The sequence below is a fragment of the Vibrio sp. Isolate22 genome, from assembly GCF_022398115.1.
Lineage (GTDB): Bacteria > Pseudomonadota > Gammaproteobacteria > Enterobacterales > Vibrionaceae > Vibrio.
Genome location: NZ_JAKEUW010000027.1, coordinates 1 through 57671, shown reverse-complemented (window position 1 = coordinate 57671; position 57671 = coordinate 1). Strand labels below are relative to the sequence as shown.

Below are 57671 nucleotides of genomic sequence, written 5' to 3'. Positions count from 1 at the left end.
CATCTTCTAGCAAACAAGGAGAGACAGCATGAATATCACCGAGGTGTTAGTTCCCGCTCAAGAGATTGCTTGGCTACCGTGGGCGGTTCAATATTTCTTCTATATTGGTTCAGCTTACGCAGCGGCTATTCTGTTTTTGATTGCACTGTTCTTCAAAAACTCTACCAGCCATCAATTCCGTTCAGCCCTTGTACTAGTGATGGCCATTGGCGCCATTGTTGGACCATTAGCCCTTACTGGTGACTTACACCAACCTGGACGTGCGTGGCACTTCTACGCACACATCACGCCTTGGTCATGGATGTCACTGGGTTCTCTGTTTCTTCCTTTGTTCTCTGGTCTGGCTGTCGCGACGGCTTGGGTTTACTTGCGTGATGACATCGCACAACTTAAAGAAAGTGAAAACCCGCTTCTAAAGCGCTTGTCTTGGTTAACCCTAGGCCAATGGCAGGTTTCAGCAAAACTAATGATTGTACTCGCTGCTGTGACGGCCATTTCGGGCCTAAGCATCGCGCTTTACACAGGTGCCGAGATCGCAATTTTGGCGAGCCGACCACTTTGGCATCAACCGGCTTCTCCACTGCTTTGGTTTACGACTGCATTTTTTGCTGCAACGGGTTTAACGCTGGTGATTTGGGCTTTTCTGCCTTCAAGCAAGCCAAGCTTAAAACCAACCGACCTCGCTCTGGTACAAAGAACCATTACCTTAACAGGCGGCCTCGCCATCATTCTTACGTCGATTTGGGCTTCTAACCATGGTCACTTCAACCTGTATGAGGACGACGCTTGGGGCATTAATTTGGGCATCATGACCGCCAGCATTTTGTTGTGCATGATCTCGGTTTTACCTCTACAACGCTTATCTCAAAGCAAACTAGGAATTATTTGTGTAGCACTTTCGACCATAGTTTCAGCATGGGCAGTACGCTGGGTAACCATGATGGAAGTTCAAACCATTCCACGTTTTGATGTAGGTGCATTCCCTTATGAAATGCCAATGGGTAGCTCAGGTTTACTTGGCATTGTTGGTATGTGTGGTCTCTGGTTAGCGCTTGCATTGTTCGCTTCTGAAATCGTGTCTACTGGCTCTGGAACAAAAACATCATCACCACTTAACCGCTCACATAGCTTGTAGTCTGAGGAATCATCATGGATAACAAACGTCGTCAATTTTTAAAAGCAGGCCTTGCTGCCGGTGGTGTTGGAGCTTTTGCTGCAGGTTATGCGACAACCACAAAACACATGGTTCACGGTGCTATCGATGGCACTGCGGGTAAGAAAACTAAACACATCCATCACGGCAATTCGTTAGAGACGGAATACAGTGTCGATGAACAAGGTAAGATCTCGCCAAACCCAAACCAACGCGTGGCTCCATCAATGTGTTTTGGCTGCTGGACACTATGTGGCTTGCGTGTGCGTATCGATAACCGCAACGATGAGATCTTACGTATCTCAGGTAACCCATATCACCCGCTTTCAAGTGATCAGCAAATCCCGTTCAAAACACCGGTGAAAGAGGCCTATATTGGCTTGTCTGGTGAATCAGGCATCAATAATCGCTCGACAGCCTGCGCCCGTGGTAACGGCATGTTAGAGATTCAAAACAGCCCATACCGAATCACTCAACCGCTAAAACGTGTTGGTAAGCGTGGTGAAGGCAAGTGGGAACCAATCAGCTACGAACAGCTAATCTCTGAGATCACTGAAGGGGGTGACTTGTTCGGTGAAGGCGAAGTGGAAGGCTTACGCTCGATTCGCGACATCGAAACACCGCTAGACCCAAACAACCCTGAATACGGTCCAAAAGCCAACCAGTTATTGGTAACCAATGCCGGCAATGAAGGCCGTGATGATATCTTGAAACGCTTTGCGTTTAACAGCTATGGTACTCGTAACTTCGGCCACCACGGCTCTTACTGTGGCTACGCATTCCGCGCAGGTTCTGGCGCAATCATGAATGACTTGGACAAGTTCTCACACTTAAAACCCGACTTTAACAACGCAGAATTCATTCTGTTCATCGGTATGTCTCCGGCTCAAGCAGGCAACCCATTTAAGCGCCAAGCACGACAGCTGGCCGAGGCTCGTACTAACGGAAAACTGAGCTACACCATAGTGACACCAAGCCTTCCTGCAGGATCGTCAAGCCTTGCGGCGGGTGATCGCAACAACTGGCTTCCGATCAAACCGGGCACCGATTCAGCATTAGTTCTGGGGATGATCCAGTGGATCATCGAAAATCAGCGCTACAATCATGATTTCTTGTCTCGCCCGAGCGCACAAGCGATGAAGAAAGCAGGTACTACACACTGGTGTAATGCATCTCACCTAGTGATCAGCGACGAAACGCACCCACAAAACGGACGCATGCTTCGCGCATCGGATATTGGCTTGCTAGAAACAGGCGAACCGATGTCTGACGATGATGCATTTATCGCACTGGATGTGACAACGTCACTGTTAACATCAAATGTGCAGGTCGATGAGGCGGCGTTATTTGTCGATCAAGACGTAGAAATTGATGGTCAAACCGTTCGTGTGAAGTCTTCTCTACAAAGATTGAAAGAAGAAGCCTTCAAATATGACCTTGCTTATTACAGCGAGCAGTGTGAAATCCCACAAGATCAGATTATTGCACTGGCGAAACGCTTCACCAGTTACGGGACAAAAGCCGTCGTCGATACTCACGGTGGCAACATGCACACCAATGGCTTCTACAATTCGTTCTCTATCCTAATGCTGAACGCGCTGATCGGTAACATCAACGCGAAAGGTGGTGCGATGGCAAAAGCAGGTGGCTACCCAACTTCTGTTGCAGGCTCTCGTTACGACTTTACCAAGTTCAAAGGTAAGACGAAGCCGCAAGGTGTGTTCTTATCTCGTAGTAAATTCCCATATCACAAAACCAGCGAATTCAAACGCCGTGTTGCTGCCGGTGAGTCACCTTATCCAACACGTGCTCCGTGGTACCCAATCTCTGCGCCGCTGCTAACCGAGCATTTGTCAGCGGCGATTGATGGCTACCCATATCGCGCAAAAGCGTGGATCAACCACATGGCGAACCCACTTTATGGCGTTCCGGGGTTAGACAACCTATTAGGCGAGAAACTTAAAGATCCAAAACAATTGGGTTTGATCGTCTCTATCGATGCCTTCATTAATGAAACCACAGCACTATCAGATTATCTCGTGCCTGACACGGTAACCTACGAAAGCTGGGGCATGGCAACACCTTGGCATGGCGTTGCAACTAAGGCGATCACTGCTCGCTGGCCGATTGTTGAACCTAAGACCTCACGCACGCAAGACGGACGCGCCATCAACTTAGAGAACTTCTTTATTGATCTGGCAAAAACGCTTGATCTCGGTGGCTTCGGTGAAAATGCAATCAAAGACAGCCAAGGCAATTGGCACGGTATTCATAGCGCTGAAGACTTCTACCTTCGCTCTGCGGCTAACCTAGCATTTGCCAAAGGCGGCGTGCCGAATGTAGATGCAGATGACATTGTTTGGTCTGGCCTAGAGCGCCTAATGCCAGTGATGAACAAAACGCTCAAGCCAGAAGAGATGCTCAAGGTGGCATACATTTTTGCACGTGGAGGTCGTTTTGAGGACGCCACCAATGCCTACACTAATAAAACAATGAAGTACAAATGGACCAAACCACTAGCTATCTGGAATGAAAAGCTCGGTACTTCTCGCAATACCATCAGTGGTGAGCAATACATAGGTTGCCCAACGTGGCATCCACAAAAGCTTGCAGACGGAACGCCTTTAGCTGAGCAGTTCCCAACAAAAGAGTGGCCATTTACCCTGACTAACTTTAAATCCAATATTCATAGTGCGGTGTCTAACTTGTCACCACGCTTAGAATCTATCAAGGGTGTGAATCCGGTGTACATTCACCCGCAAGACGCCTCTTCAGCGGGCATCAAAACCGGTGACGTATTTGCCATTGAAACGCCGAGCGCAACCACGAAGGCGTTGGCGATGGTGATTGATGGCATCAAGCCGGGAACCTTAGGCTTTGAGCATGGCTTTGGTCACAAAGAGCTCGGGGAACGTGCACACTGGATTGGCGACACACAACAACCAGTGAAGATGAAGTCCAACGATGGCGTTAACATCAATGATATTGGTCTGATTGACCCGACGAGAGAAGGCAAAGGAGTCATGCTTGATTGGGTAGTCGGCGCCGCAGCAAGACAGGCGCTTCCGGCGAAGATCTACAAGGTCTAATTCTCGATAACCTTCGTCCAATAATAAAATAAACAGAGCAACTTCATTATTCGGAGTTGCTCTTTTTTCAGATACCTCATTCAACTTAAACCTTCCTCTATCTATTCTTTTCACCACTTCCCTTTAAGTTTTAGCCCCACCGCCCTCAAGCAACTATGCTTATCTCTAAGGTCAAAACAGGCTGATTGAGCCTATTTACGTGAGACTCTCCTCAAGTTCCGAGTGAATTAATGTGGAAATCCACAATAGCGCGAGCAATCAATTATGTCGAAAATGCGTGCATTACAACCAATAGCGACGCCTCATGATTAAGCTGAATATAAAAACTCAAACTCTCACGCTTTGCATCGCTGCTTTAGGAAGCCTTTCTTTATCCGGTTTTGCACAAGCAGCGCTTAACCCTATGCCCGAAGCCGCAGAAACCTGTAGCGGGTGCCATCAAGCTGACGGGAAAGGTATGCCTAACATCGCCCCTATGCTTGCTGGGCTTAATGCTGACTACCTAGAACATCAATTGGTTCTATTCTCTAGTGGAGAGCGTCAAAGCGCGATCATGAAAGGCATGGCCGATGGCGTGTCGGATCCTGCTATTCGTCGTGAAGTTGCCGAATACTTTGCCTCTCTCCCTTCATACGAATTCACCGATTTAGAACAGCGTGGCTCACAAGCGGATCTCGAGAACCCGTATCGCAAGCTTGTATTTCAGGGCGACTGGGACCGAAACATTCCAGCATGTGCTACCTGCCACGGACCAAGCGGAATGGGCTTAGACAAGTTTCCACGCCTTGCGAGCCAACATGCCGACTACATTCAATCTCAGCTAAACGCATGGAAAAACGGCACTCGCAAGGGTGATGATTTGAACATGATGGGCAACATCGCAGGCAAATTGACCGACGATGAGATCAAAAACCTGTCTTACTACTTCGCATCTTTTCGATACTAAAGGGCTAGCATGAAAACACTACTTTTAATCTCCGCAACCCTTGCCTCTGGACTCGCTTATGCCGACGGTGAATTACCTGATCGCCAAACCTAACTGCCAGCCGTCGAAAAAGTGAAAGACAACAAGTACCTAGTGCCACGCGACTTAGTGGATATCCCAGCGGGAGAATTTGGCGACAAAGTCAAATTAGGTTACTCACTGTTTGTTGACTCGCAACAGATGCGCGGCGAATACGTCGGCAACGAGCAAAACTGTGTTAACTGCCACATGCAAGCAGGCATGAAGCCCAATGCAGCGCCACTTTGGACCGCGTACATGGCCTATCCTGCTTATCGCAAGAAAAACGACAAGGTCAACAGCTACGCTGAGCGCATTCAAGGCTGTTTCACCTACTCAATGAACGGAATCGCACCAGCACTCGATTCAAAAGAACTGGTCGCACTCAGCGCTTATTCCTACTGGTTAGCGATGGGTGGCATCTTAGATAAAAACGGTATGCAAGACTCGCCAGTTCCTGAGATCAGCGATGCAGATTTGCAGGTTGGTGGTAAATCAGAAAGCTTCCCTCTTCCTGAAGAGCTGTTAAGCCAATATCCAATCGACGACAGAAGCAAATTGGCTGGCCGTGGCTATCCTAAGATCGCTAACCCAGAACAAGAACCTTCTATCGCACGTGGCGAGAAAGTTTACCAAACCAGCTGTCAAACATGTCATGGTCAAAATGGCGAAGGCATTAAAGGAGCTGATGGTCGCTCTTACTTCCCACCATTATGGGGTGAGAACGCGTTTAACTGGGGTGCCGGTATGCACCGTATAAACACAGCGGCTTACTTCATTTACGAAAACATGCCACTTGGTAAGAGTCAGCAACTTTCCATTCAAGAGGCATGGGATGTGGCCGCGTTTGTAAATAGCCATGAGCGCCCACAAGATCCAAGGTACAAGGGCGATGTGACTGCAAATGCAGAACGCTACCACAACCATCAAGGCTATTATGGCAAAGAAGTGGATGGCCACGTACTGGGGACAAAAGCTTACCCAAGTGGTAAAGAGGTGATTCACGAGCACTAACTTCGATTGAAGACGTACTCTTTGTGGAAAAAGAGCCGCTCACACTAGCTATAGCTGAACTTTACATTGTAAATTAGTGAGCGCTAAAAAAGTAAAAAGAAGCCAGTTCGTGTGACGTTCTGGCTTCTTTTTTGACTTGATATTGCAGAGAAACCGTTAATCTTGCTGCATCTTCTCCCAAATCGTCGGCGACCCAATATAATCTTGCACTGAGGTGATAAACTCTTTCACTAGCTTGGTCTGCTTACGGTGTGGGTAGACGGCGTAAATGGCGGTATCCGCTGTGGAGATGGCATAATCAGGAAGCAGTGTCACTAAGCCCAACTCTTTCATGGAGGCGTACAGGTTTGATTGATCAAGAAAGCCATAACCTAAGCCATCTTTCACACAAGACACCATAGTACGAACATCACTCACCTTGTAGTTGCCACGTATCGTCAAGCTTTGGAAGGTGTTGCCATGCGGCTCTTCACTGATTCGCAGATGATCCACCGTCATATCACCATTGGTATAAATCACCGCAGGCAGAGACAACAGATCTTGTGGCGTTTTCGGCTCCCCATGCTGCTTCACAAAATCATTCGAGGCGACCAGCATGAAGTTACTATCGGCTATCTTCTTAGCAATTAGATTTGATTCCACCAACTTGCTGAAACGAAACGCGATATCAAACTGCCCTGCAATGATGTTGGCGATCTTGTCGTCTAGTGAAAGTACGATCTGAACATCTGGGTACTTTCTCATAAACTGAGTGATGATAGGTTGCAGGTATTGCTGACCAAAATAGATCGGCGATGTAATACGCAGTACGCCTTTAGGTTCAGACTGATACGAATCAGCTATACCTTGAATCTGATTGATGGTGTCTTTCAGCACATAGGTCTGCGCGAGAATATCTTCCCCAGCCGACGTCAAAGAAAACGAACGAGTAGAACGGTTGAGTAGCTGAACACCCAAGTCTTGCTCAAGCTTTTTGATTTGTTTAGAGAGTGAGGAATTGTCCATGTCGTGCAAGGTTGCCGCTTTGGTAAACGATCCTTGTTGAACCACATCTAAGAATAATAACAACTGATTGGTATTGGGCACTGTGCCGCTCCTGATATTAAGCTCGATTAACGTTCATCTTTAGGAGTGTCCATCACCACCATGGTCGTGATGGATTGAACCTGAGCACACTCCCCTAGCACATCGGCATGAAACTTCTTATAGCTCGGTAAGTCTTTAGTCTCGACTCGCAACAAGTACTCATTGGCACCGGTGATGTTGTGACATTCGACCACCTCTTTCTCCATAGCAACGTGCTCTTCAAACTCCAATTGAGCAGATTTTTTGTGGCTTGATAAACCAATCGAAACGTAGGCGATAAAACCTACACCCATTAAGCTGTTATCTAGAACAGCACGATAACCTTGAATGATGCCTTTGCGCTCAAGATCTTGTACACGCCTTAACGTCGCTGAAGCCGACAAACCAATCCGCTCTGAGAGCTCAATGTTGGAGATTCTGCCGTCCAACTTAAGCTCTTGCAATATCCTTTCGTCAAATCTATCCATAAGTACTTATTATTGTGCATTTAGTGATAATAGAGGAAATAAAAGCACATAATTGCCTCACTTTCCACCTACTATGTTTCTCAACACGTGAAAGTCATGACCGGTCAGTCACTTCGTTCATTTTATTGCTGGAGAACCATTATGCCTTTAGAACAACTTAGCGCACTTGCCTTGTTTGCGTTTGTCTCGACCTTCACGCCGGGTCCAAATAACATCATGCTTATGACATCAGGTGCCAATGTTGGCTTTGCCCGTACCATTCCGCACATGCTGGGTATTGCTTTAGGGTTTGCGGCTATGTTGCTATTAGTTGGCTTTGGGTTAATGGGGGTTTTCAACGCCTATCCAGTGACTCACCAAGTATTGAAATACCTGAGCCTTGCGTACTTGGTGTACCTCGCAATTAAAATAGCCAAGAGTGGAAAAGCGAAAAGCACCGAAGCTTATAAACCGATGACCTTCATTGGCGCGGCAAGTTTTCAATGGGTTAACCCGAAAGGTTGGTCAATGGCACTGACAGCCATTTCTGTTTATAGCAGTGGTAGTTCATGGTGGGAGCTTGCAATCATCGCAGCCATTTTTACGCTAGCCAACCTGCCATCGGTAACCTTCTGGACAGCAGCAGGCAAGCAGCTACAACATTGGCTAACAACGCCAGTCCGCATCAAAAGCTTCAACTATGGTATGGCGGGCTTGCTGTTAGCATCGACAATTCCGATGCTCTAGTCGAGTAAATTCTATATTGTCACGGTTAGTACTCAGCTGCTAACCGTTATTCTCGTTAAAAGTAACTCACAAGCTCACCAAGCCAGCGACCAAACATCACCTGCCCGCTCGGCGTTAACGTCCAGACAAACGCCGCTACATTGATAACCACTGTAAACCAATAAATCGCTCTGAACGGCTGTTTTTGTGTTTTGTGACGTAGCTTATCTTGTGCGATCAAAGCCCCTAACCAACCACCAGCTACCGAAAAGATGTGCAGGGTTTTCTCTGGCACGCGCCAATTACCATTAGTCGCGGCTCGCTTGTCTTTTGCGTACACAAAAAGCGTCACGACACCGATAACCAAATACCACGCCAGCATTACTTTAGAACTTTCCGCAAACAACGCAGACACCGCCACCAGAACCAAATAAGTGATAGCGATTTGAATAGATGAAGACAACATCAACTCCTTTTGGGTAACAGCTCACATACTGTGGCAATTACGCCCTGTAGATTTTGATAAGGATGAGTAAGGCGTATTGTAATTCGGTTAGCCTGCAAAAAATAAACAAGCCCTTTCATCCCTACATAACATGATGGAAGTTAAAGGAATTATAAATATGTACAACCAAAAGTACGCCATCTACCAAGTTTTTACGCGTTTATTTGGCAATAAAAACACCCAACATGTCCCGTGGGGCACCATTGAACAAAATGGCGTTGGTAAATTCAGTGATTTTACAGACAAAGCGCTGTCTGAAATTCGCAAGCTTGGAATGACTCACATTTGGTATACCGGAGTTCCTCACCACGCGTTAATCAATGACTACAAACACATTGGTATTTCAGACGATCACCCAAGCGTAGTAAAAGGGCGTGCGGGCTCTCCTTATGCCGTAAAAGATTACTACTCAGTTAACCCTGATCTCGCTGATAATCCCGAGCACAGACTAGAGGAATTTGAGGCGCTAATAAAAAGAAGCCACGACCACGGTTTAAAGGTGATCATCGATATCGTCCCTAATCATGTTGCGCGTCATTATGAGGGGCTGAATAACCCACAAGGCGTCAGTGACTTTGGTGCTCACGATGACACAACCCTCGAATACCACCGAGACAATAACTTCTACTACATCCCTAACAGCACCTTTGAACTGCCAAATATCGAGCCCGATTTTATCCCACTTGGTGGTGAACAACACCTAGCCCTAAGCTCTCCGTTTATCGAAATGCCCGCTAAATGGACTGGTAATGGCTCACGCCTAGCGAAACCCAACTTCGACGATTGGTATGAAACCGTGAAGATCAATTATGGCGTACGCCCTGACGGTTCAAAAGATTTCCCTGAATTACCGAGTGACTATGCTCAACGTGATTTCCGAGAGCACTTCGATTTCTGGAAATCGATCGATGTGCCTAACTCTTGGGTTAAGTTAAGAGACATCGCCTTGTTCTGGTTAGATAAAGGCGTCGATGGGTTTCGTTACGATATGGCAGAAATGGTACCAGTCGAGTTCTGGAGCTATCTCAACTCATCCATAAAGATGCAAAACCCCTCCGCCTTTCTCATGGCAGAGGTGTATCAGCCAGACTTATACCGCGACTACATCCACTTAGGCAAAATGGACTATCTATACGACAAAGTAGACCTATACGATGGACTTAAAGCTGTTATGCAGGGCAAAGCTTCAACAGCCATCATTCCCGAGATTCAGCATCAAATGATGGACATAGAACACCACATGCTGCACTTCTTGGATAACCATGATGAACAGCGCATCGCGTCTCCTGAATTTGTAGGCAACCCTAATATTGCTAAGCCTGCAATGCTTGTCAGCACCTTATTGAGCAGTTCACCGACTATGATCTATTTTGGACAAGAGGCGGGCGAACCGGGCGCGGAGAACGCGGGTTTTGGGCAACCCTCTCGTACATCCATCTTTGACTACATCGGCGTCCCACAGCATCAAAAATGGATGAACCATGGCGCATTCGATGGCGGGCTATTAAACGATAACGAAAAGCAACTGCGTCACTTTTATCAGAAGGTGATGAACTTTTCGCTCGAGCACTCTTCAATGACAGGACATTACCGAGACTTACACCAAAGCAATAATTTGAGTGATTCGGTTTACGCTTTTCTACGCTATGACGACCAAGAGCTAATAATAGTTGCTGCGAACTTCAGCCAACACGCTACAGAGCGTGTTTGTTTGGTTATTCCACGTGATGTAATCCAAACAGTCAAAATTACGGATGGTGGTTACTTGCTTAATGAACATATCGAATCTATTCAGTCACAAGAATTACGCGTGGAGGAAGGAGTTGGCGGTTTCAATATTGAATTAAAACCGCTGGCATCGTTGGTTTGGGTATTACCATTAAATAATTAAGACCTTATCGATATTATATAGAAAGAGAATAAAGGCTAATTGATAATTAACTTAATTCCCAAGTTAAATTAACACCCAAACATTTCGATATCTTCCTCACATTTATAAGGATGAGCTCTCATCCTTATTCTCTACGCCTGGCTGCTACGCCCTATCCTATTGATATTAAACATATGAGCTCTTGGTCCAAGTAAATCTACATAAACCAAGTACAAATCGTGATATCGACACTAGGTTTCTTATTTTTACTTATTAAAAATAACTTTACATATAGACATCACAAATAGTTGATCACCGTTAAGACTAGGATATTCATCTTCATAAAAAGTGAAATATGGATATCGAAACGTGAACAATATAAATATTAATCAATGTTTAACTCTACGAAATACCTTTAACAATACACAGAAAAGAAGCTTCAAGAAATCGACCTTAACCAAAGCGATTTTACCTCTTTTCACCGCTACTTTAATCGCAGGTTGTGGCAGTGATAATAACAGCGACAACGGTACTGACACTGGCAGCAGTGGTCTATACCCTGCAGCAGAAAACGAAGTGGTTATCTACTACAAACGTGATGTTGCCGCAGCTAGCACTTCTGGGTCGACTTACGACGGTTGGGGACTGCACCTATGGAATGGCGAAGGCTGTACCAGTACCGATTTAGTCGGCATGGGGTTGAGTGAGACTGGAACCGATTGGAACAGCCCTTACGAATACGACGGCATTAGCGATACTTACGGCGCCTACTATGTATTGAAAGTCGATCCCGATGCCGCTGATCCGCATAAATGTATGAACTTCATCTTACACAATGGTGATGAAAAAGCCTTTGGCAGCGCGAACTCTAAAGTTGAGCTAGACAAGCTCGGTGAATCTCAAGGTGTGTTTGGTTTCCATGGCAGCAGCGAATTGTACTACGAGCCTATCTCAGAACGACCAGTGAATATTGATGGTCAAAAAGCACATTGGCTTGATGCAACGACCATAGGTTGGGAAGCGGCCAGCAATGCAGATTCTTTAAAACTCTTCTATGCATTGGATAACAGCATCTCAATGAATGATGACAAAGAGATCATTGGTGGTACTGCGATTGAGCTAGTAAAAGATGGCGAACTATCCTCAGAACTCAAAGAACGTTTCCGTCACTTAGCCAGTTTACCTGCGGTCGCGATTGACGTGGATAACAGCACGCTACGCACCATTTTAAAATCTCAGATCGTTGTCGTAGCTTACAATGCCGATGGCGATGTTATCTCTTCAACCGAGGTTCAAAAGCCTGGTGTGCTTGATGCGGTGTTTGCTAGCGAAGATGCAGGTAATGCCATCAGTGAACCATTGGGGGCGATAGTAGATGGTGACTCTGCAACCTTTAAACTTTGGGCTCCTACTGCGCAAGATGTTGAACTCGTTCTATACAGCGAAGACCTACAAAGCTCACAAGTCATACCGATGGCAGAGAATACTGAAACGGGGGTTTGGGCGACAGAAGCAGTGTCAAACGCAGTGAACCAATACTACCGCTACCAAGTGAAGGTTTACCACCCAACCACTGGCAAAATAGAAAATCGCCTTGTGACAGACCCTTACTCTCTCAGCTTGTCGAAGAACTCGGCATACTCTCAAGTCATTGACCTTGATGATGCATCCTTGATGCCTAATGGCTGGACTGGCTACGCTCGTCCTACCGTCGAGAAAGACGAAGACCACGTTCTCTACGAATCACATCTACGTGATTTTAGTTTCAGCGACAAGTTAGGCACTGCAAGCCTGAACGGAAAATACCTTGCACTTACGGAAGCGGACCGTGAGTCGGTCAAACATCTTCAAGCGCTTAAAGATGCCGGTTTGACGACTCTTCATATCTTGCCAGCTTTCGATATTGCTACCGTGGATGAAGATGAAACAAGCCGCGTCGATATCACCGATACCGTTGGGAAGCTGTGTGATGTAAAACCCGCCGCTGCCTTATGTGGTAATGAAGATGAAAACCGAACGATTGAGGATGTACTCGACGGCTATGACCCTTCAACAGGCGACGCACAAGCGTTAATGAACGACTTAAGAATGCTCGACAGCTTCAACTGGGGTTACGACCCATTCCATTACACCGTGCCTGAGGGAAGCTACGCGACGGATCCAAACGGATCTAAGCGTATTCTAGAGTTCCGTCAAATGGTCAAAGCTACACATGACATGGATCTCAAGCTGATCATGGACGTGGTATACAACCACACCAACGCATCTGGTGTGAATGATAAATCTGTACTGGATAAGATCGTACCTGGGTACTACCACCGACTTAATGTGAATACTGGCGGCGTGGAAAACTCAACCTGTTGTGACAACACTGCGACAGAAAACCTAATGATGGGTAAGTTAATGGTCGACTCCCTCAAAGTGTGGGCTGACGACTACAAGGTAGACGGTTTCCGTTTTGACTTAATGGGCCACCAGCCAAAAGACGTGATGGTCGAAGCTCTGGAAGAAGTGCGTAAAATTGACCCAAATACCCTGTTCTATGGGGAAGGCTGGGACTTTGGTGAAGTCGCCAACAACGCTCGCTTCGACCAAGCAAACCAAATCAACATGGCAGGTACAGAGATCGGTACATTCTCAGACCGTTTGCGTGATGCAGTTCGTGGCGGTAGCCCGTTCGATGGCGGTGTTGACTCAGAAGGGAATCATCCGCTTCGCTTTAATCAAGGCTTCGGTAACGCAGCTATCGCCAATGAAGAAACCAAGACAGATCAAGACTCCATCAACGGTCGCTTACACAACCAAGACCTTGTTCGCTTAGGAATGGCAGGTAACCTCGCAGAGTACGTGCTAATTGATTACAAAGGTGATACCAAACTGGGTAAAAACGTCGACTACAATGGCGCACCTGCGGGTTACACCAAGATGCCTTCAGAGAACATCTCTTACGTATCAAAACACGACAACCAAACACTATGGGACAACAACGCATACAAAATCGCAACTGGTACTAGCTCTGCAGAACGCGCTCGCATGCAGTCGGTATCGCTCTCTACCGTAATGTTGGGCCAGGGCATACCATTCATCCATATGGGTTCGGAACTGCTGCGCTCGAAGTCTATGCAGCGTGACTCTTACGATTCTGGTGACTGGTACAACCGTGTTTTCTTCGATGGGTCTGACAGCAACTGGAATGTCGGCTTGCCTCGTGAGGACAAAGACGGAGCAAACTGGGATCTGATCAAAACCATCATTGCTGACCCAACGGCAAAACCAGACGTAGACGACATCGAGTTAACTAAGCAGCAATTCCTAGAGCTATTAAAGATCCGCAGCTCAAGTGAGCTTTTCCGCTTAGATACAGCTGACGAAGTCATGAAGCGAGTCGATTTCCGTAACGTTGGCGAAGACCAAGTTGAAGGCCTAATCGTAATGTCTATCGATGATGGTGTGTCCGCTGGCGAAGACCTCGATCCAACGAACGATGCAATTGTCGCAGTTATAAACTCAACCAATGAATCTCAATCGTTCAAAATCGCAGGAGCGACAGGTTTTACTCTTCATGACGTTCAACAAAACTCGGCGGATGACATAGTGAAAGGCGCAAGCTTTGCTAATGAATCATTCACAGTTCCAGCACTAACAACAGCTGTGTTTGTACAAGCCCAAAGCGGTGCGCAAGGCGCTGGTTTGCCAGTAGATAACTCAGACAAGGATGTATCTAGCATTCCTCCATACGGTCAAACAACCGTGTATGTGCGTGGTGATATGAATGGTTGGAACCCTGTTGATGATTGGGCGATGAGCTTTGTTGCTAATGGGGGTTATTCTGTAACAGGCAACTTAGACGCGGGTAGCTATGGCTTCAAGTTTGCGGATGCTGATTGGAAAACACCTAACTTTGGTTGCGATTCTGTAGAACTTGCTGATGGGTCAATCGACCTAGGAACTGGTGGTAATTGCCAACTAAACGTAACTGAAGCTGGAACCTACACATTCACCTTGAATGCGATTCATGAGCTGGATGACAATGTAGATAAAGCTGTAGTATCGGTCACCAAGAATTAAGCGCAAAGCTTAGGTTCGAATCACAGATAATAAAACCAGCGAAAGCTAGCCTTTGGGAGACGTCAGTCTCCCTTTTTTGTGTCTCCAACAAACTCCAACCTAAATATGCCTTCTCTACTATCCGTGAGCCACATTCAACTTCAATGATGAACTAACTTCTTGCGTTCTAGATAGAACATTTCTTCTTCACCTATACTGCAAATTTCAGCCAGAATAACCGTAAGTCACTGTATTTGAACCAAGTATATTAAGTAGATAAAAGAGAGGCTCTGTGAGGACAAAGCTATTTACTCCAGAGAATATTACGCCACTAAGGACCGTATTTAATAAAGTCGACGGCTCATGAGATTCGACAGTACTTATAAACTCGCTGTTTCGAGCGAATTGATTTCAACCAATGTGACTATTTCATTTATAGCTGGCAATAAAAAAGGACCCTATTAGGGTCCCTTCTCTTAAATCAGACTTTGTAATTGTGTCAGTTACTTTTTATTAACTGCTTTTACAAAGACTTCTTGCGCGCCTTCAATGCCTAGTGCTTTCGCTTCGTCTAATAGACCCAAAGCTTTTGGAATATTGTCAGCTTCGACAGCGGCTTTGATTGCATTGTGGTAGTAAGTTTGTGTCTCTGGTTGAATTGTTTCAACTTTCGCGGCTGCCGCAGGCTTAGCGTTTGATTCACTGCTTGAACCGAACGAGAAGAAACCAACTCGATCAATAGCGACTTCGATTTTACCAACGTTTGAGTTTGGAACTGGAATATCTTCTACTTCTGGTAGGTAGTTACCACGGCCTTCCGCGTCTAAACGAGCAGGGTGAATAACATCAGTAAAACCATCAAGGTCTTCTTGCTCTGTATAGATAACTAAGTATACAGACTCAGCCGTTGTCGGTGGGTAGAAATCATTTTCTGCGACAAGGCGATTGCCCAAATGTAGTCTTGGTTTCGTATATTCAAAGTGCTCTTTACCGTAACGCTCTAACTCACGACCGTTTTTATCATAGATAACCGCATTAGGAACAAATGCGGTGTCGCCGATCATGCTTGTAATCTTAATAGAATACTCACCACGATCCGCTGGTAGTTCGATCGCTACTACAGGGCTGTTTATACCCTGATAGTTCAAAATTTGGCTGTCTGGTGTTATATCGAAAATTGCCGAGCTGGGAAGCTTCATCGGGGCAAATTGAAGACCAGCAAGAGAGTTAACTTGTTCAGCTTGTGCCACTTGCACCTGCTCTACAACTTGTGCAGATTGACAACCGGCCAATGCAACACAGCCACTCAACATTAGAGCTTTAAAATACATAACTCTTCCTTCTTGTTATTTTTTTAAGAAATTTACTAACTTTAATTACCACAAAGAAAACTATTCACCTAGGGAACGATCTGCTTAATCGTACATTCCTTAAAAAAATAGCCGACGCGAGCCGGCTATGAATTAGGACAGTTTAGGATTTGTTACGCTAGGTGATTACCACCAAGCTTCTACTTGGATACCAGCTACGTATTCAGTATCTTCGTTTGTACCGAATGCGTTGTCATTTTCAGTATCTAGGATGTACGAACCGTAAACACGGATTTCAGGACGAGCCCAGAAGCTGTCACCCATTGCCCAAGCTTGAGCTACTGTGAATTTAGCGTTACCAAAGTCTTCTACACCAGTACCTGCGCTGTTGATTTTCTCACCAGCGTTATAGCCAGCTTCAAATACTGTACGCATTGTGTCGTTCCACTTGTACATTGGACGAGCTACTACAGAGTACTGATCAATATCTTGCTTAGATGCACCAATTTCAGAACCAGCTAGGTAAGCAAGTTGGTGACCCATTTCCCATGATTCACCAAGGTTCATTACACCCCAGTTGATCAAACGGTAACCTGTTGCGTCATTTTGGTCGCCTGAGCGGTCGTAATATGCACCAGCACCCCAGAAGTTAGCAGCTTGAACACCGTAGCCGTTAGTACCGTACTGTAATACAGTTTGGTTAAAGCCATTATCCATACCTTGGTGGATGATACCTGTTACTAATAGACCGTCATCACCTTTAACAGATTGACCATCAGTCGAAGTAGCAAAGTTGTATGCCATTGCAACTTCTAGAGAAGCGTCAGACCAAAGACCAATGTTAGCTAGGCGCACATCAGCAATGTAACCAGTTACGTCTTCAGATTCTTTACCAACAACACCCCAAGTTGGAGCATCGCCAGGGTTAGTACCTGGAACCCAACCGTATTTATCTGTGTCAGACTCTTGAGAGCCATTATCTTGAATCAATGCTACCGATAGTTTCTGGTCGCCAATTGATAAGTTTTCAATACCACCACCAGTACCAGAAGTGTTTAGGAAGTAGAAGTCAGTGATGTGGATATCTTTACGTTGGTAGTATGTTTTACCAGCCCAGATAGTTGCTTCTTTATCTGAAGAGATTAGGCCTTTTGCCTTAACAGCAAACTGAGCAACGTTGAAGTCAGCATCTTCCCAACCATTCTCACCAGGAGCACCAGAAGCGATCATAGACTCAAGGCGCCAAGTTTGCTCGCCTGTTTTTAGCTCTTCAGAAAAACCAAACTCAGAATAGTTGTCATTTTCGTTACCTAGACGACCAATACCGTTTTTATTAACAGATACATCACCAGAACCACTTGCGCTAATACCAGTACCAGCACGCATGTAACCATTAAAGTCAACAGCGAACGCAGAGCCAGCAGCTAGCGTAGTCGCCACTGCAGCAGCAATCAAACTTACTTTTTTCATTCTTAACTCCATTAAGGACGATTTATTTTAGGTTTTTATATTTTGCTCTCTTGCGGCAACCAAAGGCAGTTATGGTAGTCGTAAGATAGAGAGGTTTAGGGTTTCCCCTGATTCGTTTCAACGGGGTCAATATTAAGAGGGGATGACAAGTTTGACTTCCTCCACCCCCAACTAAATTAAGGGGGACTAGAGGGGAGTAGAAAATATACAGAATGGTGTTTTAAAGAGGTAGATCACTTAATCTAGGAGGAGTAGACAGCACGAAGATCTAATTATTCAGCATAAGTGAGATCTACTTCAAATATATAATTTGAACTTCATCGATCAATTATTTTTTTAACCGTAATTAATCTGTGAAGATGCTTGACCTTACTGTGACAAAGCCTTTTACTAATAGTTCACTGATGTTGATAAACGAACAAGAAATCAAGCAATGACTAGAACGCTCGCTCGCCCTTATCCGCTAGGCGCAACGCTAGGTAACACTGGCTGCAACTTCTCTATTTATTCTCCTGACTGTAAATCTCTCTCACTCGCTCTTTTTGATGAGAACGATGAATTCACAACTTATAAATTGGACAATGAATACGCTGATATTCGATATGTATTTATCGAAGGTATTAAGGCGGGGCAAAAATACGGTTTTATTGCAGAAACAGATAATGGTCCAATATTACTTTCTGACCCTTATGCTAAGGCAATAAGCGAGCCGCTCCACTACACCACGCCTTATAGCAATGAGAAAAGCTTTGCGATGGCAAAGTGTGTCGTTGTTGATGATGCCTTCGATTGGCAAGACGTCGAAAAACCACGAATTAGCCGTGAAGAGACCGTTCTATTTGAAACGCATGTTAAAGGCCTATCTCAACTTCATCCTGAAGTAGCTAGTAATACCAAAGGCCGTTATCTGGGGTTAGTGAGCCCAGAGATGCTTGCATTCTACAAACAGCAAAACATCAATTCTCTACAGCTTTTACCCATTGCGGCCTGCATGCACGAACCACATCTGCTTGATATGGATAAAGTGAACTATTGGGGCTACAACCCTTATTTGTTCATGGTGCCAGACCCTCGCTATGCAGAAAAAGACGCCGTCACAGAACTCAAAACGGCTATTCGTGAGCTGCACCGCAATGGTATCGAGGTGATCTTAGACGTGGTGTACAACCACACAGCGGAAGGTGGCGAAGGCGGAACAACCTTCAACCTAAAAGCATTGGATAGCCGCACGTATATTAAGCACGGCTGCCATTACGCAAACTTCACCGGTTGTGGAAATACAGTCGACCTCACCCACCAGCCAGCACTCAACCTAGTTATGGACACGCTTCGTTACTGGGTAAGCGAATTCCAAGTCGATGGCTTCCGTTTTGACTTGGCAGCCACATTAGGACGCGAAGGGGACAACTACAACCCTGAGGCGGCTTTCTTTAAAGCGGTAGCTCAAGATCCAGTGCTTAAAGAGACCAAATTAATTGCAGAACCATGGGATATCGGCCCAAATGGCTACCAGGTGGGTAATTTTCCGTTTGGTTGGAACGAATGTAACGACAAACTGAGAGACATTACACGTAGCTTCTGGCGTGGTGACCAAGGCTACCTTAAAGAATTTGCTACGCGCCTAATGGGTTCTCGTGATATCTACAGTGCGGCGCACTGGCCTTACAAACTCACTGTTAACTACATCACTTACCATGATGGCTTCACTATGCAAGATCTTGTCTCGTACAAGCATAAGCACAATGAAGAAAATGGTGAAAGCAACCGTGATGGACATGGTGACAACCGCTCAGAAAACTACGGTGTAGAGGGTGAAACCGAAAACCTGTTGGTTATCGCGACTCGTGAAAAGCAGAAACGCAACTTCATGGCGAGCCTGCTGTTTGCTTTCGGTATTCCGCACATTCTGACGGCAGACGTGTTATCCCATACTCAAAAAGGAAACAATAACGCTTACTGCCAAGATAGTGAGACGAGTTGGCTGAACTGGGAAGATTCAGAGCGCAAGACCTACTTCAAAACTTGGCTATCTGAGATGATCGCCGCACGACAGCAATACATGGTGCCTTTTATCAAGGCATTCAGTGGCGAGAAACGTAACTCTAACCGTATCTTCTGGAGCCGTGTTGATGGCACGCTGATGGAGCATGATGATTGGAACCGCTTAAGTTCTGTGGCACTGCACCTTGGTATAGGTAAAGATGGCGATGAACTCATTTACCTCATCAACCAAACCAATGCCCCAGCACGTTTCAGCTTACCCAATGATCGTGAACAAAACTGGGTGACGATATGTGATACCAACCTGAGAAATGTAAAACCAGGTCACGCTGAAGGCGAAATGTTGTTGTCTCCAACATCGATGGCTATTTTGCACTACTCACCAAACAAAACTGAGTTAAGTGAAAGTTAACCCCGCTCAATAAAAAAGCAAAAACCATAAAAGCCAGCTATATTTCTAGCTGGCTTTTTTGTTAGCTGAATATCACAAAACTCATTCTTTTATATGGAATCATTTGCATTGATGTGATTAATAAAACTGTTTAGTATGGCCGTACTATAAAAATGAATCTATCACGTCTTTGGATATCATGGCTTTACCTAAAACACTTATTCGGCTTTTTAAACCATACATAATCTTATTAACCGGAGGAATGCTTTACCTCGCAGCAGCTCAATTAGAAAAAGTAGAGACCGCAGCAACCAACCAGTCAGCATCAAACATTCGCATCGCAAGCGCGACTATTCGTTCCAACATCGAGGCCGTATTCGGCAAACTCTATTTCTTAGAAACCAGCCTAGGCTTACCCAATACCACCGACTTTAGCGACCAAAAGTTTCGTGAGCTCAGCGATAATATTCTAAAAAGAACACCAAACTTCTCCGATATCATCCGATACCAACCTAACTCCCAGCATTACGTCTCCACTCGTGGTCTTCCTCTGTCCAATGACCAAATCGCCACAATACAATGGCATTCAATAGACGGTGTTGTTGAAGATTTCTACATCTCTTCCGTTTACCAGAAAGCAGATGGTCGATGGGTTTTCGCAGTCAAACACACTGCAGAAAAGCTCAACGAAGAAATCTGGATTGAGTTTGATTTACTGCACACCACACAAGGCTTAAGAGATTTAAAAACGCTAAATAATGGCTATGTATTTGTTGTAGATAAAGCAACTGAACGGCTCGTTTTCCATCCAGACCCAAAACGAATTGGCTCGAAGTCCATTAGCTATCATGCGGGCATTAGCCACCAACTTTCACAAGGGCAATTGGCCGGAAAGCACGAATACTACTATCAAGATAACTTCAAAATATCGGTATTTGACGCAGACAACAGCTTGAATTGGGTGTTTATTGCCGGCACAGATCGTCATGACATCTTAACCAGTTCACATCAATTTACATTAACAGGCGTTGTACTTGGCTCGCTCCTTCTATTGTGGATTGGTGCCAACTACCTGGCTTATCGTTTAAATGTCTCTTTATCTCAACTCAATAAAGCAGAAGACCTTGCGAGCTTTAAACGCAAACTGAAGTCTATTTTGGATAACTTTACCTACCATAAAGGTATTCAGTTCTGCCTGTATCAACCAGAGAACCACTCATTCAGTACGCTTGATTATCATGGGAACAAATCAACGGTGCATTGTGACAAAGCGCTCTCAGAACGTTTTGTCGCAAATGCTATGGTTTATCGAAACGGTAAAGACGCTGATCCACTCGCCCGTAAACTCAAAATAGACCAGCGCCACTATTGCCTCCCTTTATACTCACGTCAGCAGTTAATTGCAGTGTTATATGTGAATGCGAACTTGCCTATTAGCCAGAATATCTTACGTATGATCAGAGATTACACGGAAGTCTCACTGTCCAACTTACTGCTTCAGCACCAGTTGAGTAGTAAAGACCTAATGACGCAATTAGACAATAAAAGTAGCTTCAACCTTGCATTGGAAAACTACGCCAACCAGCCAGAAACCTATATCGCTCTACTCGATATCGATAACTTTGATCACTTAAACCGTGCTTATGGTGAAGCCGTGGGTGACAAGATGATCAAGCTAACAGCTGAGGCATTGCGCTCGTACTTTCCGAAGCCTAAAGGGCTGTGCCTTGCTCGTGTTGGAGGCAAAGAGTTCGCGGTATTATTCAAAGCAAACGACGCTAACGACGCCAAGTTCCAACTGGATCAATGCCGAATTGGCGTAGCAGAGAAAACGATTGTGACGCCAGACATCAGCCTATCTTTAGGCGTGAGTGTCGGTTTTTCTCAGATAGAGGGAGAGCCAGATACAGCCCTAGCACTTGCTGAGCAAGCAAAGCTTATCGCTCAACAACTCGGAAAAAATCGAGTTGAGGGCCACATCAGGGCAGTTGCAAAGGCTTCATAAGTTGCCCTAACAAATCCCTTACTCGGATACCGATGAAAACAAAAGCACCTAGGGCTCACGCTCTCGGTGCTTTTGTTTTTATAGAAAGTCATTACAATGCGCGTTCAACACGACAACTCACCTTTCCAACGATACGAACCTTATGAAGCTAAGTAACCGACTGCAAACTCTCCACACCCTTGTCAGTAATGACTACCAACACATTTGGGACTGTTGCTGTGATCATGGCTTCTTGGGTGTTCAACTGTTGGCGGATAACAAAGCCCCTCACATTCACTTTGTCGATATTGTTCCATCTCTAATGAACGAGCTAGAAAGCAAACTGGCGCGTTACTTTCCACAAAGCGAGATGACACAACAAAAAGTCACTAGCCAATGGCAAGTCTACTGCATGAATGTCTCTGCAATCCCATTGGAAAAACACACGGGCAAGCACCTGGTCATCATTGCAGGAGTCGGTGGCGATCTAACACAGAAGCTTGTGGACGATATTCACCGCCAGCATCCAGACAAAACGATCGACTTCTTACTCTGCCCGGTTCATCAGCAGTTTGAGCTAAGAAGCCACTTAAAATCGCTCAAGTTCGGCCTGATTGATGAGGTGTTGATTGAGGAGAATCGCCGCTACTACGAGATTTTGTTGGTCAGCAATAACCGAGGTGAAAGAGTAGATACTCCGACAGTAAGCGAGATTTCAAACGTCGGTGACAAGATCTGGACTCCAAACAACGATGAGCAGATTAAGGTATCTCAGCAGTACAAAGCTAAAACACTGCAGCACTACTTGCGTATCCATCAAGGGCAGGAGAAACAAGGTAAACCTAGCCAAGTGAAGCATATTATTGATGCCTACCAAGCGGTTAAACCATAGTAAGTACTAACTTGATTGTTGAAGGTCAAGAAAGTCGAATCAATAAAAAAGCCAATAGTTCAATGAGCTATCGGCTTTTTTAATACTATTCATTCAGTTTGATCTTACTGCTCTTGTTTCTTATAAAGCTTATCAGCCTCATCAACTGTCTCTAACTCAGAAGGCTTATCAACCCCATAGACCGTATCAAGATAGGCGTCTTTCTCTTTCCAAGTGTTGTTTAACCAGCTATGGAAGCGACGTTTAAATGCCTTATCTTCGAAGTAGTTACCATTCACGTTCTCATCCATTGGATGCAATTTAATACGCACAACGACCTTAGTCATTTTGCCTTTCAACATATCTTCAAACGGAGAGGTTTGGTTTTCAGGGTAAGCTAAAGTCACATCCACGATGCCATCCAAAATTGGACCCATTGCAGATAAGGCAAAAGCCACACCACCCGTTTTCGGCTTCAATAGATGGCGGTAAGGAGTTTTCGCTGACGCAAGTTTCTCGTGGTTTGCACGAGTCCCTTCAACAAAGTTGACCAATGTTGTCGGTGCTAATTTGAACTTAGTACACGCTTTATTGATTGCATTGAAGTCATCATTACGGCGTTCAGGGTTACGTAATAGAAACTCACGAGAGTGGCGTCTCATGAATGGCATATCTAAACCCCAGCATGCCAAGCCAACAAATGGTACGTACAGCAATTCGTGTTTCAAGAAGTACTTAGTCATCGGCATTTTGTCTTTTAAGATCGAAGACAAAATCACAATATCCGCCCAGCTTAGATGATTCGACATCATCAAATACCACTGCTTGGTCGAAATATCTTCCCCCCCTTCCACTTGCCATTCGATGTCGTTGTTGGCGTTCAACATCCACAAATTAAGAGAAGCCCAGCACCAGAATATGAAGTTAGCTAAGCGAGTGCATGATTTTTGAATGACAGAGATTGGCAAAATAAGTTTGATTAGGGCAAACAGGCTCACAGCCAATGCGGTGAATGCAGTATTAATGGTCACGAACAATACGTTCAAGGCCATACGAAGATTATCAAGCATAAAACACAGTTATATTGAGAACGAAAGCCGCCATTATACGCATCTATAAATTATTCTCTTCAGTAATTGGTTGAATATCCTAGGGGTCAAACCACTCAACCTGTTTCAACGATATTCAACTTGCCAAAGCTTATTAAAAAGAAACCAAAACACATAATGGCGTCATTTGGACACAATTTTAACACTGTCTTTTTGACAACATTTGATCCAACAATCACCCTCAAAGTCAGTATTGATAAGCATTCTCATTATTGGCATGGTACATGCAACTCTAAATTGTAAATAGTTGAGTATCCTTAATGAGATAACTTCTCTTCTTAAAGGTGATGATATGACAGATATTCCTCATGGTTTAGTCACAGGCAAAGTCCTAAACAAGACAGAATGGACAGATCAATTGTTCTCACTCCAAGTCAGTGCACCTGTCTCTTCTTATCAAGCAGGTCAGTTTACTAAGCTTGGTTTGCTCAATAACGAAGGTGAGTTCGTGAGACGTGCTTATTCCATGGTGAATGCACCAGAGCATGAGCAAGGCCATCAACAGCTAGAATTTTTGATTATTAAGGATCAGAACGGTCAGCTCTCGCCTCAACTTCACGAATTGCAAGCCGGCGATGACATCTTTGTCGGGAAAGACCCAAGTGGTTTTATGACATTAGATGAGATCCCAGAGATCGCCGACGATCTATGGATGCTTTCAACCGGAACCGCGGTAGGCCCATTTATCTCAATGCTTGAGAGCATGCAGATACAACAGGGTGAGTTGGCTTCAGAGAAAGCCTCTTTATTCAAAAATCTGGTTCTGGTGCATGCCGTCAGAACAGAGCAAGACCTGACTTATCGAGATCGTATCACTCAACTCGTTGATCACTTTCAAGGGAGACTTAAATATGTGCCAATTATTTCTAGAGAATCAGTTACCGGAACTTTGCGCGGACGAATCCCAAGTTTGTTACTTGGAGGCGACCTCGAGCAAGCCGCGTCTGTCACTTTCAATCAAACCCGCAGTTTCTTCTACCTTTGCGGCAATCCGCAAATGGTTCGTGACACAAGTGACGCGCTAACAAGTTTAGGTTTCGAAAAGCATCTACGCCGAAAGCCTGGTCAATTCAGCAGTGAAAATTACTGGTAAAGATAGGCCACCTAAAATACCGAAGTATCTATTTCAAAGAACAGTTAAAGTTAAATAAGAGGTTTTATATGAGTCATTTACGTATTCCTTCTCACTGGAAAATCCAACGTTCAACACCGTTTTTCACTAAGGACAACATCCCAGCAGCATTGCTCAATCATCACAATACGGCTGAAGGCGTGTTTGGTCAGATCTGCGTAATGGAAGGCACCGTCACTTTCTATGGCTTTGCCGATGCAGAAGCGACAGAACCAGAAACCGTTATCACTATTGAAGCCGGGCAATTTGCCACAAGTCCACCTCAATATTGGCATCGAGTAGAACTGAGTGACGACGCGCAATTCAACATTAACTTCTGGTCAGAAAAAGAGACCAAAAAAATGTTCAATACTCGAAAGTAAGATCGACTCTGCATTGATGAACTTATAAGCAAGCTACATCGTAATGTGATTTTTGATGTTCAGTAAATAACAACAAGAGACCAAATAACCATTGTAATTACAATGACTAATGGTGATAGACAAGACAAAAAAACTCTAGCACACTGAACGGAGTTGTTAGTTTTTACCCCTTATCAAATAAACATAATTGGGGTATTCATTTTTTAGGTAAGAGAGGAAGCCATGCTCAACATTGCTTTTTTTAGCTCAAAATCATACGACGAAAAATCATTCAACCTTGCGAAAGGCGAACTCAACGCTGAGTTTCATTTCCATGATTTTCGCCTCACCACAACCACAGCGAAAATGGCACACGACAACGAAGTGGTTTGTGCATTTGTAAACGACGACCTATCGCGAGAAGTGCTAGAGATTCTTGCACAAGGCGGTACAAAACTGATTGCAATGCGCTGTGCTGGCTTTGACAAGGTCGACCTAGACGCAGCCAAAGAGCTTGGCTTGCAAGTGGTGCGCGTTCCTGCTTATTCACCAGAGTCAGTAGCAGAGCACACTGTCGGCATGATGATGTGTTTGAACCGTAAACTTCACAAGGCATACCAACGCACTCGTGATGCAAACTTCTCTCTAGAAGGCTTAGTTGGCTTTAACTTCTACGGCAAAACTGTGGGTGTGATTGGTTCCGGTAAAATTGGCCTAGCGGCCATGCGCATTCTGAAAGGCTTGGGCATGAACATCCTATGTTACGACCCATACCCAAACCCACTAGCCGTTGAGCTAGGCGCTAAATATGTAGAGCTAGACGAGCTTTACAAAGAGTCTGATGTGATTTCTCTGCACTGCCCAATGAGCAAAGAGAATTACCATCTATTAGACGCGACTGCATTTGAGAAGATGAAAGACGGCGTGATGATCGTCAACACTAGCCGTGGTGAACTACTGGATTCCACAGCAGCTATCGAAGCGCTTAAACAGAGTAAGATTGGCGCGCTTGGTCTGGATGTGTATGACAACGAGAAAGAGCTGTTCTTCCAAGACAAATCGAATGACGTAATTGTTGATGACGTGTTCCGCCGTCTATCGGCTTGTCACAACGTGCTATTCACAGGTCACCAAGCTTTCTTAACCAAAGATGCTCTGTTCAATATCGCGAACACAACCCTAACCAGTGTTGATGCTTTCTTTGCAGGCAACACCAGCGGCAACGAACTCGTCGAATAACTGACTGAGTTAAAAACAAACTAGCTCTACAAATACAAAGCCACGCAGGTTCTTAAGAATAGCGTGGCTTTTTGGTTTATCTCAGTATCAAAACTAGATGCAGAAGTGGCAGTCCTCGATATCTAAACCATAGGTCCCTTTGCGAATCGCCAAGTGTTCTTCCCCTGCTTTCAGGCCCATCTCATAACCTGCATCCAATATCGCTTTATCCATAGTGAGTCGCTTAACCGCGAACGCCTCAGGTGGCGCTATCACCTTAATGGTCGCATCTTCTGGCGGATTACGAATGAACTCCAAAGACTGGTTATAGTTTTCAGCACGTACCGCCATCGACTCTGCAATGTTTGGGAATTTCTTTAACAGCTTTTTCAGCATCCATTGATACTTCTGCGGCTTCATTCGGTAGCTCAGTGGGTGAGAAAGAATCACAGTTATCTCACGAGCACCACGGCGATAAGCTTCACGAACTGGGATTGAGTCCGCGACCCCACCATCGGTATAACAACCACCAGAGAAACACGGTGTTTCACGATAAGCGATAGGTAGGGCAGTTGTTGCCTCAACCACGTTCGAGAGATTTTCTGGCTTGATGTGATAGTAGTCTGCACTGCCTGTGTCAACGTTAGTCACCGCTGCAATCAGTGGAATGCTTGAAAATAGCTCTCCACAATCCAGTGGGTAACGTTGGTTTGATTCATTCCATAACCACTTCACGTCAACCAAGTTGCCACCTTTAGCGAAGCGAGCTGGATTAAAGAACGTTTTATCGGTCGCCATCGTGGTAATCACACTGTAGCTGCGTTTTGGCGCCTGAGATAAGTAACCAACCAGATTCGACACACCCGCAGATACACCAATCGCAAAATCATAAGGACGAAAATCATCTTGCATAAAGGCGTCTAATACTCCGGCTGCAAAGATGCCTCTCATTGCCCCACCCTCAACGATTAATGCACTTTTACTCATCTCAAACTCTACTACTTTATAAACTGATAGCCATAGGATAATCCCACCCAAATCATAAAGATAATGGGCATAATTTATTACTTCGATAGGAAAAAGCTATCGTTAGGTAATAGGCTAAGATTCAATAACTTAATTACTTATTTAAAACAGGTAACAAAAAAGGCCATTGAGTGATTAACTCAACGGCCTTTCATTTAACGAATCAAGCCAATCGATTATGACTTAAATTCACTCACATCGATTTCAAGCAGCTTACCAATACCTTCACCGTATGCTGGGTCAGCCTTGTAACAGTGTCTTAGGTGACGCAGTTGAATCTCTTTAGGCACGCCGCCTAAGTTACGTGCTGTGTTATCGAACAGGATTGCTTGTTGTTCTGCAGTCATTAAACGGAACAAATCACCCGGTTGTGAGAAGTAATCTTCATCTTCACGGTGGTCCCAATGCGCTGCCGCACCGTCAAGATTCAATGCTGGTTCTGCAAAATCTGGTTGCTCTGCCCATTGGCCTTCATTGTTTGGCTCATAACCTAGTGTGCCACCAAAGTTACCATCAACACGCATCGCACCGTCACGGTGGTAGCTGTGTACAGGGCAACGAGGTGCATTCACTGGAATATGCTGATGGTTCACACCTAAACGGTAGCGCTGCGCATCACCGTATGCAAACAAGCGACCTTGTAGCATTCTGTCTGGAGAGAAGCTAATACCCGGAACCACGTTAGCAGGGTTGAATGCTGACTGCTCAACTTCAGCGAAGAAGTTCTCAGGGTTGCGGTTAAGCTCTAGCTCACCCACTTCAATTAATGGGTAGTCTGCATGTGGCCAGATCTTAGTAAGATCGAATGGGTTGTAAGGTACTTTTGCCGCATCCGCTTCTGGCATCACTTGAACTTTAAGTGTCCATTTCGGGAAGTCTTGGTTGTCGATGCTTTCTAGCAGATCACGTTGATGACTTTCACGATCTTCGCCGATCAGCTTCGCTGCTTCAGCATCCGACAAGTTCTTAATACCTTGCTGAGATTTGAAGTGAAATTTAACCCAGAAACGCTCATTGTCACTGTTGATAAAGCTGAACGTGTGGCTACCAAAACCGTGCATGTGGCGGTAAGTAGCAGGGATACCACGATCACTCATTACGATAGTGATTTGGTGAAGTGCTTCAGGCAGAGAGGTCCAGAAATCCCAGTTGTTCTTCGCACTACGCATGTTAGTGCGTGGGTCGCGTTTCACCGCGTGGTTTAGGTCTGGGAATTTAAGAGGATCGCGTAAGAAGAACACAGGCGTGTTGTTGCCCACCATGTCCCAATTACCTTCTTCAGTATAGAATTTCAATGCAAAACCACGGATATCACGCTCTGCATCAGCCGCGCCACGTTCGCCCGCTACTGTCGTAAAACGTGCAAACAAGTCGGTTTTCTTGCCAACTTCAGAGAACAGTTTTGCCTTGGTGTATTTGGTAATATCGTGGGTCACGGTAAATGTACCGTAAGCACCTGAGCCTTTCGCATGCATGCGACGCTCTGGAATCACTTCACGATCAAAGTGAGCCAATTTCTCTAAAAACCAAACATCTTGTAGAAGCTGTGGGCCACGTTTGCCCGCCGTTTGAACATTCTGGTTATGAGCAACAGGACAACCCGCAGCTGTAGTTAGTTTTTTACTCATGGTCTATTCCTTAAGGTAAAAGATATCGCATCGTTGCCATACCTTCGATTTAAGTGGATTCAATACTTTAAAAACCACTAAAATAATATGGGTAAAGAATAGACCTGAGTGGCCGGAAAATATAATCGTTTATATTTATCGTTGCTATCTATAAAACCTATCGAACAGGTGAGTTAACTAAGCCACTGTATTACATTACTTTATTTAACAATCGCATGACCTAACTTCAGCGTTGACGCGATATTTCTTGCTGTTCTGGTTAGGTTCAATTCGGCTTCTCGTAGCACTTGTTCAAGTGGCTGGGGAGAACGTACAGTTCCGAATAGACTGGCCATCTCACCATACAAAGCCTCAACTTGAGTTCCCAACGAGCCTGCAATCCCAATCGTCGGAATACCTTGTAAACTCGCTCGCTTAGCAATCCCATACGGTGTTTTTCCTTGCAGGGTTTGATTGTCCATCTGCCCTTCCCCCGTAATCAAAAGGTCAGCACCTTTCAATATCTCATCGGCTTGTAATACATCGAGCACCATCTCAATGCCTGGTTTAATCTGCATGTTGAATAGCAAACTCAGCCCCATCGGTGTGCCACCAGCCGCACCACAACCAGCACGTTCGTAAATCGACTGTTCACCTTCAACACAGCCTTGTGACTCAGCGACTCTAGCAAAGTGAGCGAGGGCCTTATCAAGAACCAAAACTTGTTCCGGAGTTGCTCCCTTTTGAGGGCCGAAGATATGGCTGGCACCATTATCACCACACAATGGATTATCAACATCGCACGCGACAATCAGTTCGATATCCTTGTAGCGCGAATCTATGCCAATTAAATCAATAGAAGCTAACTTAGATAACGCGGCACCGCCTCGGCTGAGCTCTTGCCCTGTGCTGTCGAGCAACTTACCACCTAACGCTTGAACAATCCCCGCGCCGCCATCGTTGGTTGCACTGCCACCTAAGCCAAGAATAATCGTTTGCGCGCCCTGCTTCATCGCTTCTAAAATGAGCTGACCTGTACCGTATGAAGAAGCCACCTGCGGATCACGCTGCTCTAGCGTTAGTAAATCTAAACCCGACGCCGCCGCTATCTCAATCAGTGCCGTTTTTTTCGAAGTTCGTGCAGATGGCTCAAGCATCGCCCATTGCGCGTTTACAAGTTCACCCAACGGCCCTTCAACCTGAGTTACTCGCTTTTCCCCTGATAAACCTTTGAGCAAAACATCCACCGTGCCCTCACCGCCATCAGCCAGAGGCAAGGTCACGTAATCCGCGTCGGGGAAGACTTCACGAAAACCTTGTTCAATACACGCCGCCACCGATACAGCCGATAAAGATTCTTTAAACGAGTCTGGTGCGATAACTATTTTCATAAAAGCTGACTCCAACACTTAACGAAGATTTACCAACAATAATTCCAAAACAACAAAACCACTATATAAAAGAGAAGCCAACAGTGCGCATTTCCCTCTCTGAATTTGACCACTCCCTCAGATTTCAACACCACTATTTTATATTCAGTAAAGTTACGGTTTGCTCGAATTCCATAATTTGACAAGTTTATTCCCACAAAATTATCGAATTTCATTCGATTTAGTCTTTGAAACCTGATCCTGGGCACGCTTTTTGTTCCGCATTATGGAATTTAAGAATCTTTTTGTTTCATTTTTTAACTCGTTAACAGTTATTAGAGAAAAACTTAATAAGAAAATAAAGCGCCACTTTGCTCACAGTATTAATTTGGAATCTCAACAATAATTCATTCCGCATTATGGAATTTACATTATCGGAGAACAGAGATGCCTTTAGTATCCACTGAAAAACTACAACAAGAATATGAACGAATCCTACTAGCTCGAGACATGAAACCAGAGATGGCAACCAAGCTTGCCGCGGGTTTTGTTGAGATGGCTAATGAGGGTACTTATTCGCACGGCATCAACCGTTTCCCAGTGTTCATTGACCAAGTAGACAAAGGTCAAATCAAGCTTAACGCAGAGCCTGAATGTGTGAACAGCATGGGTGCACTTGAGCAATGGGATTGTAATTTTGGCCCTGGCGTACTGAACGGTCTTATCTGTGCTGAACGTGCAATGGAACTGGCTCGTGACTACGGTATCGGCATGGTGGGTATGCGTAACTCGAACCACTGGATGCGTGGCGGTGCATACGTTCTGAAAATGGCTCGTGAAGGCTTTGCTGGTATCGCATCAACAAACTCAATTGCAGTAATGCCAGCTTGGGGTGGTAAAGATCACCGCGTTGGTTCTAACCCTCTGATCATGGCGATCGCAGGCGATCCACCAGTCGTGGTTGACTGCTCAATGACACAATTCTCATACGGCCAACTGCAAAACTTCGTACTTGCAGACAAAGAACTTCCTGTTGTGGGTGGCTTCGACAACGAAGGCAACCTAACTAAAGACCCACACGTACTTTGGGAAAACAAACGTCTACTGCCAATGGGTTTCTGGAAAGGCTCTTCAATGGCAATCGTGCTAGACATGATGCTAACCGCAATCACTGGTGGCAACTCTGTTCCAGCACTAACAGAAGACATGGGCGGCGAATTCGGCGTTTCACAATTCCTTATCGCGATTGACCTAAGCAAAACAATTGGTGAAGGCCAATACGCACAAGAAATGAAGCGTATCCGTGACTACGTCTTGGCATCAGAGCCAGCAGAAACAGGTTCAGTAATGATTGCAGGTTCTGAAATTCAGAACTTCATCGACAAGCACGCAGCGGCTGGCGGCATTGAAATCAACGATGGAATCTGGGACCAAATTACGTCTCTGTAATTAGCCTGAGGTGGGGAAAGCTTTATGCAAAGTGTATTTAAGAGTATTTGGAAAAGTATCGACGTCATCATGGCCGTTATTCTGACTTGTATGATTGTACTGGTCTTCACAAACGTAGTGCTGCGTTACGGCTTTTCCTCTGGTCTTCGTCCCTCTGTAGAACTATCTCGCCTTGGTCTTGTATGGATTGTAATGCTCGGTGCAGCCGTTGTGCTGCGCCGAGGTGAGCACCTCGCTGTTGCGGAATTTTCTGAACGACTTTTCCCTAAAGCAGTGCCCGTACTAAGACGAATTTGTTGGGTGGTAGTACTGGTTTCAGTCGGCATGCTTTACATCGGTTCTTACCGTCAAATGATGTCCAACTGGTCAGATATTTCTCAACTTACAGGGCTTCCTTCAGCATTATTTTATTTAGCTGGCGTGGTGTCAGGCGTGTTAATGGGTGTGATTGCGTTTGTTCGAATCTTCAACCCTGACTGGCAACTAGATAGCTTAGAAGAGGAGAAAGAATAATGACGTTAGCCATTTTCTTATCGGTATTGATTGTCTCAATCTTACTTGGTCTTCCTGTTGCGTTTGCACTGCTATTGTCTTCAATGGCATTGATGCTGCACATGGATTTCTTTAGTGCGGACATTCTTGCGCAGTCTTTAATTAATGGTGTCGACAGCTTTACGCTACTCGCAATCCCATTCTTCCTAATTGCTGGTGAAGTAATGGCGTCGGGCGGCTTGTCACAACGTATTGTTCGACTAGCTACTACGTATGTTGGTCACCGCCAAGGTGGCTTAGGTTACGTAGCCATCATGACTTCGGTTCTACTTGCCGGTCTTTCAGGTTCAGCGGTAGCAGATGCAGCAGCATTGGTAAGTATCCTTTACCCAATGATGAAAGCAGCTAAATACCCAGAAGCACCATCAATGGGTCTGCTCGCGTCAGGCGGCATCATCGCCCCAGTTATCCCACCTTCAATTCCACTTATCTTAGTCGGTGTTGCTGGCGGTATTTCAATTAAAAACCTTTTCCTAGGCGGTATTGTTCCTGGCCTATTGATGGGTATGACATTGATGTTTGTGTGGCGCATGACGGTTCGCAAAGAGAACTTAGCAACCTCTGAGCGCGCAACCAAAGCAGAAAAACGCGCAGCACTTAAAGATGGTATCTGGGCTCTATTCTTGCCTGTCATCATCATTGTGGGTATCCGCTTCGGCATCTTTACCCCAACAGAGGCGGCGGTTGTCGCAGCAGCGTACGCAATCTTCATCTCAACGTTTGTTTATAAAGAGCTAACGCTAAAGAGCTTCTACCACATTGTACTTAATGCTGGCCGCTCTACAGCAATGGTTATGTTCTTGGTGGGCTGTGCCATGGTGGCAGCTTGGCTAATTACTGTCGCTCAATTACCACAACAGCTTGCTGAAATGTTAGGTCCACTGGTCGATAGCCCTCGACTACTAATGGCCGTAATCATGCTGCTTGTTCTGTGTGTTGGCATGGTGATGGATTTAAGCCCGACCATTCTTATTCTGGTTCCGCTACTGATGCCTGTTATCAAAATGGCTGGAATCGACCCAACTTACTTTGGCCTGTTGTTCGTTATCAACTGTTCAATTGGTCTGATTACGCCTCCAGTAGGCACCGTACTGAACGTAGTGTGTGGTGTAGCTCGAGTGCCAATGTCGACGGCTGTGAAAGGCGTACTACCCTTCATTGCTGCATACATGGCCCTACTCACACTGTTTGTCATCTTCCCTAGCATTATCACTGTGCCAATGTCGTATGTCATTGGTTAATCCTCGACGGAGAAAATAATAATGAAAACCCTACTAAAAATGACTCTACTTGCTTCAACCATCGCGATGAGCGCTAACACGTTTGCTGCAACAACTCTTAAGCTTGCACACGCTGCACCAGAGTCTGACCTGCAACAAGACCTATCTCTTTTCTTTAAGAAAGAAGTAGAAGCTCGTTCAAATGGCGAAATCAAAGTCAACGTATACCCTCAAGGTCAGCTAGGCAGTGATAAGCAGATGATCGACGGTTCTCGTGCTGGCATCGTTGATTTAACGATGGTTGGTTTGAACAACTACAACGGCCTGATGCCTGAATCAGCAGCATTCACTCTGCCGTTCATGTTCCCAGACCGCCAAACGGCATACAAAGTACTGGACGGTGAACCGGGTAAAGAAGTGCTAACTAAGTTCGAGAAATTCGGTCTGAAAGGTCTTGGTTTCCCAGAGAACGGTTACCGCAACATGACCAACAACGAAAAACCTATTCGTGTTCCTTCTGATGTTGAAGGTCTGCAAATGCGCGTAAACGGCTCTAAAGCACTGAACGATATGTTCAACGAGCTAGGTGCTAACCCACAACAGCTACCAGTTTCTGAGCTATACACAGCACTTGAAACAGGCGTTGTTGATTCACAGGACCACCCAATCCCAGTAACGCTGTCGTTCAAGTTTGACGAAGTACAAAAGTACCTGAGCCTGACACAGCATGCTTACTCACCATTGGTTCTGACAATGAACCTACGCAAGTTCAACAAGCTAAGTGCTGAAGAGCAAAAAATCATCGAAGAAGTATCAGCTGAAGCAGTCGCAATGCAACGTAAGCTAAGCGTTGAGAAAGAAGAGCAAATGATTTCTCAACTTGAAGCGAATGGTATGCAAGTTAACCGCGACGTTGATGGCAAAGCCTTCCAAGAAGCGATTCAACCAGTATGGAACGCATACATTGAGAAAAACGGTGATGTGATGATCAACAAGATCAAGGTTGCAGCTAAGTAAACCTAAAGCACATCAACCGATGAGGCTGTCCAGCCAATCCACTGAGACAGCCTTAATTTCCATCCTTCTGACTTCTACTTATTGAACATTGGCAAATCACTATGTACCAAGAATTAAAAGAACGCGTTCTCGCAGCTAACTTACAACTTCCTAAATACGGCCTTGTGACTTTCACTTGGGGTAACGTCTCTGAAATCGACCGCGAGCGTGGTGTCATTGCGATTAAACCTTCTGGTGTTGAATACGATGTAATGACGGCAGACGATATTGTGGTTGTCGACCTTGAAGGTAATCGTGTTGAAGGGACAATGAACCCATCTAGCGATACCGCAACTCATATTGAGCTCTACAAAGCGTTTCCATCCATTGGCGGCATTGTTCATACGCACTCTCGCAACGCGACGATTTGGGCTCAAGCAGGCCGAGACATTCCAGCACTAGGTACCACACATGCCGACTACTTCTACGGCGATGTACCTTGTACCCGACTCCTTACCAAAGCAGAAATTGAATCTGAATACGAGAAAAACACAGGTCTTGTGATCATCGAAGAGTTCAACCAACGCGATATTGATCCACAAGCAATGCCAGGCGCAATCATAGCCGGTCATGCACCATTTACTTGGGGTAAAGATGGTTCAGATGCCGTCCACAACGCTGTTGTGATGGAAGAGATTGCAGCAATGGCAACCGCAACCCGCTCAATCAGCCCAGAGGTCGCGATTCAACCAGAACTGCTTGATAAGCACTACAACCGTAAACACGGCAAGAACTCATACTACGGACAGAAGTAAGGCCTCGCACATGCATACGTCATCACCGCACAAGTCTTGTAAACATAAGCTTCTAGCTCTCGATCTCGATGGAACAGTGCTCAGCTCTCAACACACCATCAGTCAAGAGTTAATCGATGCTATCAAGAACATCGCAAAAGACACACATGTGGTGATAGTGACAGGCCGTCACCATGTTGCTGCTAAACCTTACTACGAACAGTTGGGTTTATCGACGCCGATCATTTGCTGTAACGGTACTTATATCTTTGATTACCAAACCAATACCGTTCTTGAAGAGAATGCCATCGACAAACAGATGGCTGCTGAATTTATCACGCTTTCTCAAGCACATGATCTCAAGATGGTGATGTATGTGCGTGACGCCATGCTCTACTCAAAAAGTCGCCCTATCGAATACATGGAAGCGCTACTTGAATGGTCAGAGACATTTCCACCAGCGAAACGTCCGAACATCCAGAAAGTCGACGACTTCCATCATGAAGCCGCTGCGTCCGAGTACGTTTGGAAATTTGTCGTCGAGGGAGAAGTCGACCAATTCGCCAAACTTCCATTTGTCCAAGACCACTTTAATGGAGAGCGTTCTTGGATCGATCGCGTCGATTTCGCAGCGAAAGGAAACAGTAAAGGCAATGCGCTTACTCGTTACATCGAACCACTAGGCATCCACCTTGAAGAGTGTGTCGCTGTCGGTGATAACCACAACGACATCTCAATGCTGCAAGCCGCAGGTCTCGGTATCGCCATGCACAATGCCGACGACACCGTTAAAAACACCGCAGACCTTGTCACAGAGAAAAATAACGATGACAAGACAGGGCTCGCAGAGCTTTTAAGCCGCTTATTTAAATAGAGAATTTTATGCTAGTCGGAAATACTCAACCCTCTAAATTTACCCGAAGCTACCCAGTCGCTGTTCAAAATGTGCTTGAGCATATCAACAGTCTAGATACCGATGCTCTAGCGATTGGCCGCCACACCTTGCCTGGTTTTGATGCAGACCAAGCTTGGTTCGTTGTACTGGAATACAAAAAAGAACCACTCGCATGCTTTAAGCCAGAAGTACATAAGCACTACTCAGATCTACAAATTGTACTTAAAGGTTCAGAGATCATGGCTTGGTCTAAAGACACTGGTGACCACAAGCTCGCAGAACCTTACAACGAACAGAGAGATCTGCAGTTTTATGAGTTCGAAGGTGTTGAACTGAACTTTATTCATGCCAAACCGCAGCAGTTCTATCTCTTCACACCCGATACCGTTCATATCACCAACATTGAAAATGACGACAGCTCGATTGTTAGAAAGTTGGTAGTAAAAATTCACAATGACTTACTGGATGCCAAATAATGAATTACTACATCGGAATTGATTCTGGCGGTACCTTTATGAAAGCCGCTCTGTTCAATGCCAAAGGCGAACAGCAAGGCTTGGCTCGTGTCTCAGCGAGTGTCATTAACGAAAAGCAAGGATGGGTAGAACGCGACCTAGACGCGCTGTGGGGCAACGCTGTCGCCGTGATTAAACAGCTACTTGAAACCACACAAGTTGAGCCAACAGCCATCAAAGGCTTAAGCATTTCAGCGCAAGGTAAAGGCGTTTACCTACTAGACAAACAGGGTAAAAACTTGGGCCACGGCATCATGTCGTCAGACTCTCGCTCGCTACCTATCGTTAAAGAGTGGTTAGAGCAAGGCAAAGCACAAGAGATCTACCCAACTACATTGCAAACTCTATGGACAGGTCATCCAGTATCGATCATTCGTTGGATCAAAGAGAACGACCGTCAGCGCTACAACCAAATCGGAGCGGTCATGATGTCGCACGATTACCTACGTTATCGCTTAACGGGTGAAGTTGCGGCTGAGCTGACCAACATTTCAGAAAGCAATTTCTTCAACTCCATCACTGGCGAATACGACAAAGCATTGCTGACAACCTTTGGTATTGAAGAGATCTGGGACGCGCTGCCACCGGTAGTAAAACCTCAGCAGCAAGCGGGAAAAATTACAGCCGCTATCGCTGAAGAGACAGGCCTTGCACTAGGCACTCCAGTCTTTGGTGGTCTATTTGATGTGGTTTCAACAGCGATCTGCTCTGGTATCAACTCATCAGAAGACACCTTGAATTATGTGATGGGCACTTGGGCGGTCACCTCAGGTATCTCCAAGCAAGTCACTCAAGAGACACACAACTTTGTCTATGGCCACTATGCGGTCGATGGGGAATACATCATTCATGAAGCAAGCCCAACCTCAGCTGGTAACTATGAGTGGTTTGCTGACTACCTTGGTGAAGATGGCAAACTCGACCATGCTCAGAATCAAGCATTAGTCGATGCATTAGACCCGGCATCTAGTTCAGTCTACTTCGTGCCATTCCTTTATGGTTCAAACCAAGGCTTAGGGCTTAAATCTGGCTTCTACGGATTACAGTCTCACCACACTAAAGGCCACCTAATTCAAGCGATTTGGGAAGGCATTCTGTTCTGCCACAACCTTCATCTTGAACGTATGCGTCAGCGTTTCCCGAAAGCGGATGTGCTGAAAGTGACGGGCGGTCCTGCCTCCAGCCCTGTTTGGATGCAAATGCTGGCAGACCTTACCGGAATGACAGTTGAAGTCTCTGACGTAGATGAAACAGGGTCACTTGGCGCAGCCATGATGGCTATGGTTGGCGCTGGTGAATTTGCTTCTTTAGCAGAGTGCACGCAAAGCGTTACTCACTCAGCTTCTCGTGTTGAGCCGAACCCAGCAAACTACGAAAAATATCAGAAGAAATACAAGCACTACCAACGACTGGTTCAGTTGTTTAAACAATTTGAGGAAGAAATGGATGCCTAAGTCCTTACTAAAACCATCTAAGCCTTTGTTACAAATGGCGCTTGATGCTACGGATATTGATACCGCACTCGCGTCTATTGAGCATGTTGCAGACAAGCTCGACGTGATTGAAATCGGGACGATTCTGGCCTTTGCTCACGGCGTAGACAGCGTAAGAATCCTGAGAGAAAAGTACCCAAACCACACTATCGTGTGTGATATGAAAATCACCGATGCGAGCGCAATTTTAACCCGTCTAGCAATGGAAGCCGGTGCCAACTGGGTAACCGTTAGCGCAGCCGCTCACATTGAAACTATCCGCTCAGCGAAGAAAGTCACTGACGAGTTTAACGGCGAAGTACAAATTGAACTGTACGGCCACTGGACTATGGATGACGCACGCGCTTGGGTCGATATGGGTATTACGCAAGCAATTTATCACCGTTCCCGTGATGCCGAACTGGCTGGTGTGAGCTGGACCGAAGAAGATTTGATAAAAATGCAGAAATTATCGGATATAGGAATTGAACTATCCATTACTGGTGGTATTGTGCCAGACGATCTGCATTTGTTTAAGAATCTGTCTGCAAAGTCATTTATTGCTGGCCGCGCTTTAGCCGGAAGCAATGGACGTGATATTGCAGAAAATTTCCATACTGAAATAGGTAAACACTGGTAGCACATATATGAGTGAGCAAATTAAATCGTTGTCTAAAGCACTGACTGTTCTGGAGTTCCTTGGGAATTATCCTAATGGCGTCTCACTACAGAAAGTGTCTGAAGGGACAGGCTTCAATAAGTCTTCTGTCCACCGTATTTTGGCAACGTTTGAAGCCTCTGGTTATGTTGCTCAAATGTGCTCAGGCAAAGAGTATCGCTTAACAATGAAGCTAGTTCAGCTAGGTCACGCAGCCATCAACTCTGACGTGACTGGCACTGTTAAGCCTTACCTCTCTGAGCTGCTCGACGATGTGAATGAGACGGTGAACTTTCTCTCTTTTGACGCTGACAACATCATCTTCAAAGATAAGTTTGAGCCGGTAAATTCCGCGTTTCGTACTCGCACATACGTCGGTTTGCACTCTCCTATGTACTGCTCTGCCGCTGGTAAATGCTACCTAGCGTTCAGCTCTGACGCTGTGCGCGAAACCTACTGGCAGCGTAATGTCAGCACCATGAAGCCATTAACTGAGAATACGATTCTCGATAAATCTCAGTTTTTCGATGTTCTCGACAAGATCAAAGCGCGCGGTTATGCGCTGGACGATGAAGAGAACGAAGCAGGCATTTCTTGTGTTGCTGTCCCTATTTTCGACAAGAACAAATCCCCTGTATACGCGGTAAGTGTCTCTTCACTAACGCCAAAAATGAAAGCGTTAGGCTATGAAGAAATTGCCAACAAAATCCAAGACATCACGGCGCGTATAGAACAACAACTCTTTTAAGGAAAAAGAATGTTTGATTCTAAAAACAAATTCAGATTAGGTATTTACGAGAAAGCAATGCCGGCTTCTCTCACTTGGGAAGAACGTTTTATTTATGCTAAAGACGCGGGTTTCGACTTTGTCGAAATCTCTGTCGATGAGACCGACGAGCGTCGTGCACGTCTCGATTGGTCAGACGAAGAGATTTACGAGCTTCGCCGCCTATGTGAAAAGCATCAAATGCCTTTCCAATCAATGTGTCTAAGCGCACACCGTAAATTCCCATTCGGTTCTATGGATGAAGCGATTCGCACAGAGTCTTTCATCATCATGGAGAAAGCGATTTCTCTTGCGTACAAACTGGGCATCCGCTGTATTCAAATGGCGGGCTACGACGTGTATTACGAGCCACAATCAGCGGAAACACATGCACGCTTTATCGATGGCATGAAGCAAGCAACCAAAATGGCAGAACGCGCTGGCATTATGCTGGGCGTAGAGATCATGGATACGCCTTACCTCAACTCGCTAAGCAAGTTTGAAGTACTAAAACGTGAGATCCCATCTCCTTACTTCATGGCCTACCCAGATGTCGGCAATATCTCTGGTTGGAATTACGATGTTTGTACTGAGCTGAAACTGAGCCGTGACCACCTAGTGCAGGTGCATCTAAAAGATACACTGCGCGTTTCTGAAACCTGTAAAGGTCAGTTCCGAGATCTTGTGATTGGTGAAGGTCAAGTCGACTTCCCTTCAATTTTCAAAACCTTGGCAGACATTGATTACAGCGCACCACTAGTGATCGAGATGTGGGCTCAAAATGACAACTGGTTAGAAGACATCAAACAAGCGAAAGCAACCTTGAAGTCAATCGCGAACCAATCTGGCTTTGAGCTATAAGGAGCGACCATGACTATTTTTCGCACCGCATTTTTCGAAGCTGATTTAACCGAAGAGCAAAAACAAGACTTCTACCAATACATGGAAAATGAAGTCGCCCCAATCATTCGCACTTTCCCGAATAATCAGGGTTTAACGTTGAATAAACCTGAAGCGATTGAAGCAGAAAGCCATAAAAACCTGCTACTTATGATGCAGCACAGCTACGAAAGTGAGTCTGCCATGGCGGAAGCTCTCGACTCTGACGCTCGCATTAGGAGCATGCACGCCACTAAGGTGATCATCGAAAAATACAATATTCATATTCACCACATTAATTTTGTACGTGACTAATTCCTAACACCTTTGTTCAAAAGCAGAAGATCATCTTCTGCTTTTTTTGTCGCTATTTATAAGGAATCACTATGAAAGTATTCCCGTTAAAAGATGCCCCTCTGGTTTTGCTGTCTCTAATATTTTTTATCTGGGGGCTAATCACTGTTTCAAGTAACTCTCTCATTCCCTACTACAAAGAGGCGTTTGCTCTCGACTATAAAATGGCAATGCTGTTTCCGATGGCGTTTTTCATCACTCGAGTGACCGTCTCGCTTCCGACGTCGTTCGTAATGGCAAAAATCGGCTACCGCCGCACATTAAAATTCTGTTTGCTTTGGTGTGTATTAGGCTGCTTAGTGATGGCTTATTTAGTTCGCTCACAAGACTTAACGCTTACCTTACTTGGTATCTTGTTAATGGCATCGGGGCTCTCTGCCATTCAAGTCGTCAGCTCACCTTATGTGTCTCTGCTTTCAACACCCGATAAAAGCGTGATTAGGCAGAGCATCGCAACAGCATCTAACTCGATAGGAACAGTGTTGGGGCCTTTAGTACTGAGTGCGGTAGTAGTCATAGCGACAAGTTATCAAATTAACAGCACAGCCGAGCAAGTCTCCATTCTCTTTCTACTGATCGCGCTCTTTTTCCTTGGTTTGCTCGTATTCTTTCAGCGCATTGATATCCCTGATATTAAACCTAAGCAGCTAACCGGCTTCTGGCGTGGGTTACTTACGTTATTGAAAAATCGTCCTTTCTTAAAATTAGCTCTGGTTCTTCTGTTCTACATTGGGGTTGAGGTGAGTTTTGGTACTTTCACTATCACCTATTTGGCAGACCCAAAGTATGGTGATTTAGGGCTTATCTCAGCCACCCAGATCATTGCTGCGTATTGGGTATTTATGTTTATTGGCCGTTTGTTGTTTGCCAAGTTTGGCCAACGTCTGAACTCACATACTCTCTTTTTGTGTTCATGCTTGGTTGCTATTGTTATCAGTATCACCGCATTGCTGTTTGACCACCGTTGGACAGGCTATTTACTGCTGGTCGTCGGCCTTTGCAACTCGACACTTTATCCGATCATTTACGCTCAAGCGCTTCAAGCTGCTGGCAAACAGAGCTCACAAGGAGCCGCGATTTTGATCATGTGCTCTATTGGTGGAATTGCATTACCTTTTGTACAAGCGAGCTTAATTGACGCATTTACGCTGAGTATGAGCTATGTTGCGCCAGCATTGGCTTATATCGGGATGGTTGTGTTGTATTGGTCGGTGGTGAAGTACCAAGCAAATCAATCGCTTAAATATAACGATGAGATAAAAAACAGCATGACTGCTGAAGGAAGTAAAAGAGAGGTAAGGAAAGGTTGAATTGAGCTTGAACTAAGTTGTATCAGTAGGTGATATTGCATCACCCCTGATCACACTTAGCTAGTGTTTATCTGTTGAGATTAAACCCAAGCAGAAGCAACAAGTAGGATGATTGCACCCATAATTGCCGTAGACTTTGCAAAGAAAAGAACTTCATTCATTACAGAAGGTTTTACTAATGTTTTGCTGCTTTCGTTTGTGATTACTGTAGCATTCATTGTTCGTTCTCGTTGTTGTGTGATCTATGGCTAATTTTCCTCCTAAATGTGATTGAAGTCAACAATTTCTGTAGTTTTATTACACAATGGTAAATCGTTAGTTTGGTCACGCTAAAGATAAGCTAACCACACCTTAAGGCTTTTCTAGACAATATTCACTCTAGATTGAGAGATACAAAAAAGGCTTGGAGCCCCCGTTGAACCAAGAGGAAACCAAGCCTGCTACTTTTCGAGCCTCTGTTGGCGCTACTTAGCCAATTCCGCTCTCATCGCGTCAACCGTCTGTTGATAGTCTTCACTATCAAAAATCGCCGACCCAGCAACAAACATGTCAGCACCGGCATCAGCAATCTCTTTTATGTTATTTACTTTCACCCCACCATCGACTTCCAAACGAATTGCACGCCCCGATTGGTTAATACGTCGTCTAATTTCACGCAATTTATCTAGCGTAGCAGGAATAAACGATTGGCCTCCAAAGCCAGGATTCACAGACATCACTAAGATAAGATCCACTTTATCCATGATGTAATCCAAATGGCTTAACGGTGTTGCTGGGTTCAGCACTACACCCGCTTGGCAGCCACACTCTTTGATCAGCTGTAGCGTACGATCAACATGTTCAGACGCCTCAACATGGAAAGTAATCATACTCGCCCCTGCTTTTGCAAAATCAGGGATCATTGAATCAACGGGTTTTGCCATTAAATGGACATCAATGGGAGCGGCAATACCGTAATCACGCAGAGCCTTTAGCACCGGAGCACCAAAGGTTAAGTTAGGTACATAATGATTATCCATTACGTCGAAGTGAATCACATCAGCACCAGCTGCAATGACATTTGCAACATCTTCGCCTAAACGAGCAAGATCAGCAGACAGAATGGAAGGCGCGATAAGGTAATCTTTCATAGGGTTCCTTGAGATCAGTATTGTATATTTGAGTTATTCGTTATTGGCCGGTATGAACGTGGTGACGACACCCTCTTCCACCATAAAACAGTCCATCCCGGCACTACTCGCCGCTTGCTGTCCTATGAGTGTGTCTTCAAAAACAACACAATCACTTGGTAATACATCAAGTTGCTGCGCGACTTTTAAAAACGTATCGGGATGAGGCTTGTGATTATCGACATCATCGGAGGTCACAAGCGCAGTGATCATTGAAGGAATGTCGGTGGTATCTAGAATGGCTTTAGCATGCTTAGCTTGTGCGCCCGTACCAATACCCACTTTCTTGAGCTGATAATAACGCTCTAATATGGCGTAGGTTTCCGGTAATACGTCGCCCTTGTGCTCAATTGCTTCGAAGTTTGCGATTTTGTCTTTGGTGATCAGTTGTGGGTCAAGAGATAAGTCATATCGCTTCATGATCTCAAGCGTGACTTTGCGTGAAGGCATACCACCAAGTTGATCCAACCACTCTTTGTCATAAGGGATGTTGAACTTACTGCAAGTCAGTTCCCAAGCATGGGCGTGGGCAACCATGGAATTAACCAAGGTACCATCTAAGTCAAAGATAATTCCTTTATATTTGTCTAAATTCGGCATGACTTTTTTAATCCTTTTACCACTTATCATAATAAGAACAGCGCACCGGAACTATCAATTCTTGTTGTGAATATGATCTCCGCCACCAATACGGTAAATAGTTTTTGCAGTGTCAAACAATGAGTGCTTTTACTCTTGAAATCCTATTTTGATCGGATCGATATCCGTTTTTGAGGAGTGCGTGTAGAGTTGGATAAAATGAAAGTGATATAGTCCACCAAAATTCAATTTTGGAAAAAGACCATGCATTCAACCGACGCAATTGAACTCGTCAAACTAGGCGTAAACATCGAAATCGCAAAAGACTCTTCTCTACACCCAACAGACGCACTAGAAATCGTAAAGATTGCCAGTGAAATTGGTACTCACGTTACCGTGAAGAAGAAGTACCACACTGAGGTTCTGATGGAGATGGCAAAAGTAGGACGCGACCACATCACTGTTGCTATCTAACCAACGGCGATCGAGTTCTTCACCGCAGAAAAAGCAGAACGTGCAACATATTGGGGGCAATATGCTGCACGTTTTTATTGCCAGAAAGGAGCATGAATTTTCTGACATTAGCGATGTTTGACTCGCTAATCGATTAAGCCAACTGAGCTGCTATTCTGTTATTTTTGCACAATCTCAATCTACGCGATTAGCTTCCAAACGATTCGTTTCCAAGCAATTAGTTCCCAAGCTATTCATTTCCAAACAGGGGCATCACACCCGTTTGACGACAAACTTCGTTTAAGCGAACCTGAGCTTTCAAGATGTTCTCTTTCCAGTGTTCATCTTGCGCCCACATTTCGATAACAAGTGGTACTACGCACTTCGTTTCTTTCAATGTTTTGAAGATCGCATTGAAATCGACTTCTCCCTCGCCAATCACTAAATCACGGAACTGCCCTTTATATTCAGGAGTGACGCGATACGTGTCTTTAAGGTGAATCTGCGTAATACGCGGCTTACTCAGCTTAAGCTCTGTCACTATGTCATAGTTCCAACCTGAGATATTGCCTACATCTGGATACGCAGTGAAATAAGGTGAATCAATCTCACGGCTCAACACTTCAAACTTACTCAGCGAGTTCAGGTAATCCGTGTCCATGATTTCAACCGCTAGCATCACCCCAGCGCGCTCCGCCAGTTGTGCCGAGAGCTTCATACCTTCGATAAAACGCAGGTGTGTCGCTTCGTCTGCAGATTCGTAATACACGTCATATCCTGCAAGCTGAATGGTGCGAATGCCCAACTTGTACGCCAACGTAATGGCCTTCTCCATATGGATAACGGCTTGCTCTCGCACTTTCGGATCGGCTGAGCCAAATGGGAACTTGCGGTGTGCACTCAAACACATCGACTGCAACGGCACTTGATGCTCTTCACACAAACGGCGTAGGCCATAGACCTCTTCATCGCACCAGTCTAAACGGCTGCGTCTTTCATCGGATTCATCAACCGAAATTTCAAGGAAATCAAAGCCTAACTCTTTCGTCGTTTTTAGCTTATCTTCCCAACTTAAATCATTCGGCAGGGCTTTTTCATAAAGCCCGACACGATGGCGCGTTAAGTTTTGGTACATAACGCCTCCTAGTTCCAGTAGCGGTTGATCTGTTCTTTCAGTGCTTCAGCGGTTTCTTGGCCTTTTTCACCCGCCAATGCGCGGCCAGCAATAAAGGTTTTCGCTTTGATGCCTTCAAATAGGTACAAATCTTCTGGCACGATGCCACCTGTGATAGAAAGCTCGATACCCAGCTCAGACAGAGCACGCATCTTCATTAAGTCTGCTTCTGTCCAGCCCACGCCCGCCAACTCAGCATCACGAGAACGGTGGTAGATCGCTTGTGTAATACCTAGGTCAACCCACGCTTGAGCGTCGTCCATAGTCCAGTTACCGTAGATCTCGATTTGAATTTCGCCATTGAACTCATCAGCGACTTTCTTACATGCATCAATGGTTGCAATGTGCGCTGCTGCTGAAACCGTAATCCAGTCAGCGCCTGCTTCAAATGCCATACGAGCCAGAATCGCGCCGCCATCTGTGGTTTTCATGTCACACACTAAGATATGGTCAGGGTGGTTTTTACGCAGTGTCGAAACCGCCTTCATGCCTTCAGCAAACGCAAGGATAGTCCCCACTTCAATCACGTCTACGTAGCTCTCTACGTTGTTCGCCACTTCAATAGCAGCAGGCAGGTTTGTTTGATCTAGGGCGATTTGAATCATTGGTTTAGTCATGGTTTTATCCTTTAATTTGTTCACGTATTAGATGGGCAAGGCCATCTTGATTGTTGTCTGTTTTGCATACGGCTTGAGCGTTCGATTTGACGGTGTCGTCAGCATTAAACATCGCGACACCTAAGCCTGCGTATTGAAGCATTGATATGTCATTGTGATTGTCGCCAATGGCAATCACTTGAGAGGGCTGAAACCCCAGTTCATTCACGTATTCTGCAAGGCGTAGACCTTTACTATTGCCCTTTGCAGCAAAGTCGATTCGGTTCGACCACGAACGTTCGCCGTTAAAGTGGTCTTTGACCCAAGGCGTTTGCATCAAGCGATCAACCGACTCTTGCTCCCCTTCCACCACAAACTTCCACACAAACTCGGTGTTCTTCGCCGTTTCGGAGAATGAATCCACGCGATAGATATTTGGTTTGTGGTGCTCTGGTGCTTGCTCAGCCCACTCTTCCAACGCCAACATGTAAGCGAATGGGTTGTAGTTGGAGTAAGTCATCGCATCGGTGATATACATCACCATCTTCAGCTTATGTTCCTGTGCTAAGTCGATGAACGTCAGGGCATGTTCATGCTCAATTGCGTTCTGAGTTAAAACGGTCTCGGTTTGGTAGTCATACACGTAGGTTCCGTTGCAGCAGATAATTGGAGTGTCTAGCCCTAACTCATAGTAATAAGGCCTTGCTGCGGTGTGATGCCTACCGGTCACGATCATCACATGGCAATGTTGCTTGGCCTCTTGGATCGCTTTTTTCACTTCAGGATGGATGGTGTGATCATCGGTCAACACGGTTCCATCAAGGTCTAACGCCAATACTTGATACATCGCCTCTCCTCACATCGCGCTTATTGCTGCCCGTAGTAAGCATTTTCACCGTGCTTACGTAGGTAATGCTTATCTGATAGCTCCGGCTGAATCTTAATGCCGCTGTTCAGCGAGCGTGTTGCCAATGCCATTGCCGACACTTCCTCTAACACCACCGCGTTATGTACGGCGTCTTTGGCATCTTTGCCCCAAGAGAAAGGCGCATGCCCCGCCACAATCACACTCGGTACTGCCATCGGGTCGATACGACGCTGGACAAACTCTTCGATGATCACCAAGCCAGTGTTCTTCTCATATTGATCAGCAATTTCGCTGTTCGAGAGCTTGCGAGTACACGGAATATCACCATAGAAGTAATCAGCGTGTGTCGTGCCCAGAGCTGGAATATCTATGCCCGCCTGCGCCCAAATCGTTGCACTGCGAGAGTGGGTATGAACAATGCCGCCGATGTCTGGGAACGCTTTGTAGAGCTCCAGGTGAGTAGCAGTATCACTTGAAGGATTCAGCTTGCCTTCAATGATGTTGCCATCTAAATCCACTACCACCATGTCTTCAGCCGTCATGTCACTGTATTCAACACCTGAAGGTTTAATCGCTATCACGCCATTTTCACGGTCAAACTCAGAAACATTGCCCCAGGTAAAGGTCACTAAGCCGTACTTAGGAAGCTGCAAGTTCGCTTCTAAAACACGTTGTTTCAATTGGCTATATTTGGACATATCGACTCCTTAAGCCGCTTCAGCTTGTGCGAGTGCCATATCAATCAGGTTCGCCACATCTTGCGGTGTTTTACATGCACGTAGTTTTGAGAAATCTTCATCAAACTCGATTAGGTTCGCGACCTGCATCGTGCCTTCGATGTGTTCTTCTGAGTCTTTACCTGCCAAGGTGATCAGCACATCGACTGGCTCGTCTACATCATCAAAAAGAATTGGTGTTTCTAAGACCGTTAACGCAAAGCCTGTTTTGATAACACCATCTTCTGGGCGGCAGTGTGGTAGAGCAAATGCATCGTGAATACAGATGTATGGGCCTTCAGCCGAAATCGCTTTGATGATCGCATCGTAGTAACGCTCTTCAGCCACACCAGCTTTAACCAGTGCGTCAGTACCGATTTTGATAGCCGACTGCCAGTCGGTTGCTTTTGCATTAAGTTGGATTGAGTTGTTGGTAATCAGAGATTCTTTCAAGTTCATTGTTTTGCTCACTTAGTAATTTGTTATTAGTATTTTTATTAGCCCAGCCGCTTTGCCGCTGGGCTAGTTCAATTATTTGTGGAAGTTGTTTTCGATAAGTGAAATCAGCTCATCACCAAAGGTTTTCACCATGATCATGTTCTTCACTGCTAGCTGCTGTTTACCTTCAGGTAGGTTGGTAATCTTTTCAGCCAGCGCAACCGAAGTAACGATGATGTCGAATGAACCTAAATGTGATTTGTAGTCTGTGATTGCACTGTTGAATGTGGTTGCTGGTACGCCTTTCTTATCTAAGAACTCTTTAATCTTCTTAGAGCACATCATCGAAGACCCTTGACCAGAGCCACAGCACACGAGAACTCGTACTGGTTTCTGTTCAGTTGCGCTGCTCGCTTGTGGAGCCTCAGCCACCGCTTGGGATTGGACAGGCGCTTGAGAATTAAGCGCTTCAACCTCAACTTCTACGCCTTCTGGAGTTACTGCTGTCATGGTTTGCGCTTGTTGTGCTTCGCCGTCTTCTTCAGCACGAAGGGCTTTCGATGCGAAGTACATGTAAACACCCGCTAGTGCGACAACAACAAAGAAGAACATGCTAGAGCTAGAGATACCTTGCATGATTGGTGGGAATACAAGAGCCCAGTCAGCCATGCCCATCCAGCCGTTAAACTCAGTACCTGATTGCGCGAAGATGTGAATCGCCCAAGCTGAACCAACCACCTCGATAATGCCCATCACGAAACAGATCTTCATCACCGCTTTCCAGCCACCGAAGTGGTTAGCGAACACACCAATCGTTGCGTTAGAGAAGAACATTGGAATGAAGCCAGGGATAATCATGATTGGCGCATCGAAAGCCAACATCGCCAATACTGCTGTGAATTGACCCACTGCACCCCAAAGGAAACCGAACACCATTGCGTTTGGTGAGTATGCGTAGATAGCCGCACAGTCAATCGCAAGAACCGCATTCGGGATGAGACGTTGAGAAATACCGTTGAACGCTTCAGAAAGCTCGGCAACGAACATACGTACACCGGTTACGATAACTTGAATCGCTACCGCGAATTTCAGACCCGTTTCGAAGATGTAGATAAGCCAGTGTGTACTACCTGCCATCTCTTGAAGGTTATCAAGACCGAAAGAGAGAAGAATGATGCCGAAGAATGCCGTCATGACTAACGTAGTCGCAGCAATACTGTCGTGGAAGATGTGTAGCCATTTCGGTAGGTTGATGTGGTCTACACTGTCGTTCTTATCACCCAACTTCGGAGCAACTTTCGTTGCAACCCAAGATGCAAACTGCTGTTGGTGACCAATAGAGAAGCCAGCTCCGCCTGTCACTTCTTGTGTAGGCTTGAACATGATGTTGGAAGAGATGCCCCAGTATAGAGCCATCAAAATTGCAGAGTAGATGATGGTTTCCCACATACCCGCGCCAAGCACGAAGTAGAAAACAGCAATCAAGCCCGCTTGTTGGAACATGATGTGTCCCGTAAGCATGATGGTGCGGATACCCGTAACTCGGCGAAAGGCAACCAATAAAATGTTGATGCCCAGTGCCATAAGGACTGCGTACCCAACCCAAGAGTAATTGTCACCCATGGTTTCCATGGTGGCCATCATGGAGGTGTAAGGGTCGATTACCGAGCCTGTCAGTCCATGAATTTCACTCATCTTTTCAATAACCGGTTTAAAACCTGCTACCAGTGTTCCCGCACCCACTTGAACAATCATAAAACCAACAATGGTTTTAATTGAACCGGCGATAACGGTTGTTGCGTCACGTTTGAGAAGGATGTAACCGAGACAAGTTACGATACCAAGCAGCAAAGGTGCTTTGGTCATAACCTGACTGTAAAAAATATAGAAGATATCGTATAAGAACTCCATATCTTTACCCCTGATATAATTTGTATTTTTAATGATTTGTAGGATTCAGTGATGTCTTGTTTTGCTCACGAGATAGACTTTAACAATCAAAAGTAATCATTCAATGCTCACTTGTGATTACTTTGATTTATATCAATTATCCACCATTAGAATGTGGGTAATTGGGCATTGGATCACACCAAAAAAAATAAAAACCAATAAAAACAATAACTTATAAAAACTTGTGATTTAAGTCTTGTTTTACAACAGCAAGGATTTGACAATCATAAATGTGATTATTAGAATCAAAACAAATCAAAAGTAATCATCAAATTGTCACAGCGACAAATAGAGTGATAAATATGAACGAAGTGCAAAGACACAACGGCATCCTGTCGTTACTAGAAGAAATGCAGACGATTAACGTCTCTCATATTATTGATAATTTTAGTGTTTCACCGGCTACGGCTAGACGTGATATCGCAAAATTAGATGAGCTAGGCAGACTTCGAAAGGTACGAAATGGCGCCGAAAGAATAGAAAACCAAAAGAGAAAGTGGTCACCGCTCAATATCAACAGTACTGAGTTTTATGAAGAGAAAGCTCAAATAGCGCATGCCGCTGCCGAGCTTTGTCAGGCGGGTGACACCGTAGTCATAAACTGTGGTTCAACCGCTTTCCTACTGGGTCAGCAGTTATGTGGAGAAGACGTTCAGATCGTGACGAACTATTTCCCACTCGCTAGCTACCTGATCAACGAAGATCATGACGACGTGATCATCATTGGTGGCCAATACAACAAGGCACAAAACATCTTTTTAAACCCAGCACCAAACTCTTTGGGTGGCTATGCCGGGAACTGGATGTTTACGTCTGGTAAAGGGCTAACTGATGCGGGTCTCTATAAAGCCGACATGCTAACCGCCGTTGCCGAGCAACAGATGTTGGAACAAGTCGACAAGTTAGTCGTTGTGGTAGACAGCTCTAAAGTTGGACAAAGGACCGGAATGCTGTTTTGCGATGCTAAGCAAATAGACATCGTAATCACCGGTAAAGATGCCAACCCAGACGTGGTTAAAAAGATTGAAGCTCAAGGGACGCAAGTCATCTTAGTGTAAATCTAATGGGCTAACCCGCCCTCAAATAATAATAAATTTCAGCTCAGTGCCTTAGTCCAAATTAAGGCGCTCGGCTCCCTACATCCAAAATTAATCAAATTATTGAAATAAAAGGTATTATCATGAGCAATGTAAACGAAATCACTCGCGAATCTTGGATCCTAAATACATTCCCTGAGTGGGGCACATGGTTAAATGAAGAGATTGAACAAACTGTAGTTGAACCAGGCACGTTCTCTATGTGGTGGCTTGGCTGTACTGGTATCTGGTTAAAATCTGAAGAAGGTGCAAACCTATCAATGGACTTCTGGTGTGGTACTGGTAAGAAGACACAAGCGGTTCAAAAAATGAAAAACCAACACCAAATGATGCGTATGGGTGGTGTTGAAGCGCTTCAACCAAACCTACGTACCGCTATCTTCCCGCTAGACCCATTTGCGATTAAAGAAATTGATGCAGTAATGGCATCGCATGACCATGGCGACCACATCGATATCAACGTTGCAGCAGCAGTTCTACAAAACTGTGGCGATCACGTGAAATTCATTGGTCCTAAAGCGTGTGTTGATTTGTGGATGAAATGGGGTGTGCCAGAAGATCGTTGTGTTATTGCTAAAGTTGGTGACGAGATTCGCATTAAAGACGTAAACATCAAGGTTCTAGACGCATTCGACCGTACAGCGCTTGTCACTCTTCCAGAAGGTACGTCTTCTATCGATAAAGACATTCTGGATGGCATGGATGATCGCGCAGTGAACTACTTAGTAGAAACAACTGGCGGCTCTGTTTACCACTCTGGTGACTCTCACTACTCGAACTACTACGCGAAGCACGGTAACGACCACAAAATCGATGTAGCACTGCTTTCTTACGGTGAGAACCCACGTGGCGTGACTGATAAAATGACGTCTTCAGATATTCTTCGTGCTGCTGAATCTCTAAACTGTGAAGTGGTTGTTCCATTCCACCATGACATCTGGGCTAACTTCCAAAACGACCCACGTGAAATCGAAATGCTATGGAATATGAAGAAAGAGCGTCTTCAATACGGCTTCGCACCTTTCTTCTGGCAAGTGGGTGGTAAGTACACTTACCCAACAGACAAAGGTCGCATGCATTACCAGCACTTCCGTGGCTTTGCTGACATCTTCAAGAATGACCCAGAACTGCCTTACCGCGCATTCCTGTAGTCATTAACCTCACTCAATAAGGGAGCACTTTGCTCCCTTTTTTAATATTCAAATAAGGAAGTTGGTATGTTGCTACGTGAATTCAAAGACCACTTTGGCCGGGGAGACTTGAAAGCTGCTATTGGAGTGATTCCACCAGGAACTAATGGTTATTACCTGCTCGTAAAGAGTCATAAATGGGGCGTAAACAGTTTTCTTGAGTCTGACAGAAAGATGCAGCCGAGGGTGTTTAAGAGTCAGCAAGCCTTGCTAAATGCAGCTAAGGCCATTGGCTTCCCTTATCAAGAGATTGATATTCAACATTTATAATCAATGCGTTAATCTCTCATGCAAGCCAATAAGTGATACTTACCCGCCAAATAGCCAAACATTCAGGAGGCAAATAATTTAAAGAGGTAAGCATTTATTAATCCACTCGACAAAAATAATTCTTACAATTAAGTCCCTTTATTCGTTAATAATATTGTTACTCAACGGCATAATAGTCACGAATCCATTCAATGAGTTAGGTTATGTTCTGTAAGCGCCTTTTGGCATTAGTTTTACCCATTTCTGTTGTCTTTTCTGCACACGCTGAAACCTTTGGTGAGCGAATAGAGCGCATCGAACAAGAAAACGCACTCGCGAAAACCATGAGCGAAACACAAGCTGAATTAATACAGAAAGTCGTTCAAACTAATCACTGCGCTAAAGTAGCATTGGTTCATCACCAAAGAATTCTAGGTCAATACAAGAACCCAACCTCTTCTTCAGAGCTATTCGTTAAATGGCGAGAGCAGGGCAAGCAACTGGACAGTGAATATGAGACCGAATATCCCGGTTACCCTAAGCACGTATTCCAAGAATACCCAGCCGCTTCAAGCAAGGTTGATGGTTACCTATTTGCCTTAATTGACAATGGCTTGAATGAGAAGTCATGGATTGCTAAAGAGTTAAAACAGTGTAAAAACAACAAGCTGATTTCAAGAGCCTAATTCAATGTTGGCAAAGAACGGGCTTCCAAAATAGAAGCCCGAGAAACAACTTAAAGCACCTCGAGTTTCACGTTAATAAAGTAGAAACAGCCCTTCATACCCACCAATTTCTATCTGATTAACATATTCACCAATGTTGCCATCTGCATCGACCGGCTTCATCGGCACATCCAATGTAATCGTCAGTTTCTCTGTATCATAAAAGCTTGCGCTCTTGCCGTGGAAGTCAGTGCGATACAGCACTCGCCCATGATCAAACTCTCTCGCTAAAACCATATCTTCTGGTCCACCAGCGACCACTTGCTCTTCAGATTGATAGATGAAATAGGTAAACGTCGGCAATACGTGTGTCATTCCACCGGGTAAGTCTTGGTGTACCATCTCGTTCATCGATGCATCACCGACTATGGTGTAATCGGCCGGCACAGGCGTACTTGTCGAGAGCATAAAAGGGATGGCGCCAAAGCCTTGTGGAATGTGGTTCGCTGGCTCACCTAGCTCAATAGCCAACAGCGGGCTTGGCTGATATGCCAAATTCTTAGGTATACCACTCCGCCAAAAATTATCTGATGTGGTATTGCCGCTCCCATAAACATAACCATTATTCCATTGGTTAAAATAGCTATAGTGAGGGTGGCGACTCAGATGGTAAATCGCTAAAGCGGAGTACTGATCTTGCTTCCAGCTTTGCTCACTATTCCCGTAGTGATGAACACGTCCGTAGCGCGTAGTTGCCTGAAAAATAACGTCTTGCTCAGCATAAGCGAGTGCAGAGTTATCCCAGTGTTTTGATATCCCTGAATAACCACTAAAACCTGTAGAAGGAAAGATATAGTGCTCTCTGAGATATAGTGATCCGGCTTCGCGCAAGTGAGACTGGCCATTTCTTCCTAGCAAATTTGCCGTGCCTATGTTCAATCCAATCAACGCAGCACTTTCTAGCAATGATAGATTTTTCAGGAACTCTGAAAATTGCAGTTTATAGCGCTCATCCGCTTCACTTGAGCCAGCGACAGCACCCAGCTCCTGAACATGTCCACCGGAGTAGACAAAAAACTGATTAGCGCCGATCAGCTTGTTGGTATCATCGTTGTAAGCACCATTCAGGCCTTGTTCGCCCCAACTCTGTTGGTGATAGCCATGTATTGCCGACAGGTAGTCCAAATTAGCCATATTCGTTAGCGCCCAAGAGGAATCAGCACTCCACATTCGACCAAATGGAATGACTCTCGATTCCCAACGAAAGCGAGCGGTGGCGTTTTTATTTATGCGATTACGGTACTCGCTTTGTGACAAGTAGTTATCACCATTGAGGTCTGCAGCAACGTCAAAACCACGGATTTTTCGCCATTGGCTGATAACACCTCCGTCTGGCGTGACTGTGGGTGCATCAGTCAGTTTCACCGTCGGAAAACTGTTTTTCAGCTTCACGTCTTTTAAACGCGGGCGGTCTTGTGGGTTATCCCCCTGCCAACGAACCCTAACTACATAAAAGCGCCCACCATCTCTTACAAAGGTTGAACCAAAATACTGCCCACCACCATAGCTTGCGCCACTGCCATCATGTGTCGCCGCTCTAACCCAATCACTTGGTAGGTTCCAAATCACAGACTGGTTTTTGGTCATGTTGAGAGTTCTGTCTTTCTTACTCTCAAGCCTCTCCCACTGAGACACCATCCCATGAGAATCAACGGTAGCCGGGTATTCAATCCAAAACTCACCACCCGTAGCGAACTGAGAAAACTTGAAGGTTAAACGATCAAACGGCTCAGCATGGTAGATATAAAGCGCCCCACCGCTTTCGAAATTCTCAAATACATCTGCATCCCAAGGTGGTTGTTGGTAAAGCCAAAAACCCGCGTGATCCTCACTGGCTGTGTACCCAACAATTACGGGTTTTCGATTTAACAGTGTCTTTTCACCGTGCGTTTTATCAACTTCGGCGATAACTGTATCTTCGGAGAAGTGAAGGAAATAGTCTTCGAAGTTAATGCCATCCAACTCGGCTTGATTGCGAAGGTCGTTCTCCAACCAACCCGAATTCACCGCCATCGCTTGGTTGTACATATAGCCAATGGTTATAGCGTGTTGGTTGTCAGCAATGTCTGAATAAGCGCCGAATACAATGTCGCTGTTGGCGATCTCCCAATCAATAACATCGTCCGCAGATAAGGGGGAACCGTCGAGAGCAGTGCCGGGCTCATGTTGCCCAGGTAATACTACCGCTGTACCAACGGCAAACGAGTGACTAACAACCAAGTATGATGCACTGAGTGCTAGTACCCAGAGGATGTAGGTTTTCATTATCAAAACTTCCTAATCGATACTGTCGTAACTCATATAACGAGACGAAAAGTCAGCCAACTTACGTGTCAATTTAGGAATCAAAATAAGAAAAAGTATTGGTTAGATATAAGTATTGATCAAGGATGCTCCGTCTGAACGATAGTTACCATCACTCATTCCATATAAATAGAGGCGTAAACTCAGGACGTTATAGGGAAAGCTAAAAACTTATAATCTTAATTTTTCTCGTAAGGTAAGTTTCACAGGCAGTGAAAATTGAGGGGGCATTTATTCTCAAAATGAGAATTTTGGGTAAAGAGAGATTGTGGTGTTTCCATAGCAACACCACCAAATTCCGTCACCGTTGATCGAATATCAAGATGTTCTGGGGGGAGAATTACAGCCTTAAATTCCACTTACCTTGGTGGTCACGATCGCAATTTTCTTGTGTATCGAAGCTTAAGTGCTTATCAATGTTTTTCAGCTTAATCCCACCCTGATTGAATGCGCTTTGAATAACGGAAGCCACTTGTTGTTGACCATCAGCCTCTAAGAAATTCGTTCTATCTTGATTGCTATCGAACACACAAACGATTTTTAAGCTTTGTGGAAAGGAAGAAAAATTGACCGTATGAGTCACCCAAAGAAAACCGTCGTAACCTTTCAACGTATCTTCACAAACGTCAGTTAGCACATCTCTAATTTGATTTTCGATCTTCTTGTCTGATTTACGCATGAAGCAAAGCCCCTATTTAACACCTTAAAATATAAGGTTTTTTGGTCAATGTAGTCTTAACCGATATTGGACACTGTGAATGTTTCAAATGCAAAGTATTTATACCTCAGCTGAAAATTCCACAATGTGGGACTATTGTTTCACAGAGTGGAATGTTGATAGTTATCACATTATCAATAACAAACAGCGGCTATATTTCCACCCATACAAAGAGAGGCGGTTTTATGAGCAAATTACAGGGTAATCAAGCATTGGTTAAAGCTATCGCAGTGATCGACTCGATTGCTGAAGGTAATCGACAACTGAAAGATGTATGCGAACATTTAGAGTTACCGAAATCGACCGTGCACAGAATTATCCAAGGGTTAATAGAAGCTCGTTATATCCGTGAAGTTAAAGGAATTGGTCTCGTATTGGGGACTAAGATGATTCAGCTTGGTATCCGTGCTCAGCAGGACATGCCTCTCAAGGAAATTGCTAAGCCATTCCTACGTGAGCTAGCAGCAAGAACAAAAGACACAGTTCATCTAGGCATTAAAGATGAAGACCAAATCTTCTACCTAGATAAGATCCCCGGAGAGCGTGCTATCCAACTACGCTCCCAAGTGGCTTTGTTGCGTAATTCAATGGAACTAAATCCAGAACCTACGATCTGATCAGCTACCTCCACTCTCTCTCGTAGTCCTATGCCTAAGCCTCGTTACAAAACAACCAACTGGAAGCAATACAACCAATCACTCATTAACCGTGGTTCTCTGACCTTTTGGATTGATGAAGAAGCAATAAGCGGGTGGGCGCAAAGCAAACAGAATAAGCGCGGGAGGCCGCGTCGGTTCAGTGATTTAGCTATCACGA

The 57671-nt window shown here is 45.1% G+C and carries 53 protein-coding genes and 1 pseudogene (1 of these 54 running past the window's edge); 34 read left to right on the top strand and 20 right to left on the bottom strand.

Going from position 1 to position 57671, the window contains the following annotated elements:
• The 5 genes and pseudogenes from dsrO to L1D55_RS15890 form a co-directional block, all read left to right on the top strand.
• On the top strand, positions 1–32 hold the 3' end of the coding sequence (gene dsrO / locus L1D55_RS15910; protein WP_239918100.1) for a sulfate reduction electron transfer complex DsrMKJOP subunit DsrO. It extends 775 nt beyond the left edge of the window; 32 of the gene's 807 nt are visible here — the last part of the coding sequence; the start codon falls outside the window, past its left edge; its stop codon occupies positions 30–32.
• Positions 29–1135, top strand: coding sequence for an NrfD/PsrC family molybdoenzyme membrane anchor subunit (gene nrfD / locus L1D55_RS15905; protein ID WP_239918099.1), 1107 nt, complete (start codon positions 29–31; stop codon positions 1133–1135). Before dsrO ends, nrfD begins: the two co-directional genes overlap by 4 nt.
• Positions 1136–1149: 14 nt before the next feature.
• Entirely contained in the window at positions 1150–4242 is a 3093-nt protein-coding gene (locus L1D55_RS15900; RefSeq protein WP_239918098.1) for a tetrathionate reductase subunit A, read from the top strand.
• 304 nt (positions 4243–4546) lie between these two features.
• Positions 4547–5188: a c-type cytochrome gene (locus tag L1D55_RS15895; RefSeq protein ID WP_239918097.1), complete on the top strand. Its 642-nt coding sequence runs from the start codon at positions 4547–4549 to the stop codon at positions 5186–5188.
• Positions 5189–5197: 9 nt separating this feature from the next.
• Positions 5198–6259: pseudogene (locus L1D55_RS15890) on the top strand (c-type cytochrome).
• Positions 6260–6415: 156 nt separating this feature from the next.
• On the opposite strand, the gene L1D55_RS15885 reads toward L1D55_RS15890, so the two are convergent.
• Entirely contained in the window at positions 6416–7345 is a 930-nt protein-coding gene (locus L1D55_RS15885) for a LysR family transcriptional regulator (protein ID WP_063525381.1), read from the bottom strand.
• Positions 7346–7371: 26 nt separating this feature from the next.
• Positions 7372–7812 carry an Lrp/AsnC family transcriptional regulator gene (locus tag L1D55_RS15880; protein ID WP_060980634.1) on the bottom strand — a complete coding sequence of 147 codons (441 nt, stop codon included), beginning with the start codon at positions 7810–7812 and terminating at the stop codon, positions 7372–7374.
• A gap of 141 nt (positions 7813–7953) precedes the next feature.
• Between L1D55_RS15880 and L1D55_RS15875 the strand changes: the two genes are divergently transcribed.
• Positions 7954–8538: a LysE family translocator gene (locus tag L1D55_RS15875; protein WP_060980635.1), complete on the top strand. Its 585-nt coding sequence runs from the start codon at positions 7954–7956 to the stop codon at positions 8536–8538.
• Positions 8539–8593: 55 nt separating this feature from the next.
• Here the strand turns inward: L1D55_RS15875 and L1D55_RS15870 are convergent, their stop codons facing one another.
• Positions 8594–8983, bottom strand: coding sequence for a DUF1294 domain-containing protein (locus L1D55_RS15870; RefSeq protein WP_239918096.1), 390 nt, complete (start codon positions 8981–8983; stop codon positions 8594–8596).
• 157 nt (positions 8984–9140) lie between these two features.
• On the opposite strand from L1D55_RS15870, the gene L1D55_RS15865 reads away from it, so the two are divergent.
• Both L1D55_RS15865 and pulA read left to right on the top strand, forming a co-directional pair.
• Complete coding sequence (locus L1D55_RS15865; RefSeq protein WP_239918095.1) at positions 9141–10913, top strand: alpha-amylase family glycosyl hydrolase; 1773 nt, start codon at positions 9141–9143, stop codon at positions 10911–10913.
• A gap of 348 nt (positions 10914–11261) precedes the next feature.
• Positions 11262–14960, top strand: a complete 3699-nt coding sequence (pulA, locus tag L1D55_RS15860; RefSeq protein WP_239918094.1) for a pullulanase-type alpha-1,6-glucosidase — start codon at positions 11262–11264, stop codon at positions 14958–14960.
• A gap of 482 nt (positions 14961–15442) precedes the next feature.
• On the opposite strand, the gene L1D55_RS15855 is transcribed toward pulA, so the two are convergent.
• The gene (locus L1D55_RS15855) at positions 15443–16270 is read right to left on the bottom strand and encodes a MalM family protein (RefSeq protein WP_239918093.1); all 828 of its coding nucleotides are present in this window, start codon (positions 16268–16270) and stop codon (positions 15443–15445) included.
• Between the two features lie 165 nt (positions 16271–16435).
• Positions 16436–17719, bottom strand: coding sequence for a maltoporin LamB (gene lamB / locus L1D55_RS15850; RefSeq protein ID WP_171750652.1), 1284 nt, complete (start codon positions 17717–17719; stop codon positions 16436–16438).
• Positions 17720–18152: 433 nt separating this feature from the next.
• Between lamB and glgX the strand changes: the two genes are divergently transcribed.
• The 3 genes from glgX to L1D55_RS15835 all read left to right on the top strand — a co-directional run bounded on the left by glgX (position 18153) and on the right by L1D55_RS15835 (position 22987).
• The gene (glgX, locus tag L1D55_RS15845; RefSeq protein WP_239918092.1) at positions 18153–20132 is read left to right on the top strand and encodes a glycogen debranching protein GlgX; all 1980 of its coding nucleotides are present in this window, start codon (positions 18153–18155) and stop codon (positions 20130–20132) included.
• A 241-nt stretch (positions 20133–20373) separates the two neighbouring features.
• The gene (locus L1D55_RS15840) at positions 20374–22116 is read left to right on the top strand and encodes a diguanylate cyclase (RefSeq protein ID WP_239918091.1); all 1743 of its coding nucleotides are present in this window, start codon (positions 20374–20376) and stop codon (positions 22114–22116) included.
• A 142-nt stretch (positions 22117–22258) separates the two neighbouring features.
• Complete coding sequence (locus L1D55_RS15835) at positions 22259–22987, top strand: tRNA (adenine(22)-N(1))-methyltransferase TrmK (protein WP_239918090.1); 729 nt, start codon at positions 22259–22261, stop codon at positions 22985–22987.
• A gap of 104 nt (positions 22988–23091) precedes the next feature.
• On the opposite strand, the gene L1D55_RS15830 is transcribed toward L1D55_RS15835, so the two are convergent.
• The gene (locus L1D55_RS15830; RefSeq protein ID WP_239918089.1) at positions 23092–24036 is read right to left on the bottom strand and encodes an acyltransferase; all 945 of its coding nucleotides are present in this window, start codon (positions 24034–24036) and stop codon (positions 23092–23094) included.
• A 331-nt stretch (positions 24037–24367) separates the two neighbouring features.
• On the opposite strand from L1D55_RS15830, the gene L1D55_RS15825 reads away from it, so the two are divergent.
• The 3 genes from L1D55_RS15825 to L1D55_RS15815 all read left to right on the top strand — a co-directional run bounded on the left by L1D55_RS15825 (position 24368) and on the right by L1D55_RS15815 (position 26787).
• Positions 24368–25168, top strand: coding sequence for a ferredoxin--NADP reductase (locus tag L1D55_RS15825; RefSeq protein WP_239918088.1), 801 nt, complete (start codon positions 24368–24370; stop codon positions 25166–25168).
• Between the two features lie 68 nt (positions 25169–25236).
• Positions 25237–25569, top strand: a complete 333-nt coding sequence (locus tag L1D55_RS15820) for a DUF1971 domain-containing protein (RefSeq protein WP_004740404.1) — start codon at positions 25237–25239, stop codon at positions 25567–25569.
• 222 nt (positions 25570–25791) lie between these two features.
• The gene (locus L1D55_RS15815) at positions 25792–26787 is read left to right on the top strand and encodes a 2-hydroxyacid dehydrogenase (protein WP_239918087.1); all 996 of its coding nucleotides are present in this window, start codon (positions 25792–25794) and stop codon (positions 26785–26787) included.
• A gap of 93 nt (positions 26788–26880) precedes the next feature.
• Here the strand turns inward: L1D55_RS15815 and L1D55_RS15810 are convergent, their stop codons facing one another.
• From L1D55_RS15810 to L1D55_RS15800, 3 genes are all read right to left on the bottom strand, one after another.
• Complete coding sequence (locus tag L1D55_RS15810; protein WP_004740402.1) at positions 26881–27753, bottom strand: patatin family protein; 873 nt, start codon at positions 27751–27753, stop codon at positions 26881–26883.
• 215 nt (positions 27754–27968) lie between these two features.
• The gene (locus L1D55_RS15805) at positions 27969–29420 is read right to left on the bottom strand and encodes a catalase (protein WP_008215909.1); all 1452 of its coding nucleotides are present in this window, start codon (positions 29418–29420) and stop codon (positions 27969–27971) included.
• A 200-nt stretch (positions 29421–29620) separates the two neighbouring features.
• Positions 29621–30790, bottom strand: a complete 1170-nt coding sequence (locus L1D55_RS15800) for a glycerate kinase (RefSeq protein ID WP_239918086.1) — start codon at positions 30788–30790, stop codon at positions 29621–29623.
• A gap of 426 nt (positions 30791–31216) precedes the next feature.
• Here L1D55_RS15800 and yiaK point away from each other — a divergent pair, with 426 nt between their 5' ends.
• The 13 genes from yiaK (at position 31217) to L1D55_RS15735 (ending at position 42629) form a co-directional block, all read left to right on the top strand.
• Positions 31217–32218, top strand: coding sequence for a 3-dehydro-L-gulonate 2-dehydrogenase (gene yiaK, locus L1D55_RS15795; protein WP_239834139.1), 1002 nt, complete (start codon positions 31217–31219; stop codon positions 32216–32218).
• Positions 32219–32242: 24 nt separating this feature from the next.
• Positions 32243–32731 carry a TRAP transporter small permease gene (locus L1D55_RS15790; protein WP_116871241.1) on the top strand — a complete coding sequence of 163 codons (489 nt, stop codon included), beginning with the start codon at positions 32243–32245 and terminating at the stop codon, positions 32729–32731.
• On the top strand, positions 32731–34011 hold the full coding sequence (locus L1D55_RS15785; protein ID WP_061032108.1) for a TRAP transporter large permease subunit: 1281 nt from the start codon (positions 32731–32733) through the stop codon (positions 34009–34011). Before L1D55_RS15790 ends, L1D55_RS15785 begins: the two co-directional genes overlap by 1 nt.
• A 21-nt stretch (positions 34012–34032) precedes the next feature.
• On the top strand, positions 34033–35007 hold the full coding sequence (locus tag L1D55_RS15780) for a DctP family TRAP transporter solute-binding subunit (RefSeq protein WP_171368936.1): 975 nt from the start codon (positions 34033–34035) through the stop codon (positions 35005–35007).
• A gap of 101 nt (positions 35008–35108) precedes the next feature.
• On the top strand, positions 35109–35801 hold the full coding sequence (locus L1D55_RS15775; protein WP_128165131.1) for an L-ribulose-5-phosphate 4-epimerase: 693 nt from the start codon (positions 35109–35111) through the stop codon (positions 35799–35801).
• Between the two features lie 10 nt (positions 35802–35811).
• On the top strand, positions 35812–36654 hold the full coding sequence (locus L1D55_RS15770) for a Cof-type HAD-IIB family hydrolase (protein ID WP_239918085.1): 843 nt from the start codon (positions 35812–35814) through the stop codon (positions 36652–36654).
• A gap of 8 nt (positions 36655–36662) precedes the next feature.
• A complete protein-coding gene (locus L1D55_RS15765) occupies positions 36663–37151 on the top strand; it encodes a YhcH/YjgK/YiaL family protein (protein ID WP_128165133.1) in 489 nt (162 codons plus the stop codon).
• On the top strand, positions 37151–38644 hold the full coding sequence (locus L1D55_RS15760; protein WP_239918084.1) for an FGGY-family carbohydrate kinase: 1494 nt from the start codon (positions 37151–37153) through the stop codon (positions 38642–38644). Before L1D55_RS15765 ends, L1D55_RS15760 begins: the two co-directional genes overlap by 1 nt.
• Positions 38637–39302, top strand: a complete 666-nt coding sequence (locus L1D55_RS15755; RefSeq protein WP_061032102.1) for a 3-keto-L-gulonate-6-phosphate decarboxylase UlaD — start codon at positions 38637–38639, stop codon at positions 39300–39302. The genes L1D55_RS15760 and L1D55_RS15755 overlap by 8 nt, the downstream gene beginning before the upstream one ends.
• A gap of 7 nt (positions 39303–39309) precedes the next feature.
• Complete coding sequence (locus L1D55_RS15750) at positions 39310–40068, top strand: IclR family transcriptional regulator (protein ID WP_105058489.1); 759 nt, start codon at positions 39310–39312, stop codon at positions 40066–40068.
• 9 nt (positions 40069–40077) lie between these two features.
• Positions 40078–40947: an L-ribulose-5-phosphate 3-epimerase gene (locus tag L1D55_RS15745; RefSeq protein WP_128165137.1), complete on the top strand. Its 870-nt coding sequence runs from the start codon at positions 40078–40080 to the stop codon at positions 40945–40947.
• A 9-nt stretch (positions 40948–40956) separates the two neighbouring features.
• A complete protein-coding gene (locus tag L1D55_RS15740; protein WP_239918083.1) occupies positions 40957–41280 on the top strand; it encodes a hypothetical protein in 324 nt (107 codons plus the stop codon).
• A 71-nt stretch (positions 41281–41351) separates the two neighbouring features.
• The gene (locus L1D55_RS15735) at positions 41352–42629 is read left to right on the top strand and encodes an MFS transporter (protein WP_239918082.1); all 1278 of its coding nucleotides are present in this window, start codon (positions 41352–41354) and stop codon (positions 42627–42629) included.
• A gap of 80 nt (positions 42630–42709) precedes the next feature.
• Here the strand turns inward: L1D55_RS15735 and L1D55_RS15730 are convergent, their stop codons facing one another.
• From L1D55_RS15730 to L1D55_RS15720, 3 genes are all read right to left on the bottom strand, one after another.
• Positions 42710–42847, bottom strand: a complete 138-nt coding sequence (locus L1D55_RS15730; RefSeq protein WP_162884311.1) for a hypothetical protein — start codon at positions 42845–42847, stop codon at positions 42710–42712.
• Positions 42848–43093: 246 nt separating this feature from the next.
• Positions 43094–43759, bottom strand: coding sequence for a ribulose-phosphate 3-epimerase (gene rpe, locus L1D55_RS15725; RefSeq protein ID WP_239918081.1), 666 nt, complete (start codon positions 43757–43759; stop codon positions 43094–43096).
• A 33-nt stretch (positions 43760–43792) separates the two neighbouring features.
• Positions 43793–44398, bottom strand: a complete 606-nt coding sequence (locus tag L1D55_RS15720) for a beta-phosphoglucomutase family hydrolase (RefSeq protein ID WP_105058493.1) — start codon at positions 44396–44398, stop codon at positions 43793–43795.
• A gap of 243 nt (positions 44399–44641) precedes the next feature.
• Here L1D55_RS15720 and L1D55_RS15715 point away from each other — a divergent pair, with 243 nt between their 5' ends.
• Entirely contained in the window at positions 44642–44851 is a 210-nt protein-coding gene (locus tag L1D55_RS15715) for a hypothetical protein (RefSeq protein ID WP_008215911.1), read from the top strand.
• A gap of 229 nt (positions 44852–45080) precedes the next feature.
• Here L1D55_RS15715 and L1D55_RS15710 read toward each other — a convergent pair whose 3' ends face one another.
• The 6 genes from L1D55_RS15710 to L1D55_RS15685 all read right to left on the bottom strand — a co-directional run bounded on the left by L1D55_RS15710 (position 45081) and on the right by L1D55_RS15685 (position 50533).
• Positions 45081–45965: an L-ribulose-5-phosphate 3-epimerase gene (locus L1D55_RS15710; protein ID WP_239918080.1), complete on the bottom strand. Its 885-nt coding sequence runs from the start codon at positions 45963–45965 to the stop codon at positions 45081–45083.
• Between the two features lie 8 nt (positions 45966–45973).
• A complete protein-coding gene (locus L1D55_RS15705) occupies positions 45974–46621 on the bottom strand; it encodes a 3-keto-L-gulonate-6-phosphate decarboxylase UlaD (protein WP_239918079.1) in 648 nt (215 codons plus the stop codon).
• A 4-nt stretch (positions 46622–46625) separates the two neighbouring features.
• Positions 46626–47447: a pyridoxal phosphatase gene (locus L1D55_RS15700; protein ID WP_239918078.1), complete on the bottom strand. Its 822-nt coding sequence runs from the start codon at positions 47445–47447 to the stop codon at positions 46626–46628.
• 20 nt (positions 47448–47467) lie between these two features.
• Positions 47468–48166 carry an L-ribulose-5-phosphate 4-epimerase gene (locus tag L1D55_RS15695; RefSeq protein ID WP_239918077.1) on the bottom strand — a complete coding sequence of 233 codons (699 nt, stop codon included), beginning with the start codon at positions 48164–48166 and terminating at the stop codon, positions 47468–47470.
• 9 nt (positions 48167–48175) lie between these two features.
• Complete coding sequence (locus tag L1D55_RS15690) at positions 48176–48643, bottom strand: PTS sugar transporter subunit IIA (RefSeq protein WP_008215917.1); 468 nt, start codon at positions 48641–48643, stop codon at positions 48176–48178.
• 72 nt (positions 48644–48715) lie between these two features.
• On the bottom strand, positions 48716–50533 hold the full coding sequence (locus L1D55_RS15685; protein ID WP_239918076.1) for a PTS ascorbate-specific subunit IIBC: 1818 nt from the start codon (positions 50531–50533) through the stop codon (positions 48716–48718).
• A gap of 341 nt (positions 50534–50874) precedes the next feature.
• Here L1D55_RS15685 and ulaR point away from each other — a divergent pair, with 341 nt between their 5' ends.
• The 4 genes from ulaR to L1D55_RS15665 all read left to right on the top strand — a co-directional run bounded on the left by ulaR (position 50875) and on the right by L1D55_RS15665 (position 53794).
• Positions 50875–51630: an HTH-type transcriptional regulator UlaR gene (gene ulaR, locus L1D55_RS15680; RefSeq protein WP_061032088.1), complete on the top strand. Its 756-nt coding sequence runs from the start codon at positions 50875–50877 to the stop codon at positions 51628–51630.
• A gap of 122 nt (positions 51631–51752) precedes the next feature.
• The gene (gene ulaG, locus L1D55_RS15675; RefSeq protein WP_008215922.1) at positions 51753–52820 is read left to right on the top strand and encodes an L-ascorbate 6-phosphate lactonase; all 1068 of its coding nucleotides are present in this window, start codon (positions 51753–51755) and stop codon (positions 52818–52820) included.
• Positions 52821–52886: 66 nt separating this feature from the next.
• A complete protein-coding gene (locus L1D55_RS15670; protein ID WP_239918075.1) occupies positions 52887–53129 on the top strand; it encodes a hypothetical protein in 243 nt (80 codons plus the stop codon).
• 203 nt (positions 53130–53332) lie between these two features.
• Positions 53333–53794, top strand: a complete 462-nt coding sequence (locus L1D55_RS15665) for a hypothetical protein (RefSeq protein ID WP_239918074.1) — start codon at positions 53333–53335, stop codon at positions 53792–53794.
• A gap of 72 nt (positions 53795–53866) precedes the next feature.
• Here L1D55_RS15665 and L1D55_RS15660 read toward each other — a convergent pair whose 3' ends face one another.
• Complete coding sequence (locus L1D55_RS15660) at positions 53867–56098, bottom strand: hypothetical protein (protein WP_239918073.1); 2232 nt, start codon at positions 56096–56098, stop codon at positions 53867–53869.
• 379 nt (positions 56099–56477) lie between these two features.
• Positions 56478–56816, bottom strand: a complete 339-nt coding sequence (locus tag L1D55_RS15655; protein ID WP_128165170.1) for a Fis family transcriptional regulator — start codon at positions 56814–56816, stop codon at positions 56478–56480.
• Between the two features lie 224 nt (positions 56817–57040).
• Here L1D55_RS15655 and L1D55_RS15650 point away from each other — a divergent pair, with 224 nt between their 5' ends.
• Positions 57041–57472 carry a helix-turn-helix domain-containing protein gene (locus L1D55_RS15650; RefSeq protein ID WP_239918072.1) on the top strand — a complete coding sequence of 144 codons (432 nt, stop codon included), beginning with the start codon at positions 57041–57043 and terminating at the stop codon, positions 57470–57472.
• 30 nt (positions 57473–57502) lie between these two features.
• On the top strand, positions 57503–57671 hold a 169-nt coding region (locus L1D55_RS15645; RefSeq protein ID WP_200905027.1), incomplete at its 3' end, for a transposase.

Excerpts from the sequence above, each read along its gene's own strand:
- nrfD (WP_239918099.1), top strand. The coding sequence starts at position 29 with ATGAATATCACCGAGGTGTTAGTTCCCGCTCAAGAGATTGCTTGGCTA.
- L1D55_RS15900 (WP_239918098.1), top strand. The coding sequence starts at position 1,150 with ATGGATAACAAACGTCGTCAATTTTTAAAAGCAGGCCTTGCTGCCGGT.
- L1D55_RS15895 (WP_239918097.1), top strand. The coding sequence starts at position 4,547 with ATGATTAAGCTGAATATAAAAACTCAAACTCTCACGCTTTGCATCGCT.
- L1D55_RS15880 (WP_060980634.1), bottom strand. The coding sequence starts at position 7,812 with ATGGATAGATTTGACGAAAGGATATTGCAAGAGCTTAAGTTGGACGGC.
- L1D55_RS15875 (WP_060980635.1), top strand. The coding sequence starts at position 7,954 with ATGCCTTTAGAACAACTTAGCGCACTTGCCTTGTTTGCGTTTGTCTCG.
- L1D55_RS15870 (WP_239918096.1), bottom strand. The coding sequence starts at position 8,983 with ATGTTGTCTTCATCTATTCAAATCGCTATCACTTATTTGGTTCTGGTG.
- L1D55_RS15865 (WP_239918095.1), top strand. The coding sequence starts at position 9,141 with ATGTACAACCAAAAGTACGCCATCTACCAAGTTTTTACGCGTTTATTT.
- L1D55_RS15855 (WP_239918093.1), bottom strand. The coding sequence starts at position 16,270 with ATGTATTTTAAAGCTCTAATGTTGAGTGGCTGTGTTGCATTGGCCGGT.
- lamB (WP_171750652.1), bottom strand. The coding sequence starts at position 17,719 with ATGAAAAAAGTAAGTTTGATTGCTGCTGCAGTGGCGACTACGCTAGCT.
- glgX (WP_239918092.1), top strand. The coding sequence starts at position 18,153 with ATGACTAGAACGCTCGCTCGCCCTTATCCGCTAGGCGCAACGCTAGGT.
- L1D55_RS15840 (WP_239918091.1), top strand. The coding sequence starts at position 20,374 with ATGCTTTACCTCGCAGCAGCTCAATTAGAAAAAGTAGAGACCGCAGCA.
- L1D55_RS15835 (WP_239918090.1), top strand. The coding sequence starts at position 22,259 with ATGAAGCTAAGTAACCGACTGCAAACTCTCCACACCCTTGTCAGTAAT.
- L1D55_RS15830 (WP_239918089.1), bottom strand. The coding sequence starts at position 24,036 with ATGCTTGATAATCTTCGTATGGCCTTGAACGTATTGTTCGTGACCATT.
- L1D55_RS15825 (WP_239918088.1), top strand. The coding sequence starts at position 24,368 with ATGACAGATATTCCTCATGGTTTAGTCACAGGCAAAGTCCTAAACAAG.
- L1D55_RS15820 (WP_004740404.1), top strand. The coding sequence starts at position 25,237 with ATGAGTCATTTACGTATTCCTTCTCACTGGAAAATCCAACGTTCAACA.
- L1D55_RS15815 (WP_239918087.1), top strand. The coding sequence starts at position 25,792 with ATGCTCAACATTGCTTTTTTTAGCTCAAAATCATACGACGAAAAATCA.
- L1D55_RS15810 (WP_004740402.1), bottom strand. The coding sequence starts at position 27,753 with ATGAGTAAAAGTGCATTAATCGTTGAGGGTGGGGCAATGAGAGGCATC.
- L1D55_RS15805 (WP_008215909.1), bottom strand. The coding sequence starts at position 29,420 with ATGAGTAAAAAACTAACTACAGCTGCGGGTTGTCCTGTTGCTCATAAC.
- L1D55_RS15800 (WP_239918086.1), bottom strand. The coding sequence starts at position 30,790 with ATGAAAATAGTTATCGCACCAGACTCGTTTAAAGAATCTTTATCGGCT.
- yiaK (WP_239834139.1), top strand. The coding sequence starts at position 31,217 with ATGCCTTTAGTATCCACTGAAAAACTACAACAAGAATATGAACGAATC.
- L1D55_RS15790 (WP_116871241.1), top strand. The coding sequence starts at position 32,243 with ATGCAAAGTGTATTTAAGAGTATTTGGAAAAGTATCGACGTCATCATG.
- L1D55_RS15785 (WP_061032108.1), top strand. The coding sequence starts at position 32,731 with ATGACGTTAGCCATTTTCTTATCGGTATTGATTGTCTCAATCTTACTT.
- L1D55_RS15780 (WP_171368936.1), top strand. The coding sequence starts at position 34,033 with ATGAAAACCCTACTAAAAATGACTCTACTTGCTTCAACCATCGCGATG.
- L1D55_RS15775 (WP_128165131.1), top strand. The coding sequence starts at position 35,109 with ATGTACCAAGAATTAAAAGAACGCGTTCTCGCAGCTAACTTACAACTT.
- L1D55_RS15770 (WP_239918085.1), top strand. The coding sequence starts at position 35,812 with ATGCATACGTCATCACCGCACAAGTCTTGTAAACATAAGCTTCTAGCT.
- L1D55_RS15765 (WP_128165133.1), top strand. The coding sequence starts at position 36,663 with ATGCTAGTCGGAAATACTCAACCCTCTAAATTTACCCGAAGCTACCCA.
- L1D55_RS15760 (WP_239918084.1), top strand. The coding sequence starts at position 37,151 with ATGAATTACTACATCGGAATTGATTCTGGCGGTACCTTTATGAAAGCC.
- L1D55_RS15755 (WP_061032102.1), top strand. The coding sequence starts at position 38,637 with ATGCCTAAGTCCTTACTAAAACCATCTAAGCCTTTGTTACAAATGGCG.
- L1D55_RS15750 (WP_105058489.1), top strand. The coding sequence starts at position 39,310 with ATGAGTGAGCAAATTAAATCGTTGTCTAAAGCACTGACTGTTCTGGAG.
- L1D55_RS15745 (WP_128165137.1), top strand. The coding sequence starts at position 40,078 with ATGTTTGATTCTAAAAACAAATTCAGATTAGGTATTTACGAGAAAGCA.
- L1D55_RS15740 (WP_239918083.1), top strand. The coding sequence starts at position 40,957 with ATGACTATTTTTCGCACCGCATTTTTCGAAGCTGATTTAACCGAAGAG.
- L1D55_RS15735 (WP_239918082.1), top strand. The coding sequence starts at position 41,352 with ATGAAAGTATTCCCGTTAAAAGATGCCCCTCTGGTTTTGCTGTCTCTA.
- L1D55_RS15730 (WP_162884311.1), bottom strand. The coding sequence starts at position 42,847 with ATGAATGCTACAGTAATCACAAACGAAAGCAGCAAAACATTAGTAAAA.
- rpe (WP_239918081.1), bottom strand. The coding sequence starts at position 43,759 with ATGAAAGATTACCTTATCGCGCCTTCCATTCTGTCTGCTGATCTTGCT.
- L1D55_RS15720 (WP_105058493.1), bottom strand. The coding sequence starts at position 44,398 with ATGCCGAATTTAGACAAATATAAAGGAATTATCTTTGACTTAGATGGT.
- L1D55_RS15715 (WP_008215911.1), top strand. The coding sequence starts at position 44,642 with ATGCATTCAACCGACGCAATTGAACTCGTCAAACTAGGCGTAAACATC.
- L1D55_RS15710 (WP_239918080.1), bottom strand. The coding sequence starts at position 45,965 with ATGTACCAAAACTTAACGCGCCATCGTGTCGGGCTTTATGAAAAAGCC.
- L1D55_RS15705 (WP_239918079.1), bottom strand. The coding sequence starts at position 46,621 with ATGACTAAACCAATGATTCAAATCGCCCTAGATCAAACAAACCTGCCT.
- L1D55_RS15700 (WP_239918078.1), bottom strand. The coding sequence starts at position 47,447 with ATGTATCAAGTATTGGCGTTAGACCTTGATGGAACCGTGTTGACCGAT.
- L1D55_RS15695 (WP_239918077.1), bottom strand. The coding sequence starts at position 48,166 with ATGTCCAAATATAGCCAATTGAAACAACGTGTTTTAGAAGCGAACTTG.
- L1D55_RS15690 (WP_008215917.1), bottom strand. The coding sequence starts at position 48,643 with ATGAACTTGAAAGAATCTCTGATTACCAACAACTCAATCCAACTTAAT.
- L1D55_RS15685 (WP_239918076.1), bottom strand. The coding sequence starts at position 50,533 with ATGGAGTTCTTATACGATATCTTCTATATTTTTTACAGTCAGGTTATG.
- ulaR (WP_061032088.1), top strand. The coding sequence starts at position 50,875 with ATGAACGAAGTGCAAAGACACAACGGCATCCTGTCGTTACTAGAAGAA.
- ulaG (WP_008215922.1), top strand. The coding sequence starts at position 51,753 with ATGAGCAATGTAAACGAAATCACTCGCGAATCTTGGATCCTAAATACA.
- L1D55_RS15670 (WP_239918075.1), top strand. The coding sequence starts at position 52,887 with ATGTTGCTACGTGAATTCAAAGACCACTTTGGCCGGGGAGACTTGAAA.
- L1D55_RS15665 (WP_239918074.1), top strand. The coding sequence starts at position 53,333 with ATGTTCTGTAAGCGCCTTTTGGCATTAGTTTTACCCATTTCTGTTGTC.
- L1D55_RS15660 (WP_239918073.1), bottom strand. The coding sequence starts at position 56,098 with ATGAAAACCTACATCCTCTGGGTACTAGCACTCAGTGCATCATACTTG.
- L1D55_RS15655 (WP_128165170.1), bottom strand. The coding sequence starts at position 56,816 with ATGCGTAAATCAGACAAGAAGATCGAAAATCAAATTAGAGATGTGCTA.
- L1D55_RS15650 (WP_239918072.1), top strand. The coding sequence starts at position 57,041 with ATGAGCAAATTACAGGGTAATCAAGCATTGGTTAAAGCTATCGCAGTG.